Origin of the sequence: Brotomerdimonas butyrica, from assembly GCF_025567305.1 — a bacterium.
Lineage (GTDB): Bacteria > Bacillota > Clostridia > Peptostreptococcales > Anaerovoracaceae > Lentihominibacter > Lentihominibacter butyricus.
The window spans coordinates 255,525-313,195 of sequence record NZ_JAOQJP010000002.1; the positions used below are offsets into that span (position 1 = coordinate 255,525).

The 57,671-nt window shown below is 51.3% G+C and carries 50 protein-coding genes, 1 pseudogene and 1 riboswitch (1 of these 52 only partly in view); of the genes and pseudogenes, 12 read left to right on the forward strand and 39 right to left on the reverse strand.

What is annotated here, in order from left to right; all coding sequences use genetic code 11:
• The first annotated feature begins 260 nt into the window (after positions 1-260).
• A riboswitch (Lysine riboswitch) is annotated at positions 261-430 on the forward strand.
• Between the two features lie 272 nt (positions 431-702).
• A complete protein-coding gene (dapA, locus tag OCV59_RS02505) occupies positions 703-1,584 on the forward strand; it encodes a 4-hydroxy-tetrahydrodipicolinate synthase (RefSeq protein WP_147592837.1) in 882 nt (293 codons plus the stop codon).
• A gap of 919 nt (positions 1,585-2,503) precedes the next feature.
• Here dapA and OCV59_RS02510 read toward each other — a convergent pair.
• The 6 genes from OCV59_RS02510 to OCV59_RS02535 all read right to left on the reverse strand — a co-directional run bounded on the left by OCV59_RS02510 (position 2,504) and on the right by OCV59_RS02535 (position 7,044).
• Positions 2,504-3,433 (reverse strand): thiamine pyrophosphate-dependent enzyme, encoded by a 930-nt coding sequence (locus OCV59_RS02510; RefSeq protein WP_147592839.1) that lies wholly within the window; start codon positions 3,431-3,433, stop codon positions 2,504-2,506.
• A gap of 12 nt (positions 3,434-3,445) precedes the next feature.
• The gene (gene porA, locus OCV59_RS02515; RefSeq protein ID WP_147592841.1) at positions 3,446-4,666 is read right to left on the reverse strand and encodes a pyruvate ferredoxin oxidoreductase; all 1,221 of its coding nucleotides are present in this window, start codon (positions 4,664-4,666) and stop codon (positions 3,446-3,448) included.
• Positions 4,667-4,972 (reverse strand): 4Fe-4S binding protein, encoded by a 306-nt coding sequence (locus tag OCV59_RS02520; RefSeq protein WP_147592952.1) that lies wholly within the window; start codon positions 4,970-4,972, stop codon positions 4,667-4,669.
• Positions 4,973-4,988: 16 nt separating this feature from the next.
• On the reverse strand, positions 4,989-5,579 hold the full coding sequence (locus OCV59_RS02525; protein WP_147592843.1) for a 2-oxoacid:acceptor oxidoreductase family protein: 591 nt from the start codon (positions 5,577-5,579) through the stop codon (positions 4,989-4,991).
• Between the two features lie 402 nt (positions 5,580-5,981).
• Complete coding sequence (gene ybaK, locus OCV59_RS02530) at positions 5,982-6,482, reverse strand: Cys-tRNA(Pro) deacylase (RefSeq protein WP_147592845.1); 501 nt, start codon at positions 6,480-6,482, stop codon at positions 5,982-5,984.
• Positions 6,475-7,044: a GNAT family N-acetyltransferase gene (locus OCV59_RS02535; RefSeq protein ID WP_147592847.1), complete on the reverse strand. Its 570-nt coding sequence runs from the start codon at positions 7,042-7,044 to the stop codon at positions 6,475-6,477. The genes ybaK and OCV59_RS02535 overlap by 8 nt, the downstream gene beginning before the upstream one ends.
• A gap of 181 nt (positions 7,045-7,225) precedes the next feature.
• On the opposite strand from OCV59_RS02535, the gene OCV59_RS02540 reads away from it, so the two are divergent.
• From OCV59_RS02540 to OCV59_RS02550, 3 genes are read left to right on the forward strand one after another with little or no spacing between them, the layout of a single operon-like run.
• The gene (locus OCV59_RS02540) at positions 7,226-7,714 is read left to right on the forward strand and encodes a DUF4860 domain-containing protein (protein WP_262584062.1); all 489 of its coding nucleotides are present in this window, start codon (positions 7,226-7,228) and stop codon (positions 7,712-7,714) included.
• A 15-nt stretch (positions 7,715-7,729) separates the two neighbouring features.
• Positions 7,730-8,176, forward strand: a complete 447-nt coding sequence (locus OCV59_RS02545) for a hypothetical protein (protein ID WP_147592850.1) — start codon at positions 7,730-7,732, stop codon at positions 8,174-8,176.
• Positions 8,177-8,208: 32 nt separating this feature from the next.
• On the forward strand, positions 8,209-8,928 hold the full coding sequence (locus OCV59_RS02550; protein ID WP_147592851.1) for a hypothetical protein: 720 nt from the start codon (positions 8,209-8,211) through the stop codon (positions 8,926-8,928).
• A gap of 31 nt (positions 8,929-8,959) precedes the next feature.
• Here OCV59_RS02550 and OCV59_RS02555 read toward each other — a convergent pair whose 3' ends face one another.
• The 18 genes and pseudogenes from OCV59_RS02555 to OCV59_RS02635 form a co-directional block, all read right to left on the reverse strand.
• Positions 8,960-9,694, reverse strand: a complete 735-nt coding sequence (locus OCV59_RS02555) for a flavodoxin family protein (RefSeq protein WP_262584063.1) — start codon at positions 9,692-9,694, stop codon at positions 8,960-8,962.
• 127 nt (positions 9,695-9,821) lie between these two features.
• Complete coding sequence (locus OCV59_RS02560) at positions 9,822-11,807, reverse strand: LTA synthase family protein (protein ID WP_147592854.1); 1,986 nt, start codon at positions 11,805-11,807, stop codon at positions 9,822-9,824.
• A gap of 5 nt (positions 11,808-11,812) precedes the next feature.
• Positions 11,813-12,688, reverse strand: a complete 876-nt coding sequence (rsmA, locus tag OCV59_RS02565; RefSeq protein WP_147592856.1) for a 16S rRNA (adenine(1518)-N(6)/adenine(1519)-N(6))-dimethyltransferase RsmA — start codon at positions 12,686-12,688, stop codon at positions 11,813-11,815.
• Positions 12,689-12,696: 8 nt separating this feature from the next.
• Complete coding sequence (rnmV, locus tag OCV59_RS02570) at positions 12,697-13,236, reverse strand: ribonuclease M5 (RefSeq protein ID WP_147592858.1); 540 nt, start codon at positions 13,234-13,236, stop codon at positions 12,697-12,699.
• 101 nt (positions 13,237-13,337) lie between these two features.
• Positions 13,338-13,865, reverse strand: a complete 528-nt coding sequence (locus OCV59_RS02575; RefSeq protein ID WP_262584064.1) for an FtsB family cell division protein — start codon at positions 13,863-13,865, stop codon at positions 13,338-13,340.
• Positions 13,866-13,906: 41 nt separating this feature from the next.
• Positions 13,907-14,116, reverse strand: a pseudogene (gene yabQ / locus OCV59_RS12015) (spore cortex biosynthesis protein YabQ); the annotation flags it as partial.
• Between the two features lie 4 nt (positions 14,117-14,120).
• Positions 14,121-14,381: a YabP/YqfC family sporulation protein gene (locus OCV59_RS02580; RefSeq protein WP_147592862.1), complete on the reverse strand. Its 261-nt coding sequence runs from the start codon at positions 14,379-14,381 to the stop codon at positions 14,121-14,123.
• A gap of 604 nt (positions 14,382-14,985) precedes the next feature.
• Complete coding sequence (purD, locus tag OCV59_RS02585) at positions 14,986-16,368, reverse strand: phosphoribosylamine--glycine ligase (protein ID WP_147592864.1); 1,383 nt, start codon at positions 16,366-16,368, stop codon at positions 14,986-14,988.
• 30 nt (positions 16,369-16,398) lie between these two features.
• Positions 16,399-17,694: a phosphoribosylaminoimidazolecarboxamide formyltransferase gene (locus OCV59_RS02590; protein ID WP_262584065.1), complete on the reverse strand. Its 1,296-nt coding sequence runs from the start codon at positions 17,692-17,694 to the stop codon at positions 16,399-16,401.
• 28 nt (positions 17,695-17,722) lie between these two features.
• Positions 17,723-18,436, reverse strand: coding sequence for an IMP cyclohydrolase (locus OCV59_RS02595; protein ID WP_147592868.1), 714 nt, complete (start codon positions 18,434-18,436; stop codon positions 17,723-17,725).
• 6 nt (positions 18,437-18,442) lie between these two features.
• Entirely contained in the window at positions 18,443-19,864 is a 1,422-nt protein-coding gene (locus OCV59_RS02600; RefSeq protein WP_147592871.1) for an amidophosphoribosyltransferase, read from the reverse strand.
• Between the two features lie 259 nt (positions 19,865-20,123).
• Positions 20,124-20,708 carry a phosphoribosylglycinamide formyltransferase gene (gene purN / locus OCV59_RS02605; RefSeq protein ID WP_147592873.1) on the reverse strand — a complete coding sequence of 195 codons (585 nt, stop codon included), beginning with the start codon at positions 20,706-20,708 and terminating at the stop codon, positions 20,124-20,126.
• 12 nt (positions 20,709-20,720) lie between these two features.
• A complete protein-coding gene (gene purM / locus OCV59_RS02610; protein ID WP_147592875.1) occupies positions 20,721-21,770 on the reverse strand; it encodes a phosphoribosylformylglycinamidine cyclo-ligase in 1,050 nt (349 codons plus the stop codon).
• Between the two features lie 55 nt (positions 21,771-21,825).
• The gene (gene purC / locus OCV59_RS02615) at positions 21,826-22,533 is read right to left on the reverse strand and encodes a phosphoribosylaminoimidazolesuccinocarboxamide synthase (RefSeq protein ID WP_147592877.1); all 708 of its coding nucleotides are present in this window, start codon (positions 22,531-22,533) and stop codon (positions 21,826-21,828) included.
• Between the two features lie 28 nt (positions 22,534-22,561).
• Positions 22,562-23,053: a 5-(carboxyamino)imidazole ribonucleotide mutase gene (gene purE / locus OCV59_RS02620; protein WP_147592879.1), complete on the reverse strand. Its 492-nt coding sequence runs from the start codon at positions 23,051-23,053 to the stop codon at positions 22,562-22,564.
• Positions 23,054-23,300: 247 nt separating this feature from the next.
• Positions 23,301-27,065, reverse strand: a complete 3,765-nt coding sequence (locus tag OCV59_RS02625) for a phosphoribosylformylglycinamidine synthase (RefSeq protein WP_147592882.1) — start codon at positions 27,063-27,065, stop codon at positions 23,301-23,303.
• Positions 27,066-27,509: 444 nt separating this feature from the next.
• Complete coding sequence (cysK, locus tag OCV59_RS02630) at positions 27,510-28,427, reverse strand: cysteine synthase A (protein ID WP_147592884.1); 918 nt, start codon at positions 28,425-28,427, stop codon at positions 27,510-27,512.
• Positions 28,428-28,456: 29 nt separating this feature from the next.
• A complete protein-coding gene (locus OCV59_RS02635; RefSeq protein ID WP_262584066.1) occupies positions 28,457-29,077 on the reverse strand; it encodes a histidine phosphatase family protein in 621 nt (206 codons plus the stop codon).
• Positions 29,078-30,137: 1,060 nt separating this feature from the next.
• Here OCV59_RS02635 and OCV59_RS02640 point away from each other — a divergent pair.
• From OCV59_RS02640 to OCV59_RS02650, 3 genes are all read left to right on the forward strand, one after another.
• Positions 30,138-31,115 carry a DMT family transporter gene (locus OCV59_RS02640; protein ID WP_147592888.1) on the forward strand — a complete coding sequence of 326 codons (978 nt, stop codon included), beginning with the start codon at positions 30,138-30,140 and terminating at the stop codon, positions 31,113-31,115.
• 9 nt (positions 31,116-31,124) lie between these two features.
• Positions 31,125-32,036 (forward strand): ATP-dependent sacrificial sulfur transferase LarE, encoded by a 912-nt coding sequence (gene larE / locus OCV59_RS02645; protein WP_262584067.1) that lies wholly within the window; start codon positions 31,125-31,127, stop codon positions 32,034-32,036.
• Between the two features lie 111 nt (positions 32,037-32,147).
• Positions 32,148-32,567 carry a MazG family protein gene (locus tag OCV59_RS02650; RefSeq protein WP_147592890.1) on the forward strand — a complete coding sequence of 140 codons (420 nt, stop codon included), beginning with the start codon at positions 32,148-32,150 and terminating at the stop codon, positions 32,565-32,567.
• A 2-nt stretch (positions 32,568-32,569) separates the two neighbouring features.
• Here the strand turns inward: OCV59_RS02650 and OCV59_RS02655 are convergent, their stop codons facing one another.
• The 4 genes from OCV59_RS02655 to OCV59_RS02670 all read right to left on the reverse strand — a co-directional run bounded on the left by OCV59_RS02655 (position 32,570) and on the right by OCV59_RS02670 (position 36,309).
• Positions 32,570-33,604 carry an NAD(P)H-hydrate epimerase gene (locus tag OCV59_RS02655; RefSeq protein WP_147592892.1) on the reverse strand — a complete coding sequence of 345 codons (1,035 nt, stop codon included), beginning with the start codon at positions 33,602-33,604 and terminating at the stop codon, positions 32,570-32,572.
• 5 nt (positions 33,605-33,609) lie between these two features.
• Positions 33,610-35,154 (reverse strand): phosphohexomutase domain-containing protein, encoded by a 1,545-nt coding sequence (locus OCV59_RS02660; protein ID WP_147592894.1) that lies wholly within the window; start codon positions 35,152-35,154, stop codon positions 33,610-33,612.
• 97 nt (positions 35,155-35,251) lie between these two features.
• Positions 35,252-35,656 carry a putative ABC transporter permease gene (locus OCV59_RS02665; RefSeq protein ID WP_262584068.1) on the reverse strand — a complete coding sequence of 135 codons (405 nt, stop codon included), beginning with the start codon at positions 35,654-35,656 and terminating at the stop codon, positions 35,252-35,254.
• A gap of 74 nt (positions 35,657-35,730) precedes the next feature.
• Positions 35,731-36,309 carry a hypothetical protein gene (locus OCV59_RS02670; RefSeq protein WP_147592898.1) on the reverse strand — a complete coding sequence of 193 codons (579 nt, stop codon included), beginning with the start codon at positions 36,307-36,309 and terminating at the stop codon, positions 35,731-35,733.
• A 291-nt stretch (positions 36,310-36,600) separates the two neighbouring features.
• Here OCV59_RS02670 and azlC point away from each other — a divergent pair, with 291 nt between their 5' ends.
• Together azlC and OCV59_RS02680 are read left to right on the forward strand one after the other, a co-directional pair.
• A complete protein-coding gene (gene azlC, locus OCV59_RS02675; protein WP_147592956.1) occupies positions 36,601-37,323 on the forward strand; it encodes an azaleucine resistance protein AzlC in 723 nt (240 codons plus the stop codon).
• 260 nt (positions 37,324-37,583) lie between these two features.
• The gene (locus tag OCV59_RS02680) at positions 37,584-37,910 is read left to right on the forward strand and encodes a branched-chain amino acid transporter permease (protein ID WP_147592958.1); all 327 of its coding nucleotides are present in this window, start codon (positions 37,584-37,586) and stop codon (positions 37,908-37,910) included.
• A 440-nt stretch (positions 37,911-38,350) separates the two neighbouring features.
• Here OCV59_RS02680 and OCV59_RS02685 read toward each other — a convergent pair whose 3' ends face one another.
• The 3 genes from OCV59_RS02685 to OCV59_RS02695 form a co-directional block, all read right to left on the reverse strand.
• Positions 38,351-39,280 (reverse strand): NAD(P)-dependent oxidoreductase, encoded by a 930-nt coding sequence (locus OCV59_RS02685; protein WP_147592900.1) that lies wholly within the window; start codon positions 39,278-39,280, stop codon positions 38,351-38,353.
• Positions 39,281-39,439: 159 nt separating this feature from the next.
• Entirely contained in the window at positions 39,440-40,570 is a 1,131-nt protein-coding gene (locus OCV59_RS02690) for a pyridoxal-phosphate-dependent aminotransferase family protein (protein ID WP_147592902.1), read from the reverse strand.
• 94 nt (positions 40,571-40,664) lie between these two features.
• Positions 40,665-41,198, reverse strand: a complete 534-nt coding sequence (locus tag OCV59_RS02695; protein WP_147592904.1) for an ECF transporter S component — start codon at positions 41,196-41,198, stop codon at positions 40,665-40,667.
• A 490-nt stretch (positions 41,199-41,688) separates the two neighbouring features.
• Between OCV59_RS02695 and OCV59_RS02700 the strand changes: the two genes are divergently transcribed.
• Complete coding sequence (locus OCV59_RS02700; protein ID WP_147592906.1) at positions 41,689-43,056, forward strand: MATE family efflux transporter; 1,368 nt, start codon at positions 41,689-41,691, stop codon at positions 43,054-43,056.
• A gap of 654 nt (positions 43,057-43,710) precedes the next feature.
• Here OCV59_RS02700 and panC read toward each other — a convergent pair.
• The 7 genes from panC to OCV59_RS02735 all read right to left on the reverse strand — a co-directional run bounded on the left by panC (position 43,711) and on the right by OCV59_RS02735 (position 52,410).
• A complete protein-coding gene (gene panC / locus OCV59_RS02705; protein WP_147592908.1) occupies positions 43,711-44,571 on the reverse strand; it encodes a pantoate--beta-alanine ligase in 861 nt (286 codons plus the stop codon).
• A 224-nt stretch (positions 44,572-44,795) separates the two neighbouring features.
• Positions 44,796-45,629 (reverse strand): 3-methyl-2-oxobutanoate hydroxymethyltransferase, encoded by an 834-nt coding sequence (gene panB / locus OCV59_RS02710; protein WP_147592910.1) that lies wholly within the window; start codon positions 45,627-45,629, stop codon positions 44,796-44,798.
• Positions 45,626-46,549, reverse strand: a complete 924-nt coding sequence (locus OCV59_RS02715; RefSeq protein WP_147592912.1) for a Rossmann-like and DUF2520 domain-containing protein — start codon at positions 46,547-46,549, stop codon at positions 45,626-45,628. Before OCV59_RS02715 ends, panB begins: the two co-directional genes overlap by 4 nt.
• 352 nt (positions 46,550-46,901) lie before the next feature.
• Positions 46,902-48,542: a carbohydrate-binding domain-containing protein gene (locus OCV59_RS02720; RefSeq protein WP_147592914.1), complete on the reverse strand. Its 1,641-nt coding sequence runs from the start codon at positions 48,540-48,542 to the stop codon at positions 46,902-46,904.
• A gap of 330 nt (positions 48,543-48,872) precedes the next feature.
• The gene (locus OCV59_RS02725) at positions 48,873-50,282 is read right to left on the reverse strand and encodes an aminotransferase class I/II-fold pyridoxal phosphate-dependent enzyme (protein ID WP_147592916.1); all 1,410 of its coding nucleotides are present in this window, start codon (positions 50,280-50,282) and stop codon (positions 48,873-48,875) included.
• Between the two features lie 21 nt (positions 50,283-50,303).
• Positions 50,304-50,948: a cyclase family protein gene (locus OCV59_RS02730; protein WP_147592918.1), complete on the reverse strand. Its 645-nt coding sequence runs from the start codon at positions 50,946-50,948 to the stop codon at positions 50,304-50,306.
• Positions 50,949-51,039: 91 nt separating this feature from the next.
• Positions 51,040-52,410 carry an APC family permease gene (locus tag OCV59_RS02735; protein ID WP_147592920.1) on the reverse strand — a complete coding sequence of 457 codons (1,371 nt, stop codon included), beginning with the start codon at positions 52,408-52,410 and terminating at the stop codon, positions 51,040-51,042.
• 277 nt (positions 52,411-52,687) lie between these two features.
• On the opposite strand from OCV59_RS02735, the gene OCV59_RS02740 reads away from it, so the two are divergent.
• Together OCV59_RS02740 and OCV59_RS02745 are read left to right on the forward strand one after the other, a co-directional pair.
• Entirely contained in the window at positions 52,688-54,223 is a 1,536-nt protein-coding gene (locus tag OCV59_RS02740) for a helix-turn-helix domain-containing protein (protein ID WP_262584069.1), read from the forward strand.
• A gap of 339 nt (positions 54,224-54,562) precedes the next feature.
• A complete protein-coding gene (locus tag OCV59_RS02745) occupies positions 54,563-55,918 on the forward strand; it encodes a butyryl-CoA:acetate CoA-transferase (protein ID WP_147592924.1) in 1,356 nt (451 codons plus the stop codon).
• 88 nt (positions 55,919-56,006) lie between these two features.
• On the opposite strand, the gene OCV59_RS02750 is transcribed toward OCV59_RS02745, so the two are convergent.
• A protein-coding gene (locus OCV59_RS02750; RefSeq protein WP_147592926.1) for a putative manganese-dependent inorganic diphosphatase crosses the window boundary here: on the reverse strand, positions 56,007-57,671 show its 3' portion. It continues 3 nt past the right edge of the window; 1,665 of the gene's 1,668 nt are visible here — the last part of the coding sequence; its start codon lies beyond the right edge, outside the window; its stop codon occupies positions 56,007-56,009.

Sequence of the window (57,671 nt, forward strand, 5' to 3'; positions counted from 1 at the left end):
GGATCGGGGCCGGCGAAGCCGGCCTCTGCCATCCGCGCTGCCCGAAGGGAGCGCGGCAGTGCGGCAGCAGCGCTGAATGCCCATAAGCGCGATGCAGACCTGTGACCTGCGCTTTTACATAAAAAACGTGATTAGAAGCGGGACGTGCGCCCTCTCGCCCGAACAGCGGAAGCCAGTGCCGCAGCGGGCAAAATGTATAAAAATTCAAAATACGCATAAATGGGTTGACATATCTGCCAAAAGCGTGTAGACTGTAAAACAAAGTTGATAGAGGTGCGGTAGATATCAGTAATCGAACGGAGGCGGCAGCCGGTGAAGTCGATGAAAGGAGATACCGCCGAAGGATCCGGTCAGGCATGACGGATTTCTGGGATATGATAAAAGATATCATATACTCCTGCTCATAACGGGCAGAGGCGCTATCGATCCAGCAATGTTTGAAGTTTACTTGTTGCATCGATAGGATGCAACTTTTTTATTGTATAGGAAACGGGAAATATCAGTTATTTCCCGGATGGAAAGGGATGCACGGTCGGCGCTCAGCCACGGAAGCCGAACGGCGGCTGCGCTGAGGGCGCGAGCCAGGCAATACGTATGCGACGGCGCTGAATGCGCCGAGGACGCGGCCATAAAAGCCCGCGGCGCGGCGGCTGCAGGTTTTGCACCCCGGACCGGATCAGTATTTTTAAGGAGGAAATTAAAATGGCATTATTTACAGGTTGCGGAGTTGCGATCGCGACTCCTTTCAAGGCGGATGGTTCAGTGGATTTCGAGGCTTACAGAAATCTGATAAACTGGCAGATAGAACAGGGGATCGATGCGATCATCACATGCGGTACTTCCGGTGAGGCGTCGACTCTGGACGATGACGAGCACGTTGAAACGATCAGATTCTGCGTCGATGTAGCTGCGGGCAGAGTGCCTGTTATCGGCGGCGCAGGAAGTAATGACACGCGTCACGGTATCAATCTCGCAAAGCGTATCGAGGCTACGGGAGTTGACGGTCTGCTGCTCGTTACTCCATACTACAACAAGTGTTCACAGCAGGGTCTGATCGAGCATTACACTGCTACAGCTGATGCGGTTTCGATACCTTGCATCCTTTACTCGGTACCTGGCCGTACAGGCGTGAATATCGCTCCTGCAACTGCGGCTGAGCTCGCAAAGCACCCTAATATTGTAGGTATCAAGGAAGCCAGCGGTGATATCGCACAGGTCGCTGAGGTCTGCAGACTGGTTCCTGATGATTTCGCGGTTTATTCCGGAAACGACGACATGGTAGTGCCGCTCCTGTCACTCGGCGGAGTTGGTTACATATCGGTCATCGCGAATATCATGCCTAAGGAATCTGTGGAAATGTCGCGCAGCTTCCTGGATGGAAATATCGAAAGGGCAAGAGAACTGCAGCTTTCTATGAAGCCGCTCATCGACAGCATGTTTGCTGATGTGAATCCGATCCCTGTAAAGGTTGCTCTGGCTAAGATGGGAATGATGGAGCTGAATTTCAGACTTCCGCTCTGTCCACCGACTGCTGAGATCGACCAGAGGATCGAAACTGAAATGAAGAAAATGGGGCTGATCTAGGCGCATCTGGGCCGGAATGCTGACTTGGATGCGGCGAAGCGCGTGGGTGGTGAATGGTAGCGCCCCCGAGGGGCGCCCGAACATGTGAAGATGGTTTGCAACGTTGGGCGCGCCGGAGCGATCCACGAAGCTGGGCTGACACGTAGCTATGACCGAGATGTTTAAATATGCATCATGATAATTAATGTTTTCAAGTGAATAAATACCTCGACTGTCTATTTTAACGGTGATCTCGCCGATAAAACAGACAGTTTTTTTGTGCGAGCGAGTAAGCTCGAGTGGGCCTAAGCGGGTGCGAGCGGGGCTTAGCATCCATACCACCCCATTGCGAGCATGGATCTATACCCGATTTTATTTTTTCAGGCAAATGAGTATAAATCAATCCAAACCACACGAGCATCATCGGAGAAGATGTCGGTTATCACTGAGGAATCACCCTTTAATTTTGGTCACAAAGTTGGAGTTTTGTCATTTTGAGTATAAAAAATTTATCCGGATATGCTATACGAGGAAAAATTTCGGAGATCATATATACTCATATCATGCGTTTTCATGTAAATGCGTATAAAACCATATTACTTACAGTCAAAAATCTGCCACTTTTCCCGTCTAACTTGTCTATGAATGGTTTAGGCAGTCAATTATTTATACTCAAAATTGAAAAACAGCAGCCTTACTAAACAAAATGATCCCGCGTGCCGAACGCGGGATTTCCTCACAAAAAAATATCATGCCGGGGCGCATTCATGCGCCCCGGCGTTCCTCTAAAATCTAAATCAAATTCGGATCCGGCAGGATTCGAACCGTACTCGTCTCAACTCGTCTGAGCCCAGGCTCAAAGTTAGGCTCGGCGCCAGGCATGAAACTACCCAGCTCACCCCACTCATACTCGGCTCGACCTCAAACCCCGGACCAGCCTTTACTCGCACTTTGCAAGAAGCTTTTCCCACTGCTGATCAACGTACTGCTGAGCTTCGTCGATCATCCATTCATTGCCTTTCTTGAACATGTGCTTGAAACGACCCTGCTTCTTGAGGAATTCCTCAACAGGAAGCTTCTTTTTCGGCTCGTATGTCAGATGCCATTTGCCTTCGACGATCTCGTACATAGGCCATACGCAGGTGTCGACTGCCAGCTGGCAGATCTCTGCGAGATCTTCCGTCTCGTATCTCCAGCCTCTCGGACATGGGGACATCACGTTCAGGAAGCACGGACCCTCCGTGTAGATAGCCTTGTGCGCCTTTTCATGAAGATCCTTGAAGTTGCCAATGAATGTCGTCTGCGCAGCATAAGGGATATTGTGCGCAGCTATGATCGAAGTCAGGTCTTTCTTGTTCTGCACTTTGCCCGGGATCACTTTGCCGGCCGGCGAAGTCGTCGCGTCTGCGAATCGCGGAGTCGACGATGAACGCTGGATACCGGTGTTCATGTACGCCTCATTGTCGTAACATACGTAAACCATGTCGTGGCCTCTTTCCATAGCACCGGAAAGCGACTGCAGGCCGATGTCGTATGTGCCGCCGTCACCGCCAAACGCGATGAACTTGAAATTTTCCTTGACTTTTCCCTTTTTCTTCAGGGTCTTGTATGCCGCCTCGACGCCTGACATCGTTGCTGCGCCGTTGGCGAATGCCGTATGGATGTAGCTGTCGTAATAAGCGGTATGCGGATATATAAATGTAGAAACCTCCAGGCAGCTGGTCGCATTCGTGACTACAGCCTTGTCGCCTTCGTCGAGTGCTCTGAGCACGCCTCTCACGGCTATGCCTGCACCGCATCCGGCGCACAGCCTGTGACCGCCGGCCAGCCTCTCAGGCTTTGCCACTTCTTTTTTCAGATTATATGCCATTGTCGTGAACTCCTATTCTTCGTATTTCCTGTGATCGAATCCTCTTTCGCCGTAACGTGAATCTCTTACGCCTACATATCTGTACACATCGCCCGGATCGTCCGTCTCGTTGATGATGAACAGATCGTTGTAGATCTCGTAGTAATCCTCGACTGTGATGTCTCTGCCGCCGAGTCCGTAAATGTAGTTGATCGCATACGGCTTGTTCGGCAGGTCGTAGAGCGAGCTTCGCGCTTCATTGAAAAGCGGTCCGCCGCTGTTGGAAAAGCTCTCGGCCTTGTCCATTATCGCCACGGCCTTTACCTTGCACATCGCTTCCGCAAGAGGAACTCTCGGGAACGGTCTGAAAACTCTCAGCTTGATGAGTCCGACCTTTTTACCTTCTGCACGGAGTCTGTCGACTGCCTCTTTGCCCGTTCCTGCGCTGGAACCGATGACAACGAGTGCGACTTCGGCATCATCCATCATATATTCTTCAAAGAATCCGTATTCTCTGCCTGTAAGCTTCTTGAATCTCTTCGCAACGTCCATGATTATCGGCATCGCGTCTTTCATGGCCTGCGCCTGGGATCTCTTGACCTCCATGTAGTACGGCGAGATGCCGTAAGGGCCGACTGCCAGCGGGTTTTCCGACTTGAGCAGGTAGTTCTCGGGGTTGTATTCGCCCACGAACTCCTTGACTTCTTCGTCCTCGAGCAGCTCGATGTTTGAAACACCGTGGCTGGTGATGAATCCGTCCTGACAGATCATGATCGGAAGTCTGATCGTCTCGGAGATCGGCATCGCCTGGATGTAGTTATCATAGACCTCCTGGTTCGATTCTGCGTATATCTGTATCCATCCGGAATCTCTGGCTCCCATCGAATCCGAATGGTCGTTGTTGATGTTGATCGGGCCGGTCAGCGCTCTGTTCACGACCGCCATAGTGATCGGAAGTCTCGCCGACGCTGCCACGTAAAGCAGCTCCCACATATACGCCAGTCCCGCCGATGACGTTGCGGTCACAGCTCTTGCGCCTGCTGCCGATGCGCCGATGCAGACCGACATCGCACTGTGCTCCGACTCTACCGCCACGAATTCCGTGTCGACCTCGCCGTCAGCTATGTACTGTGAAAAATACTGCGGTATCTCTGTCGAAGGTGTGATCGGAAAAGCTCCCATAACGTCGGGATTTATCTGTTTCATCGCTGTTGCCACGGCTTCGTTGCCGGACATCCTGTCTCTTTTTGCCATTTACTTCTCCTCCTTAACAAAATCTATCGCATCGAACGGACAGACCTTCACGCAGATCCCGCAGCCTTTGCAGTGCTTGAAATCAAAATCGAGTCTCTTGCCGTCTTTTACCGGGATCGAGCTGTCCGGGCAGAACGGCACGCAAAGCATGCAGTGTTTGCATTTGTCTTCTTTGAACACGGGCATCATCACTCTCCAGTCGCCTGTCTCGACGAGAAGAGATGTAGCCGGTTCATATATCTCCGCACCTGTGGTGACTTCCTGCCAGGTGATCTTTTCGTTTATATCCTGTGCTCTCGTTTTCATTATGCTCATATCGCTGTTAACCTACCTTTACCTCTTCCATAGCTTTTACCAGTGCCTTCATGTTCCCCTCGATGAGGTTTTCCTTGTGCGCGAATTTGTGCTGGAAAGATTCTCTCATGTCTTTTATAAAGCGCTCGCTGTCGATGACGTTGCTGACTTTCACGACTGCCGCCAGCATAGGTGTGTTCGGGAAGTTCTTTCCGAGGGTCTCCATGGAGATCTTCTCCGCATCCACTACGCAGACTCTGCCTTTGTATCCGTTGAGGAGCTTTCGCACTTCTTCCGGAGTCTTCTTGCTGTTGATGATAAGCGCGCCGTTTTCCTTGAGCCCGCTCGTCACATCCACGGACTTGAGCAGTGTCTCGTCGACTACTACTACGTAATCCGGTGTATATATGTTGGAGTGCACCTTGCAGGGCTCATCAGTTATTCGGTTGTATGCCGTGATCGGGGCGCCCATTCTCTCAGGGCCGTATTCCGGAAAGCCCTGCACGTGTTTTCCTGAGCTGAAGGCAACGTCAGCCAGAAGCAGGCATGCCGTTTTCGCACCCTGGCCGCCTCTCCCGTGCCATCTTATTTCGACTGCCTCGTTTAATTTTTTTGCCATTTTGTTCACTCCTGTATTTTCATAGGTTTTATGATTTATCATTGGTTGTTTATTGTCTGATGTTTGCGATTCGCGGTTCGCTGCTTGCGTTCTGCTATCTGCTGCTTACGCGGCTGACAATCTGCCGTCTGCAGTTTTCGATTCGCAAAGGTGCCGGTCCGGCTCATGCAAAGGCGCAGGAAGCCGCCGATACCATGTATTAGACTACATGAAGCACGTCTTTCTGTCAATAGGTTTGGTGAAATTTTTTAGGATTTTACCACAAAAATTTTTCTTTGTTTTTGTTTTGATACACAAATTTTACAGCTGGTTTTTAGAGATTTTTGGGCAGATGCAGCGACGCCCACATATTTATGATACTGGCCCGCCGGGACCGGCGGGCTACCGCTCTACTCTTCCGTACTACCGATCCACCGTGACGTCTGCAAGCTGTGCGCCGGTGATCTCCTGCAGCGCCTTTACACTGAGCTCCATCTGAAGCCCGACCTTTCCGCCGCTGACTATGATATCGTCTATATTTTCCGCGGAAATATCGATGACTGTCGGGAACGGCTTCTTCATGCCGACCGGCGAACACCCGCCTTTGATATAACCCGTGACCTTCGTGATATCGCGGGCGTGGATCATCTCGATCTTCTTTTCGCCGAAATGCTTCGCCGCTTTTTTGAGATCCAGCTCCTCTGCGACCGGGATCACGCAAACGTAATTCGCACGGCTCGCGCCGACTGTGACCAGTGTCTTGAAGACCCTGTCAAGATCCTGCCCCAGCGTCTTTGCAACTGAAACCCCGTCGAGGAACCCGTCCGGTGCATCGTAAGTGTACATATTATACGGAACGCCTTCGGCCTCCACTATCCTGACTGCGTTCGTCTTATGTGTCTGTTTATCCTTCTTCTTAGCCATTTATCTCGCCTCTCTTCATCGCTGCGTATTCTTCGCGGAGCATCGAGTAGCATCTGAGCTCCGTCACTGTTCCGTCGTAGATCTTGTATGAATTTCTCAGTCTTCCCTCATATACAAAGCCGCACTTTTCGATCACGCGCTGGCTCCTGAGGTTCCTGTCACTCGTTGTTATCGCAAGCACTTCGAGTCCCATCACTTCGAATGCGTACTCGATCAGTTTCTTTGCGGCTTCGGTCATCAGGCCGCGCCCCCAGTACTCGCGCGAAAGTGAGTATCCCATCTCGCGGCTCTGTATGTCGGGGCGGAACTTGTCCTTTTCGAATCCGATGCTGCCGATCACCTTGCCGCTTTCCTTGTCTTCGATGGCCCATGACATTTTCTGCAGAAAAACTTCATTTATTATCATTTTGGACTCGGCCGGGCTGGTATGCGGTTTCCAGCCGGCAATCGGGCCGACCGCAGGGTCCTTTGCGTATTCGAAAACGTCGGCGGCGTCTTTTTTACTCCATTTTCTAAGATAAAGCCGCTCGGTTTCCAGCAGCGGCACTCTGTATTTTCTCATATTTTATTCCTCTTATCTTTCTACTGATATGATACTAAGCTTGTGGCGTAAAATCAACCGGTTATGTGGAGGCGGAGCGAGGAGATGCTCGCATGGGCGTACGATCTGCGGATCTTATAGACAGCTAAAAGATTGATACCTGACTGAAAAATTGATATACTTAACTGATATGAAAAAGTTTATGAATCTTACTGAAAAGCAACTGCATATCTTCGTCATCGCGGTCATCGTCATCGCGGTAACAGGGCTATCTGTTGCGCTGGCGATCCTCGGCAGCAATATTTACAGGAATTCCGCCGAAAACAGGTCTCAGCAGGCGTTTTCAGATGCGGTCGGATTTTTTACAGCGGAAATGCGGCAGTGCACTGATTTCTCTCAGGCAAGGACGGCTTCTCTAGGCGGAAAGCTCCCGGCGCTGGTTCTCTCAAGGACCGACGAGACGAGTGGGGAAGTCCGCGAAACATGGATCTACAGCAACAACGGATATCTCATGAAAAATATCGCTGCTGCCGGAAAAAATGTCGATCCCGAATCCGGAGAGAAGATCATGCCTATGACGACCGCTGATTTTCGTGTGCCGGAACCCGGGCTGATCGAGATCACTATGGTTATGAAAACCGGTGAAAGTCACACGATAGCGCTGAGTCTGGCAAACGGCGCAGGGAACTGATGGAGGAGGCAGCCGATGATAAAACAGATGACACAGAAAATATCAAAAAAAGCAGTGCTGATCACCGCTGCGGTAACAGCTGCAATACTGATCATCGCTGTCATAGCGCTTTGCGTCTGCATGTTCGTGAGAGCGGACAAATATTATGCTGAAGCCCGTCTGCTGGATCGCGCCGTCATCGAATCGACTTCGATCGCGGAAACTCTCAAAGCATCGCATGGCGATCTTACAAAAGCGAGTCAGCTGATGACGTCTCACAGTCAGATCGATATCACCGAAAATACGCTGACTCTTTATTATGATGACAAACTGAATCCGACATCTCAGGCGGCACACACCTGCCGAGCCGTCATCACCAGAACCTCAATAAGTGATGCAGGAAACGCTTTTGAATATACAATCAGCTTTTTTGCCACCGATACAGGTGCAGAATTTTACAGCATTACATTCAAAGCGCTGTAGGAAGAAAACAAGAAGAAAGGAGGGGAGGTTTCATGAAAGCTAACAACGATGCGCGCTCATCTGAACAGTATGCCGACACCGGCAGACGCCAGATGAATCCGAACAGTGAGCGCAGCACGAGTGCGAGCAACAATCACGGCAAGAGACAAACCGAGCGTGATAAATCCAACAGATGCGACAGGCGTGACAGGGTCAGCAGATTCGACAGACGCGACAGCTACCGGCGAACGGAGCGAAATGGCGGCAGTTTTTATGATGCGGTCAGCGATATACTTCCTTTCAGGCTTACCTTTGTATCTGCGGCCGTAATGATCGGGATCGTCTTCGTCGTATTTGCAACGACCTGCTTCGCTGCGATAACGCTTTCATCGGCATCCGAAAAGCTCGACACTGCAAAGTCAAACGCCCGCAGCTATGCCGACTACTACGATGCGGAATCGACCGCTGTCGATATACTCACGATACTCGCATCTGACGACGGCAATTCGCTGGCTGACAAAAACGGGGAGCTGAAGTACCGTCCGGACGGAGACAACAGCACCGTCATCACTATTTCAAGAAACGGCGGCAGTTTTTCTTTTGATGTGCCGGTCAGAGGATCTGTCGGATCATCTGCAGGCTTCGACGCCTCTGCCACGGACACCCTTTCCGGGAATGGTAAAATCGGCGCACAAAAAAACCTCCATGTGATCGCGCAGATCACTGAAGGTAATATAACAGTCATAGAATGGTATCTCCGGGACGCGAACTGATCGAATCCGTGCAAAACACATTGTCCGAACTCTAGAACGTATGCGTTCCATACGCAAAATGATTGCTGTGCTCAAGGTCCTCGAGCAGCTCACTGTCACCTGCAGCATTTGCAGCTTTTGCAGCATCGTAAGTATCTTTCAGCATCGCTGCAAGTCTCACCGCTTTTCTTCCCAGACCGTATGCAACTTCTCTGCCCTTTACTTTATCGCTCGTCTTTCCATAAGTAGCGACCCAGCCCGCATCGACAAAATCATTGCAGCTGTAAAAGCTCTGCAGCGCCTGGAGCGTGCTGGCAACTCCCGCACTGCCGCAGGTTATAGCTGTCGCAGACACCTTGCCGTTCCCTATCGGCATATATGCCAGGGCGCGATCCATTATCGCCTTGCACTGCGCAGTGACGCTGTAAAAATACACGGGCACTCCAAAAATCACGACATCTGATGATGCGATCGCATCGTGTATCTGCTTTATAAAATCATCGCCGCATACACAACTGCCGGTCTTTGCACATGCCCAGCAGCCTCTGCAGAACTTGAGCTCGTCATCAGCCGCCTCGTAAACGCCCATGCGCTTTACCTCGACTTCGACGGACCCGGTAAATCCGGAGGCGGATCCTGAATAGGCAGAGCCGGCGTCTGCACCTTTGCCCGCACCTGACGACACTGACAGACAGCCCGCGATCACTTCATCGAGAAGCTGATCGGTATTGCGCCCCTTCCGCGGGCTAGTATTTATCGCCAGTACTTTTATCTTCTGTTTAACCATATCATACCTCATATCATGCGGAGAGCCGCCGTCACCGCAGCGGCCCGGCTGTCCTGAAGCCCATCACATACTACAGCTACACACTTCTGCCTGGACACGCAGCTGCCAAAAGAACGCACTGCCCTTCCTACTCGGTCGTGCTCAGGACCTCCTTGTTCTTCTCGACCTGACTTATCTTCATCCTCGAAACGTCAGCCGGATCGACTTCCTCCTTGAGCGCGAGTATCGTCGGCCCGAGGTAGACAGTCTTGAGAATCTCGCCATCGAGCGATATCTTGCTGTACTCCGTGAAGTTCTGTCCTTTGATGTAGTAATTCTCGCCTATCTTCACGACCTCGTCGATCCTGATATCCTTGACGCCCATCTTCAGCTTCGTCGGCTCGTAAGGGTTCTTGCCACCGTATATATACTGCTTGCCGTAAAGCATGTCGTACGACAGTGCTTCGAGGTTCGCGAGATAGTTTTTGTCGCTTTTGTGGTTCTGCTGGTATTTGTTCATCATGCCGACCGAAATATCAAGTCTGCTGAGGACATCAGACGTCAGCTCATATGCATTGATGTCCTTGTCCTGCTTTTCCATGCCGAAATTGTTCCATATGATGTACTGAGTTTTGTAAAGCGATCCCGATTTCATGTCGCTTTCTTCCATGTCGAGTGCCGGCAGATGGTCTCCATACATGATGAGCACGACGTCCTCATCATATGATGCGAGAGTATCCGTAAGCTCCTTTACGAAAAGATCCATCTCGTACACCTGGTTCGCATAGTACTCATACGTCCAGCGCTGCTCCTCTGAATCCGCCTTCGTCACCGTGACTGAAGGGTTCTCGATCACCTGTTCGGTCGGGTACTTGCCGTGACCCTGAACGGAGATCGTGTATATATAGTCAGTGCCCTCGGTACTGTCGAGTGCGTCTACTATCTGCTCTGTGAGGAGCGCGTCCTTCGCCCAGTTTTTCGGCGTCTTCATCACGTTGTTCATGTATTCGAGGCTTGTGAACGTGTCAAATCCCAAATTTGAAAATACTTTGTTCCTGCCGTAAAATGCGCCTCTGTGGTTATGGATCGCATGCGATGAATATCCGAGCTGCTTGAGATCATAAGGAGTCGACTCGCATGTCGTCGTTCTCAGGATCTCCTTGTACGGATATTCTCCGGGTCCGAAGAACTTGACGCTCATTCCCGTCATCACTTCAAATTCGACGTTTGCAGTTCCCGCACCTACTGCAGGGACTGTCAGGTAGCCTGATGAATATTCCTTCATAAGCTTCCTGTAGTTCGGCGTCGGATCTTTGGAAAATTCCAGCCCTTCGACCTGCGTCGGATCTATGAACGACTCAAGCTGCAGGAATATGATATTCGGCTTGTTTGCCACATCCGTATCGTCATCCTCGCCCGGCGTGTAAATACCGTCGTCGCCCAGCTCTCCGCTCTTGAAGATGCTCTTTATTTTTTCTTCAGAATAGCCGTCCGGCTTGCCGATACCTTTATCCATCCATGTCACCAGGAATCCGTACGGAACTCCGTTGTCTCTGTATCCGTATGCCAGGTTGCCGAAGAACGTATCCAGCACACCTGTTCTGATCGCAGCCTGGAACGCACCGACCGTTATCAGTGCGATCACAACGATCGTCGCAACAGCCTTCTTATAGTTCACCTTTTCCTTGAGTCTCGGCGCTTTACGGAACAGTATTATGAACGCGAATACAAGCGCCGCTATTCCCGCAAGAGACAGTATTATAGTGAGCGGCTTGAAATATGTCGACACTATCGACATGCCGTCTTTCAGACTCTTCAGGTCGTATACCGTGAACGGCGTCATCCTGTTGGAAAGTATGACACCATTGATTATGCCGAGCGCAAGCCATATGAGCGACAGCATGCACATGGCGAACACGCGCCGCCTGAACAGCAGCGCCAGCGATATGACAGCAAAGATCAGCAGTACATTGCACAGAGATACCAGCGGGCTCTGCACCAGAAACAGCACCCCCTGGATCAGTGAATGTCTTGCAAGAGTTTCTATAATAAGATCAAGAACTATTGCTGTCACAAATAATAATACAACGTAATTCTTCAGATATTTGTTGCAGAATTTCTTCAGCTTTTCCATCTTTCTTATCTCCCACAATGCGCAGCCACTATATTCGCAATGACTGCAAATTCTTTTATATCAAGTGTTTCAGCCCTTCTGACCGGATCTATCCCTGCTTCCTGCAGTACAGATCTGACTTCATCCTTTGAAAGGCCGTTTACTCCCGTAAGTGAATTGAGCAGCGTCTTTCTCCTCTGCCCGAATCCGTGTTTTATGCACGCAAAAAAGGTCTTTTCATCAGTGAGCTCCACCGGCCTTTCACTTCTTATGGAAAGGTGCAGAACTGATGAATCCACCTTTGGTCTCGGTATGAATACTTCTTTCGGAACGATTGCCACCTGCTCGACGGTGCAGTAATACTGGACTGCCACGGAAAGCGCACCGTACGTCTTGCCGCCCGGTGCCGCTTTTATCCTGTCAGCGACCTCCTTCTGCATCATGATAGTGATGCTTTCAGCCTCAGTGCCGTTTTCCAGTATACCCATGATTATCGGGGTGGTGATGTAATACGGCAGATTGCCGAGTATCTTGACATTGCCTGTAAACGTCCCGGCTGATCTTTCTTCATCTATTATTTCGTTTATATCCGTTTTCAATACATCCTGATTGACTATGCGGATGTTGTCATATCCGGCAAGTGTCTCCGACAGTATCGGTATGAGCTTGCTGTCTATCTCGATGGCTACCACTCTGGCCGCCTGCTCTGCTGCTGCCGCTGTCAGCACTCCGATCCCCGGACCGATCTCTATGACCATATCATCCGGACCGATCTGTGCGCCTTCGATGATCTTCTCGATCACATTCCGATCTGTTATGAAGTTCTGTCCGAGGCTTTTTGACAGCTTGAAATCGTATTGTTCTCTGATATCATGTATCGTTGATGGTGAATATAATTTCATCTGTATCTCTATGTCTCCTGCAAAGTTTTTTCCAGCTTTTCTTTTGTGATCCCGAATTTATTGAGTCGCTGCAGGAATGTCCTGCCATTGCAGTACCCTATCCCCAGCGCTTTACCTGCGACTTTTCGTTTAAAGGCAGAATCCGCCTGTCCTGTCAGGCCGTACCTTATCATGTCCTGAACGTCCAGCTCCTCTGCCGCACTGCCGTTTTCCAGTGTGCAGTGCGCCATGGAAAGCGCAGCTCTTATGCTATCCGGCGATGCGTTCTCGATGCCTATGTCTCCATCCTTAGTGGCATCGCTTCTGTCGAGAAAAGCCTGCCCTGCATCCGGAAATCTTTCCGTCAGTTTTTTTCTTATCTGCCTTCCGGCGTGATCCGGATCGGTAAAGATTATGATGCCTTTCTCGGCGTATGCCTTTTCGATAAGTTCCCAGGTTCTCCTTGTTATACCATATCCATGTGTTTCTATTGTGACGGCATCCACACTTTTTTTGACCGCCGCCGTATCGTCACGTCCTTCGACGATTATTATCTCTTTTATTTTCATTATTACACTGTCCTGTGTTCCTGCGCTGTCTGCTCCGTCTGCTCGCCGCCTATCCCGGCGCCTGCCGGCCTGCGCTTTGCTGCCGCCCGGCCCAATGCTGTTTACTGCTGGTCGGAGCTTTTATCGCTGTCGCTATCGTCACTGCTGTCATCGCTGTTGGTGATCGAGTCAGGGAACAGAAAAATAGTTTCTCCGGGCTTTATCAGTCTGAGCTGATCGCGCGCCTGCTCCTCAACATTCGAGAGGTCGTTTACTTCCTCAAGTTCTTTTTCGAGCTGCTCTTTTTCTTCTATAAGCTCGCGTTTCTGCGCTTCTGCATCATGCTGCTCGCGTTTCAGCGAGAATATATTGAATATGGAAAACGAAAACAGCCCTAAAATGAGTACAATAACAAGGCCTATCATTATTCTCCGTCTCGCGCGGTTTTTTCTGATAGCCATTTTTCCTCTTGTGTTCTGTCTGGCGGCTGCTTTAGCTTTCGCTTCTTCTTTCGCTCTTTCCGCCCGTCTTTTTTCCAGCCTTTGTTTTCTGGCCTGCTCCATGTCGATGACCTGGCTGTTGTTTTTGAATTCTGTACTTCGTCGTCTTTTACCCATGCACTGATTATACCACAGCAGATTTTTTTCCACAATAACACCCCTGCGGAAAAGCCCAAAAACGCATGCACGGAGAGCCTGCCATACGCTGCGTAATACAGGAATTCCGGGATCACTGCACAGCATGTCGCCCAGAACAGTGCTTCCTGTACCAGACGGATGCATTTTGACGTGGTTTTTCGCTGTGCCAGGCGCAAAAGCTGCCACAGGGTTTCTGCCAGTACGCCTGCGCCTGCCATCACCGCCAGCGTCCCGGCCTGCCGGGTTATAAGCTCTGTCAGCATTTCATCACTTCATCAGCCTGGCGAAAAATCCTTTTTCGCCTTTTTCCCTGACTTTAACGTACATGAGCGAATCCACAGTCCCTGTCACGACTGCTCTGCCCTCATCGAGATCGAGCATATGTATATGCAGTCCGGAACCTTTTATTATCATCGCGCCTTTTCCGAGCGTGGCTCTGACCTCTTCCTCATCGAAACTGTCTATTTCACGGATATCCGTGACCGTTACAGTGTCGCGATTCTCTATCGTGACTGTGTGATTTTCCATAAGCGCGCCTCCTTTATATACGTTATATTTCCCTGATTAAAATGTATTCTGAGGTGAGGGAAAATAGAACTTCGCGAGGCTGGAATCGACCGAAGAACAGATTCTATTTTTTTCATCTGTCTGCTTGACAGGGAGCATACAATATCAGTGAACAGGATCCTGACCACCCCCCCCCAATGCCGGCCGGAACGGAAAGCGCAGCAGGATCGAAGGCGAGAAAACCGGGCGTATCGAAACTGAGCGTGACATCGCACGAAAGATGCTGGCTAAAAAACTCGATATCCGGCTTATCAAAGAAATTACCGGTCTCACCGAAGAGGAAATCAAGAAATTATAGCCACAGTTATAGCAGAGATGTTTATGACTTGAGCAAGGCATTTTCCGCATTTCCCGCCTGAAGCTGCCGCATCAGCGCACAACTATCCGCTGGTGCACGGTTATTCAATGTAATTTCAAAAGCGCTGTCCGACTCGTCTTTTCAAGTCGAACAGCGCTTTTACATTGATATCGTTTTATCTGCCGATTTTCATATGTCCAAATCGCCCAGAACTATTAACAGGATCTGTCTGTACCGGAGCTCCGGCGAATATCGCTCACCGATCGCCTATCGCCGATTGATTGTTCCGATGTCTTTTCTGTACTGCATGCCGTCAAAGCTGATCCTGCGGATATTGTCATATGCCTTGGCACGGGCTTCTTCGTGCGTTTTGCCGAGAGCTGTGACGCCGAGCACTCTGCCGCCTGAAGTTACGATCACGGTCTCCACGCCCTCCGCGGCACCTGCCTCGCTTGCCGAGGCGCCGCCTGAACAGCAGCATCCGCATCCGGCCCCCGCCCTGGCCTCGAGATCAGCTCCAGCCTCTGCCTCGCACTGACCTGCCGCCTTTGCAGCTGTACCGGCATGGAAGACGATCACGTCATCGTCGACGTCATCGAGTCCGCTGATCACTTTGCCTTTCTCGTAGCTGCCGGGATATCCGCCCGATGCAGCAACTACACACACTGCCTTTTCATCGCTCCACTTTATCTCGACATCTGCGAGCCTGTTTTCAGTGACCGCAACGAAAATATCCAATAAATCGCTTTCGAGTCGCGGCAGCACCGACTGAGTCTCCGGATCTCCGAAGCGATTGTTGAATTCTATCACCTTTGGACCGTCTTCAGATATCATCAGGCCGATGAACAGCACTCCCCTGAAATCCAGTCCGTCTTTCTGGAATCCCTTGAGCGTCGGCTCCAGTATCTGCTCTCTTATCTGCTTTTCGAGCTCCGGCGTGAACACAAGGCTCGGCGAGTAAGTTCCCATGCCGCCTGTGTTCGGCCCCTTGTCTCCGTCGAATATCCTCTTGTAATCCTGCGCAGATTCCATCGGCACTATCGAATTTTCATCCACGAAGCAGAGCATCGACGCCTCGATACCTGTCAGGAATTCCTCCACCACTACCTTGTCAGCAGCCGAACCGAAGACCTTCCGGCCCATCATTTCCTCGATCGCAGCCTTTGCATCCGCTTCATTCTCAGGGATCACAACACCTTTTCCGGCTGCAAGCCCGTCAGCCTTGAGCACCATCGGGTATCCGTAGATCCCGACTGCTGAAAGCAGCTCGTCCTTGTCAGTGAACTCTTTGTAGCCTGCCGTCGGGATATCATGCCTTGCAAGGAATGCCTTGGTGAACGACTTGCTGGCTTCGAGCTGCGAGCATTTCTTATTAGGCCCGAATACCCGCACTCCGCACTTTTCCAGCTCATCCACTATACCCATCGCAAGCGGCACCTCCGGTCCGATGACCGCCAGATCGATCTTTTCGTCAGATGCAAAGCTGCAGATGCCTGGGATGTCCTCGGCACTGACGTCTATGCATTCTGCGACCGCCGCGATCCCGGCATTTCCCGGAGCGCAGTACAATTTATCGATTTTGGGGCTCTGCGCCAGCTTCCAGCATATCGCATGCTCTCTGCCGCCTCCGCCCACAACTAAAACTTTCATCAGTGAACCTCCTTGTCATGCCTGCCGCTATCAGTGATGGAACAGTCTCATGCCCGAGAAGTACATCGCGATGCCGTACTCGTTGCATGCTTCTATCACAAGATCGTCTCTGATCGAGCCGCCCGGCTGCGCGATATATTTCACGCCGCTGCGGTACGCCCTCTGGATATTGTCGCTGAACGGGAAGAAAGCGTCTGATCCCAGCGCCACGCCGTCCATCTGGTCGAGCCACGCTCTCTTTTCCTCTCTCGTGAGCGGATCCGGCTTCTCTGTGAAGACCTTTTCCCACTCGCCGTCAGCCAGTACGTCCATATAGTCGTCGCTCATGTAAACGTCGATAGCATTGTCCCTGTTCGGTCTTCCGACGTCTTCTCTGAACGGGAGCTCGAGCACTTTAGGGCACTGGCGGAGAAGCCAGTTGTCAGCCTTCTGACCTGCGAGTCTCGTGCAGTGGATCCTCGACTGCTGACCGGCGCCGATGCCGATCGCCTGCCCGCCCTTTACATAGCAGACTGAATTCGACTGCGTGTATTTCAGCGTTATCAGTGCGATTATCAGGTCGCGCTTTACATCGTCCGGAACATCCTTGTTCTCCGTCACGAGCTTTCCCAGGAACGCCTCATCTATAGGCATCTCGTTCCTGCCCTGCTCGAACGTCACGCCGAACACCTGCTTCCTTTCCACAGGATCAGGCTTGTACTCCGGATCTATTTTGATTATATTGTAGTTTCCTTTTTTCTTTGTCTTCAGGATCTCCAGCGCTTCCGGCTCGTAGCCCGGCGCGATCACGCCGTCGGAAACCTCGCGCTTTATGATGTTGGCTGTGTCCACGTCGCATACGTCCGAAAGCGATATGAAATCGCCGAACGACGACATCCTGTCTGCGCCTCTCGCTCTCGCATACGCGCATGCCAGCGGCGACATGTCACCCTGATCGTCGACCCAGTAGATCTTTTTTTCAACGTCGCTGAGCGGGAGTCCCACTGCAGCTCCGGCCGGCGAAACATGCTTGAACGATGTCGCAGCCGGAAGTCCTGTCGCTTCCCTGAGCTCCTTCACCAGCTGCCAGCCGTTGAACGCATCCAGGAAGTTGATGTAGCCTGGTCTGCCGTTCAGCACTTCGATCGGCAGCTCACCGTTTTCCACGAAAATGCGGGAAGGCTTCTGGTTGGGGTTGCATCCGTATTTTAATTCTAATTCTTTCATTCGATTTCTCCTTATGCAAATCTTGCAAAGTCTTTCATGCCGGGGCGCCTGGCGCGTCTTCTGACATCGTATATCGCGCCCGGCGCGTGGTGATGTCCGAAATGCCGGGCATGTCCGCATCCGGCGCCGTGCGGCACTCAAAGCGCGGCTATTTGTTCTTGTTTATGATGCGCGTATCGTATTTTCCTGTCTCGATATCTATGAATCTCACGAACAGCGATACCTTGTTGTCTTCGTTGAGGCTGTTCCACACCGTATCCGCAAACGCGTCTATGTCTCCGGTGATGTCGACTTTCTCAGGTTCGCCCTCAAAGCTCGGGAGCGGGTTACCGTCGCCTACATATGTATGTATGAAACGGCCTTCGCCTGCCGGGCATCCTTCGTAAGCGAACGTGTTTCTTATGCAAAACTCGGGATTTCCGTCGTCGCTTTTGAGTATGGACATCGCAAAGTCATAGCTGCCGTTTTCCACGTTCATGATCCCTGATATCCTCGGGGTGAAGTTCGGATCGTCAGGCTCGAACTCACGCGTGCGAAGCGCCTGCTCGAACGTCTTTCCCTCTGACATCAGATCGTATACCGTGTCTGTCTGATCGCCGTTCGTCACGATCGTCGAATTTCCAAGCACTCTTACCGGTGCATATATTATCAGGCTCGGATCGCTGAGCTTCGAAGGATCGAACGCTTCCGTCCTGATGCCCTCGTCCTGTGTCACGAACACGCGATTCCTGCTGTTCACGCTCCTGCCCATGATGAAATACGCCGTCACCGCGTATCTGCCGTCTTCTGATTTTCCTATTACTATGCCTCTGCCCGGGTACGCATTGCTGCTGAGCAGTGATGACAGTGATTTTTTCTGCATTGTGATCTACTCCCTTCCATCCCAGCAGTAGGTGCAGAGCTTGCATTTGTCCACTCCTATCGCCTTGACTGTATCCTCGAGATCCTGGAATCTCAGGCTGTCGAACTTGAGTCTCTTCCTTATCTCCTCGACCATAGCCTGGTGCTTCTCGGTCTTGCTGTCTGTGTACTCGGCGAGCAGCTCCTGCGAGACCTCCTCGGCTTCTATGCCTTCGAGGTCGCGGATCACTCGTCTCGTGATGAGCTCGAGGTCGCTTACCGAACGTGAAAAGTTCAGGTATTTGCATCCGTACATTATAGGCGGACATGCCGACCTCACGTGTATCTCTTTCGCGCCGTTGTCTATCAGGTAGCTGACCGTCTGGGAAAGCTGCGTCCCTCTTACGATCGAGTCATCTATCAGCACGAATTTCTTGTCCTTTATGATCTGGAAAACCGGCACGAGCTTCATTTTAGCTATGCGGTCTCTCGCCTTCTGGTTCTGAGGCATAAAGCTTCTCGGCCATGTTGGCGTGTATTTGATGAGAGGTCTAGCATAAGGCACTCTCGATTTGTTGGCATATCCCAGTGCGTGAGCCACTCCGCTGTCCGGCACTCCTGCAACGTAGTCCACGTCCAGGTCTCCGTCTTTTTCTGCAAGAAGTCCGCCGTTGCTGTTTCTCATCAGCTCGACGTTGCGCCCTTCATATATCGAAGTCGTATATCCGAAATACGTCCACAGGAATGCGCAGATCTTCATCTCGTTCTGCGGATCGGCAACTGTCTCTTCACCGTCCGCCGTGATGAATGCGATCTCTGCCGGCCCCAGCTCGCGCTTGTATTTATATCCTACGTTTATGAATGCGAATGACTCCGAAGCCGCGCAGTACGCGCCGTCTTTCTGCCCTATGATCAGCGGCGTCCTGCCGTATTTGTCCCTTGCCGCGTAAAGGCCGTCCTTCGTGAGTATCAGCATCGTCATGGATCCGTCGATCTTTGCCTGTGCGATCTTGATGCCGTCCACGAGATCCTTTCCCGTGGAAACGAGCGCCGCCACGAGTTCCGTGTTGTTTATGTCTCCGCCGCTCATCGACATGAACTGTCCGGACATGCCGTCCAGCAGCTCCTTTACGAGTTCGGCTTTATTGTTTATGCGCCCTACTGTAGTGATGGCGTAGTCTCCCTGCCTGCTGTGAACTGTCAGCGGCTGCGGATCGCCGTCGCTTATCGCGCCTATTCCCATCTTTCCGGACATCTCTTCTATGTCCGCTTCAAATTTGCTTCTGAAAGGTGAGTTTTCTATATTATGGATAGAACGCTTGAAGCTGCCGCTGTCCTGCAGCACGCACATTCCTCCGTTCTTGGTCCCAAGATGTGAATGGTAGTCTGTGCCGAAGAACAGATCCATCACGCAGTCCTGTTTAGAAACAAAACCTATTACTCCACCCATTAAATTGCTCCTTTCATATATTTGTCGACCACAGGTCGACATAAAGGTTATACCCTTGTGGTATTTCATATATTTGTCGACCACAGGTCGACATAAAGGTTATACCCTTGTGGTATTTCATATATTTGTCGACCGCAGGTCGACATCAGGTTATCCCTGCCAAGGGGTTTCATTGATTTGTTGGCTCGCAGAGCTAACATAAAGGTTATCCCTGCCAAGGGGTTTCATTAGTGTGTCGACTGACAAGTCGACATAAAGGTTACCCCTCCAGGGGCTTCATTTCAGCTATCGCGATCCTCAAGCCTTCCGCCAGGATCCTGTGCTCCGTTACCAGCACTCTTGCCGCCAGCTCCTCAGGCGTATCGCCCGGCAGCACCGGCACCTTTTCCTGCAGGATTATCCTGCCCGTGTCGACTCCCTCGTCGACGTAATGCACGGTCGCACCGCTTTCCTTTTCACCGCCGGCTATCACCGCCTGGTGCACTCTTATCCCGTAGAACCCCTTGCCGCAGTACTTCGGTATCAGCGACGGATGTATGTTGATTATCCTGTTCCTGTAATTCTCTATGATCTCCGGCGAAAGCACCTTCATATAGCCTGCCAGCACGATCATCTCCGCGCCGGATCTTTTCAGCTCCGCCAGCACGTCAGCCTGCGACTTTGCAACAGCCGTCGGGATGCCCGCACGTGCAGCCCTTTCCAGTGCAAACGCGCCCTCTTTGCTCGATATGACCTCGACGATCTCCGCTTCAGGAAGCTCCTCCGCCGCGATCTTGTCTATCAGCGCCTGCAGGTTCGTGCCCCCGCCCGAGACGAGGACCGCCACCTTCGTTTTATCACTCATTTTCCCTGACCTCTATTCGTTATAGTTGAGGATGACCTTTTCATCCTTCATTTCCACGACTTCGCCTATCACCGATGCGTTTTCACCCGCAGCCGCCAGCGCAGCCACGACAGCGCCGGCATCAGCAGCGTCGACTACCATCATCATACCCACACCCATGTTGTAGGTCGAGAACATCTCTTTCCTGTCTATATTGCCGCACTTCTTGATATACGGGAAGATCGGCGGCACTTTCCAGCTTCCCACGTCGATGGAAACAGCTGTACCGGCAGGGAGGATCCTGGGAATGTTTTCGAAGAATCCGCCTCCGGTTATATGAACTATCCCCTTTATATCGAATTTCGGCAGCACTGCATCGCATGCGTCTGCATATATTCTGGTCGGAGTCAGCAGCGCCTCTCCGAGAGTCTGTCCCAGCTCCTCGACGTAGTCAGTCACCTTCATGTCCATCTTGTCAAAGAACACTTTTCTCACCAGCGAATATCCGTTGCTGTGGATACCACTTGACGGGATGCCTATGATCTTGTTGCCGACAGCGACTTTCTCACCTGTGATGATCCTGTCCCTGTCCACGATACCGACTGAAAATCCCGCCATATCGTATTCGCCTTCGCTGTAAAAGTCCGGCATCTCGGCAGTCTCGCCGCCTACGAGCGCACTGCCCGACTGTTTGCAGCCGTCAGCTATGCCCTTTACGATATCTGCGATCTTCTCCGCCTTTACCTTGCCTGTCGCGATGTAATCCAGGAAAAACAGCGGTTTTGCACCCTGGCACAGCACGTCGTTGACGCACATCGCAACGCAGTCGATACCTACGGTGTCATGCTTATCCATCAGGAACGCGATCTTGAGCTTCGTTCCCACGCCGTCAGTTCCGGACACCAGCACCGGCTGAGTCATGCCTTTCACATCGAGGCTGAAAAGGCTGCCGAAGCTACCTAGGCCTGTCAGCACGTTTTCATTGAAAGTCCCTTTCACGTGCTCTTTCATCAGCGATACTGCACGCTCGCCTTCTTTGGTGTCAACACCGGCGTCTTTATATGTAAGTTTTTTGTCTTCCATTTATATTCTCCTCCACACACGGATCTTTAACGTGATTTTTTCGCAAAAGCGCGGGCTAGTCGTTTTTCACTCTTCTGAGGACTTCGGCATATGTCTCTTCGATCTTGCCGAGGTCTCTTCTGAATCTGTCCTTATCCATCTTTTCGTTCGTCTCTACGTCCCAGAGCCTGCATGTATCAGGCGAGATCTCGTCTGCCAGGATCACTTCACCGTCGTAAAGTCCGAATTCGATCTTGAAGTCTACCAGCTTGAGACCTTTGTCGAGGAAAAATTCCTTCAGCGTTTCGTTTACTGTTGCCGTATATGCCTTCACTTTTTCGAGCTGCTCCTCTGTCACCAGCTTGAGCGCGAGTGCATGTGACTCACACATGAGCGGATCGCCGAGGTCGTCGTTCTTGTATGAAAGCTCGAATGTCGGCTTGTCGAACACGATGCCTTCTTCAACGCCGTATCTCTTTGCAAAGGAGCCGGCTGAGATGTTTCTCGTGATGACTTCCAGCGGAAGAATCTTCACTGCCTTTACGATCGTCTCTCTGTCGCTGATCTGCTCAATGTAGTGAGTAGGCACGCCTTTCTGCTCCAGAAGCTGCAGGATGATGTTCGTCATCGTGTTGTTGACTACGCCTTTTCCTACGATCTGACCTTTTTTCTCGCCATTGAATGCTGTCGCATCATCTTTATAATCAACTATCAGACATTTGGGATCGTCTGTCTTGAAAACTTTCTTTGCCTTGCCTTCGTAAAGCTGTTCTAATTTCTTCATATCGTAAACCTCCTGTGTATCGTTCATTCTATTTGTTCTTAGATTCGTTGAATTCGCGGTCGAGCGCGATGATCTCTTCTTCCTGCTTTTTCTTGAAAGCCTTGATGGCTTCTCTGAGCGCCGGATCTGCTGTGCTCAGGATCTGGACTGCCAGCAGCGCTGCGTTTTCCGCGCCGTCTATCGCAACTGTTGCGACCGGCACGCCTTTTGGCATCTGCACCACGGAAAGAAGCGAATCGAGTCCGTCCATAGTGCTTGATTTCATCGGTATACCTATCACCGGCAGCGGCGTCGTTGCCGCCAGGACTCCCGCCAGGTGCGCAGCTTTGCCTGCCGCTGCTATGATGCAGCCAAAGCCGCTGCCCTCTGCGTCTGCCGCGAACTGTTCAGCCTGTTTCGGCGTCCTGTGTGCCGAAATGATCCTAGTTTCATATTCTACGCCGAAATTCTCGAGCATCTGCTCTGCTTTCTGGACTACCGGATAATCCGATTTACTGCCCATCACTATTCCAACCTTCATAATGCACTCCTTTCATTAGTGTGTCGATCGCAGATCGACATCAGGTTATCCTTTAGGGTTTCATTAGTGTGTCGGCCTGCGACCGACATCAGGTTACTCCCACAGGGAGCTTCAATTATTTGTCGGTCAAAGACCGACATCTAGGTTATACCCTTGCGGTGTTTCATTAGTGTGTCGACTGCAAGTCGACATTAAGGTTATCCCTGCGAGGGCAGCGCCGGGCGCCGTCCTGCAGCAGGGGTTTCATCTATTTAAAGTATTTAACGCCCGACTCGAAGATCTTCTGATCTTTCTCGCCGAGAACGTTCTTGTAGAGATCTCTGCCGATCCTTTCCGAATGTCCCATCTTGCCGAATACTCTTCCGTCCGGTGATGTGATGCCCTCGATCGCCATTGCCGACCCGTTAGGATTGAAAGCGATATCCATCGAAGGCTTGCCGTCAAATCCCACATACTGCGTAGCGATCTGACCGTTTGCAGCCAGCTGCTGCAGCACTTCCTCGCTCGCGATGAACCTTCCTTCGCCGTGCGATACCGGGATCGTGAACACATCGCCCACACTCACGCCTGCCAGCCAAGGTGACTTCACCGACGTCACACCGGTCCTCACGAGACACGACGCGTGGCGGCCGATCCTGTTGTAGGTCAGCGTCGGGCTGTTTTCCGTGCCGTCCGTGATCTTTCCGTACGGAACGAGACCCAGCTTTATCAGTGCCTGGAAACCGTTGCATATACCGAGCATCAGACCGTCTCTCTTCTCGAGCAGTTCAGCGACCGCATCCTTGATCCCAGGATTTCGGAAAACTGCAGTGATGAACTTCGCTGAGCCGTCCGGTTCGTCTCCGCCTGAGAAGCCGCCCGGGATCATGATGATCTGGCTCGTCCTGATCTTCTGTCCGAGTTCCTTTATCGAATCCTCCAGCTGAGCTGTCGTGAGGTTCCTTATTATATGGATGTCCGCTTCAGCGCCGGCTTTCCTGAACGCTCTCGCCGAATCCATCTCGCAGTTCGTTCCCGGGAACGCCGGTATCACTACTCTAGGTTTTGCGACCTTTACGAGCGGTCCTGTCATGTTTCTCTGAGTGAAGAACGGCTGTGCCACAGGCGTCTTGTCGATGCCGCCGCGCTGATCCGCAGTCCTTACAGGGAACACGCTTTCCTCAGGCTCCTGCCACTTTGCAGTGATCTCCGCGAGATCCTCAGCTTCTCCGTTTATCACGAGACTGCCGGATACGTTAGTCTTTCCAAGTACCGCATAGACAGCTCCGGCCATCAGGCTGTCCACATCCTCGCCTGCCGGGATCTCGATCACCATCGAGCCGAACATCGGCGAAAGCATGTCGCCCTCGACACTGACATCAGCGCCGATCCTGTTGCCGACTGCCATCTTTACGAGAGTCATGTAAAGTCCTCCGCGTCCTATCGCGTCTGCTGCCAGCAGCTTGCCGGCTGCTGCCAACTCTCTGACCTTCAGCATGTTGTTCCTGTATATCTCAAAATCTATTACTCCGTCTTTGTCCACCGGCGATGTCAGCGCCACGAGCGTGCTGCCCGCGAACTTGAACTCAGGCGATACCACATCGCCTGCATCGACCGTTGTTATTGCAAAGGATGCAAGTGTCGGCGGCACATCTATATCCATGAACGTGCCGGACATGCTGTCCTTTCCGCCTATTGCCGGTATCTCCAGTTCTTTCTGCACTCTCAGCGCTCCGAGCAGTGCTGCCATAGGCTTGCCCCATCTTGCCGGATCCTCGCCGAGTTTTTCGAAATATTCCTGGAAAGTCAGGCGGATCTTCCTGTAGTCGCCGCCCATCGCTGCGATCTTCGTCACTGAGTCGATCACTGCATAAAGCGCTCCGTGGAACGGACTCCTCATAGCGAGCTCAGGGTCGAAGCCGTAGCTCATGATCGTTGCCGTTTCCGTCTCACCCTCTGTTACAGGCAGCTTCGCAGCCATTCCTGCCGCCGGAGTGAGCTGGTATTTGCCGCCGAGAGGCATCAGCACCGTAGCCGCTCCGATCGTGCTGTCGAATCTTTCGATCAGGCCCTTCTTGCTGCAGCAGTTCAGGTCTGTCAGCAGCTGCTCTTTCGTCTTCGTCTCCACGAGAACGTCAGCCAGCTCGCCGGCCGACTCCTTTACAGCCTTTGGATCAGCAGCGAAAGCTTTTGCAAACTGCTGCGCTCCGTTGGTGTTCAGGAAATCTCTGCTGAGATCGAGGATGCATTTTTCTCTCCAGTACATCCTGACTCTGTTCGTGTCGGTCACCTCTGCGACCGTAGTGGCCTCGAGGTTTTCCTCAGCTGCATACTTTATGAATTCCTGCTCTTTGTCGGCATCGACCACGACTGCCATTCTTTCCTGCGACTCCGAGATCGCGAGCTCTGTGCCGTCGAGGCCTTCGTATTTCTTCGGCACGAGATCGAGGTTGATCTCAAGGCCGTCGGCCAGCTCGCCGATGGCTACCGACACACCGCCGGCACCGAAGTCATTGCAGCGCTTTATCAGTGTAGCGACTTCTTTTCTCCTGAAAAGTCTCTGTATGTTTCGCTCTACAGGCGGGTTGCCCTTCTGGACTTCTGCTCCGCACTGCAGTATCGATTCTTCCGTGTGTTCCTTGGACGAGCCTGTAGCTCCGCCGCATCCGTCGCGGCCTGTCCTGCCGCCGACCAGTATTATAACGTCGCCCTTCTGAGGGACCTTTCTTATCACGTGATCTGCAGGTGCAGCCCCGACTACCGCTCCGATCTCCATTCTTTTGGCAACGTAGTTGTCGTGGTAAACTTCGTCTACAAGGCCTGTGGCAAGTCCGATCTGGTTGCCGTACGAACTGTATCCGTGAGCAGCCTCCGTCGTGATCTTTCGCTGAGGCAGCTTGCCGCTCAGCGTGTCTTCTACCGGCGTCCTCGGATCTGCAGCACCTGTCACTCTCATAGCCTGGTACACGTAGACTCTGCCTGAAAGCGGGTCTCTTATCGCTCCGCCAAGACATGTTGCTGCTCCGCCGAACGGCTCGATCTCTGTAGGGTGGTTGTGTGTCTCGTTCTTGAACATCACGAGCCAGTCATCTTCCCTGCCGTCGATCTTCGCCCTGACCTTGATGCTGCATGCGTTTATCTCTTCTGATTCGTCGAGGTCGTCAGCCTTGCCGTGCTTCTTGAGGTACTTTGCTCCGATGCATGCCATGTCCATCAGGCAGAGATTCTTGTCTCTGTCGCCATACACGTCTTTTCTGATGTCGAGGTACTGTGCAAAGGCCTGCGCCACGAGTCTGCCGTAAGGGCTGTCATCGAAGCCGACTTCTTCGAGTGTCGTGTTGAACGTGGTATGTCTGCAGTGGTCCGACCAGTATGTGTCGATGACTTTGAGCTCTGTCAGGGTCGGGTCTCTGCGCTCATCGCGCGCATAATATTCCTGCACGAATTTTATATCTTCAGGGCTCATCGCAAAGCCCATCTCTTTTCTGTAGTCTTCGAGATCCGGTTCTCTCATCGTCCTGAAGCCTTTTATCACCGCGACGTCTTCAGGCACGGTCGTCTCCATCTCCAGATCCTGCGGCTTTTCATTCGCAGCGATCTGCGAGTCTACCGGATTCACGCAGTATTTCTTTATCGCTTCGAGGTCTGCGGCACTGATGTTTCCCTCAGGCACTATCACTCTTGCAAATTTTACAGTCGCGTCTGCTTCGGCGTTCATGAGCTTGATGCACTGTGACGCCGAGTCTGCTCTCTGGTCATACTGGCCCGGCAGGTATTCAACTGCGAAAAAAATAGCAGAACTCAGATCCACGGGCATCGTCTCTTCATACACGACGTCTATGGCAGGTTCTGCAAATACTGTAAATTTAGCCGCTTCATAAGTAGCGTCATCTATGCCGTCCATATCGTAACGGTTCAGGATCCTTATTCCTGATAGATCCTCGAGGTGTAAATTTTCCTTTACATCTGTAAAGAGTGCTTCGGCTTCTACATCAAAGCCTTTTTTCTTTTCAACGTAAATCCTTCTTACCATCGAATTTGTCCTTTCCAGATCATTAAAAACGTTTATTTCGTAAATTTATATCATACGCTAATGTTAGCACTTTCGACTGAATTTATCAATTGTATTCGCAAAAAAAGTTAAATTTTCACGCAAAACTCGAATGTATATCTCGTTCTTTTTGTTTATAGTTCGTATTTTTAGAGAGCAGTGCAACGCGTCGGCTCTGTTTTCTGAAGATTCCGTCTCATTTGCCGAACAAGCTCGATTTTTCTGTCTCATGCGACTGACACACTCTTTTCAAGATTTCTTCACATATATAACTCCAAATCGGCATAATGCCCTGTTATTATATAATCACTCCAAAAGAGGAAAACAAACACCTCTCCTAAATAAATAGTAAATTAGTGTGATGACAGCAAAAGAGCTGCCGGGGCAAGTCCCAGGCAGCTCTTTTGTTTGCGTTAAAAATACATATTAAAATATGCTCAGATAGCGTTCGCCTGTATCCGGCAGTACAACGACTATCCTCTTGCCTGCGTTTTCAGGTCTTGCTGCGACCTGTCCTGCCGCGTATACCGCAGCGCCGGCCGAAACTCCGACCAGCAGGCCTTCTGTCTTCGCGAGCGCTTTCATCGTTTCGAGCGCGTCGTCGTCGGTGACGGTTATGACTTCGTCCATGAGCTTCACTTCCAGCACTTCAGGGATGAAGTTCGCGCCTATTCCCTGGATCTTGTGCGGGCCGGCCTTGCCTTCTGTCACCAGCGGCGATGATGCGGGTTCCACGCCGATCACTCTGATGTCAGGATTTTTTTCCTTGAGGTATCTGCCGACGCCTGTTACTGTGCCGCCCGTTCCGAATGTCGCGATGAAGATATCCACATTTCCATCTGTCGCTTCCCAGATCTCCGGCGCAGTCGTCTCATAGTGCGCCTGCGGATTTGCAGGGTTCTCGAACTGCCCTGCTATGATGCTGCCCGGGATCTCTTTTGCCAGTGCCTCGGCTTTTTCCACGCTGCCCTTCATGCCTTCGTTCTTGTCAGTCAGGACGAGCTCGGCACCCAGTGCTGCCAGCAGCTTGCGCCTTTCCAGACTCATGCTCTCCGGCATCACCATGACAGCTTTGTATCCGCGCGCAGCGGCCGTCATCGCGATACCCACGCCTGTGTTGCCGCTCGTCGGCTCTATTATCGTGCCGCCCGGCTTGAGCCTGCCGCTTTTTTCCGCCTCGATGACCATATTGTATCCTACTCTGTCCTTGATGCTGCCCGCCGGATTGAACATCTCGACTTTTGCAACGATCTCTGCGCCTGCTCCGAAGCGTTCCTCCATCTTGTGGAGCCTGAGCAGCGGCGTGTTTCCTATAAGCTGTGTGACTGTGTCTTTGATATCCATTTTTCTCCTCCTCACTCGAAAATCAGAAATCAGAATTTCTCTACTCCCAGAACGTCCTCGTCCTCCATGTAAAGTATGTATCCGTGGCCCGGATCCGGGATCCACCTGTAAAAGTTGTCTTTTATTTTCGGGTAGATGCTTTCCAGTATCGCCGATATCGTGCCGCCGTGGCATACGATTATGGAAAGTGCCTCTTCGCTTTTGTGTCTCATGGAAAGCACTTTCAGCATGTGTTTTTTCTCGAAATCGTCAAAGCCTCTGACGATCCTCTTGTAAAACGCCTGCAGGCTTTCGCCGTTCGGCGGTGACAGTGTGCCCAGCTTGTCGGCTTTCCATGTCTGATAATGGTCAAGCACTTTGAGTTCGCCATGGCTCTTCATCTCATAATCTCCGAAGTTCATTTCCTTGAGCTGCGGCAGTATCTCGTGCTCTCTTTTTCCGTATATGATCTCCATCGTCTGTTCCGTGCGCCTGAGTCCCGTCGTGTAAAAGTCGGCGTTGCTGCCGTCGGGGTATATGCCTCGCTCCACGAGTCCTTTCAGCGATGCGATGCCTTCCTCCGCCAGCGGGATATCGGCATGTCCGTAATATAGCCTGTGTTTGTTTCCTTCTGTAATACCATGCCTTATCAGGCATATCTTGGATCTCATGTGAATCTTACCTGCTTTCCTGTGATAAAAAACGCTCTCCTGTGACTTCCGGCGGCCGAAACTATGATCGTCCGCGGCGCCCCGCCCGCAGAAGCTATGAATAATAGAACAAAAGTGGCTTCGCCACATATTTTCGTATGAAAATTTTGTTGATATTCAGGAAATATCGAAAGCGATATTTCCTACATAATAACATAAATCCCGGCATCTAGGAAGCCATGACATCAGAAATGTGACCGCCGGGAGATGCTGACGCGGGGCGATACATAGAGGCGGGCGCAGGGGCGAAACGGGACATTGACGCTCGCATAGAGATGGGATGACAGTACGGCAGTGCATAGAGGCGGGCGCAGAGAGGCGGTGCTACAGCGAGAGTTACCGGAAGGTGCCGAAGAGCACAATGACAATGTGACATGCAGGAGTGTGAAAAATCTGATATGATTTCCGCTGCCTTTATACGCGTATTATGCATTCGCTTTTTAGATTCCGGATTGCGATCGAAATGTGAAATATATAAAAATCGCGCCCGGCAGAGATGTTTTAATACAGTGCGTTGTACTTTTTTGAAGCGATTCCAACAGATTTCGTAACACGGCTTTTAGCCGGCCAAATCCTCACTTAAGGAACTGCCGTTTATTTGAGATATGAAGGATTTTTAATACTTTCTATGCATATTTATGCGTTTATCATTCATTTTATGCAGAATAATTGCATATACATTTTTTCCCAAACAAGCACTATTACGAAACCACCCGAAATAGCGAGTATTTTATACAATTGCCTTTTTTAGCATCTTTACATCGAATCCGATTTGGCAACTGCGCCATGATTTGATATAATGGTTCCAATATTCTTCCGTCGCTCAAGCGTCCTGTAAATAACTGCAAACGAAACACTGCAGCTTTGCATATACTAAAACTGCAGACTTTACATACGCCGGCGGAAATACCACAAGGGTGTAACCTGATGTCGATCTTCGATCGACAAACTAATGAACCACCACAGGGGTGTAACCTGAATGTCGATCTTCGATCGACAAACTAATGAAAGGATAGCTGATATGAATAAAAAACTGCGTGGAGATCTGATGCTGATACTTGCTGCTATGATCTGGGGAAGCGCTTTCGTGGCCCAAAAGAGCGGCGCTGACCTGATGGGCCCGATAGCATTCAACGGTATACGCATACTGATCGGAGGACTTGTACTGCTTCCGGTAATAAGCATAATGGACCGGCTCAAGGGAAGAACAAATACCGGAGCTGAAGGTGGTGCTGCTATGTCCATGACAAAGGAAGAAAAACGTGCCGCATGGAAAAATGCACTCAAGGGCGGCATACTGTGCGGACTTGCACTTGCAACAGCAGCCGGTCTGCAGCAGCTGGGGATCTGCTACACGACAGCAGGCAAGGCTGGTTTCATAACTGCGCTTTACGTGGTGATCGTACCGATTTTCGGGCTGGTTTTTCTCAAAAAGAAAGTGCGCCCCGTGATCTGGCTCTGCGTCATCGCATCTGCCATAGGACTGTATCTGCTCTGCATCCCTTCAGGCGGCGGATTCTCCCATCTCAACAAGGGAGATATGATCATGCCGATATGTGCGATCATGTTCGCTATGCATATACTTATCATTGACAACTTTTCACCGAAAGCCGACGGCGTGCGTCTTTCGTGCATACAGTTCCTGACCGCAGGTATCGTTTCGCTCTGCTTCATATGGCTGGATCCGCTTATCGGATTTTCCCTGCCGACACTGGATGCTGTGCTCTCAAACTGGCTGCCGCTGATCTACACCGGCGTACTTTCATGCGGCGTGGCATACACTTTCCAGATAATCGCGCAGGCCGATACAGATCCGACCGTCGCATCGATGATACTCTGCCTCGAATCTGTATTCGCAGTGATCGCAGGAATGCTGCTGCTCGGGGAAAGCATGGACATACGCGAGATCATCGGCTGTGTCATCATGTTCGCGGCGATCGTAGTCGCACAGCTTCCGGAGAAGCCTAAAGCTGGGCCTGCAGTGACATCAGAAGAATAGGGGAAGACAATGGATAAAACCGGACAGAAAAATGAACAGACAAGCAAGATGCCCGGCTCCGACAGCACTGGCACAACGCTTGAATCAAAACTCGAAAAACTCGGTTCCATACTCAGCGGATACGGAAAAATGACCGTTGCGCTGTCGGGAGGCGTCGACAGCGCCTTCCTGCTTTGCTTCGCATATAAAATATGGCACGATGACCGCATCGCTGCCCTGACTGCCTCCGGCCCGCACTTTGCACCTGACGAAACCGAATACTCCGCAGCGCTTTGCAAAAAACTCGGCATATCGCACGAGCTGATCCCGGTGGATCACATACTGCCGCTGATCGAGGACAACCCGGTCGACCGCTGCTACGTATGCAAAAAGGCGATTTTTTCGTCGATCAAAAAGCTCACGGATGAGCAGGGGCGTGTCCTGGCCGACGGAACGAACCTCGACGACATGAGCGATTACAGACCGGGGCACAAAGCACTGCAGGAGCTCAAGGTCGCCAGTCCGCTCAAGGAAGCCGGGCTCACGAAACAGGAGATCCGAACGGCTTTACATCAGCTGGCTGAAAGCGATCCGCTGATAAAGCAGGCGCTGACCGTGCCGTCGCCGAGCGGCAGCATCCCGATGTGGGAAAAGCCTGCGTTTGCATGCCTCGCATCCAGGATCCCTTACGGCGAGCAGATAACTCGCGAAAAGCTTGCAGCTGTATACAAGGCCGAATCATATCTGAGAGGTCTGGGGTTCACTCAGCTGCGCGTACGCCATCACGGTGACGTGGCCAGGATCGAAGTCCTGCCTGAAGACCGCAGCCGTTTTTATGATGAGGCTTTCATGGATATGGTGAATGAAGAGATAAAAAAATGCGGCTTCAAATTCGCCGCGCTCGATCTGGGCGGATACAGAATGGGCAGCCTGAACGGCTGAGATCGTCCGCACTCGCACGCATCATAGCGCCATCGACAAAGGAGAAAGAGGTCCGATGCCTTACCGGCTATGAGGAAGGCCGACCATAAATAATCGCAACAGGAGGAAAAAATGTCCGAAAACAAAAAATTCGATTACAATGACACCAATATAAAATACAGTTTTGACGATTTCATCGAGATCATCGCGCAACTGCGCGCTCCGGGCGGATGCCCGTGGGATATCAAGCAGACCCACGAATCGCTCAAAAAATGCCTGATCGAAGAGTCCGGCGAAGTCATCGACGCGATCGACAACAAAGATGACGTGAACCTTTGCGAGGAACTCGGCGATGTGCTCCTCCAGGTAGTCATGCATGCACAGATCGCAGCTGAAGAAGGCCGATTCACGATAGACGATGTGATCCAGGGCGTTTCCGAAAAAATGGTGCGCAGACACCCTCACGTATTCGGTGATGTGAAAGTCAGCTCCCCCGAGGAAAGCCTTGCGCTTTGGCAGGAGATCAAGAAAAAGGAAAAAGCCGAAGAGTAGCTTTACCACACTTCGACTTTCCACAAACGTTCCTCATCTATACCGATATCTGCGACCACTATCTTTCCGCAGTAAGGAGCTGCGAACTTCTGAAGATGCACCGGCTTCTTTGCATGAAAAGTCACAGTGCAGTGTGCTGAAACGCTTCTGGTTTCAAGCTCCTTCTCGTCGGTAAGGTCACCGCCAAGTCCGGATGGTATGTCGATCGCCACGACCATCGTGTCTTTGTGAGCGGGCAGATTCCCGGAATTTACCGAAAAGCTGTTTATATAGATCGCCGCTCTGAGGCCGTTACCTCTTAGCTTCCCGCGGAAACCGGTCCCGTAAATCGGGTCTACTATCACATCAGGGATCTCTTTCAGTTCCAGCAGTGCACGATCGTTCTCCACCATATCAGCAATGCTTATGCCGCGTTCCTTCAGCAGCTCAAAGTTGGTGATGCTGTTGGGAGTCTGCGGCGGACCGTCCACCAGCACGACTTTCACGGCATAGCCCTCATCGTGCAGAAGCCTTGCAACGACGAAGCCGTCTCCGCCGTTGTTTCCCTTGCCGCAGAAAATCAGCACTTTCTTCTGAAGACTGCGTTTGTCGACTCTGCTCACGAATCCGTTGCTGCCTTTTGTCATTATGTAAGCCGGTTTATCTTTCATGGCGCCCGCAGCACCTGCGTCACCGATGACCTTATCGAGCAAAGTGCCTGCCGGTGCAGTCTCTGCGACTTTTGCTTCCGGAATACCGGAGTTATCGCCGGCGGCCGTCATCGAAATGTCAGGCTTGCCCGTATATGCAGGCTTAGCAGAATTACCCGCACCTTTACCCGGAGCGGCTGATACATCTTTGCCGGAAGAACCCGCACCCTGATCCCCGACAGACCCCGCACGCGTTATGATGCTCCTGTAGTCCACAGTTTCCATTATCACTTCAGCCGCGCGGGTACCTGCGTTTTCCATCATCTGATAATATGACAGTCCATCCTCGTCTGCTCTTCTTTCGAGGATCTTCATCTGACCACATGTCACAAAATGTTCTCTGCCCATGACAACTACTCCATCACGCTCATATCGAGTCCGTCATATCCGGCAAGGAATTCTCTCATCACATCCGCGATCACCTTGCAGCCGCCTTCGATGTCTGCCGCCATATTGAGCGGAAGGATCGGGTCGTGCAGCGACTTTCTGAGAAGGCACCAGCCGTCCGCAAAGTTTATCCTCACGCCTTCATAGTTTGGCTCTTCAAGCGAAAGCTCGTCCGACTCCTCCGCAAAAGCTTTGAGACCCGCCAGGACTTTATCTCCGTATCCCGCAAAATCCGCACTTACAATCGGTATGCGCACTTCCTTTTCATCGGCAGGATCCTGCAGATCCTCGATCACGCTGTCGAGCGTCTTTCCTTCCTTCCTGAGCTGCGCCGCTTTTATCACGATCTTCGTCGCCAGATACGCGCCGTCATCGAGAAAGTAATTCTCTTTCAACGCAGCATGCCCGGAAGTCTCTATCGCCAGCTGGCAGTCGATCCCTTCCTCATTGAGTTCCTGCGCCTTGTTTATCACGTTCTTATATCCTCTCTTGAATCTCAGGTGTCTGAGCCCAAGTCTGTTTTCTATGAAATCAGTCAGCTGTCTGCTCGTGATGCTGTCGGTCACGACCGTCGTACCCGGGTGTTCCTCTGCAACGAGAGCTGCCGCCATCGCAACGATGCCGTTTCTGGCGATCTCTCTGCCCTTTCCGTCTACAGCCGCCGATCTGTCCACGTCGGTATCGAATATAAGTCCGAAATCCGCACCCGACGATATCACTTTTGTCATGATCGAATTCATCGCATCGCGATCCTCAGGATTCGGCGCATGGTTGAGAAACATGCCGTCAGGCTCCAGGAACTGGCTCGCTGACACGTCAGCGCCAAGAGGCTTCAGCACGCGCTTTGCATAAAATCCGCCGCTGCCGTTTCCTGCATCCACCACTATCTTCATTCCCTCGAGAGGTCTGTCTCCATTGTCAGCACCCTTCACGATGAGGTTTTTCAGATGATCGCAGTACACCGTCATCACATCGCCCTCAACCATCGGGTAGACCAGCTTGCCGAAATCTCTGACCCTGGCATCGTGATTGCTGGGCTCCCCGAGCTTCGCTCTACAGGCCTCCTCATCAGCAGCATACTCCAGGATCTGTGCGATATCTCCCTTGTTCAGGCCGCCTTCAGCCGTGAAAAACTTGAATCCGTTCCTGTTGTACGGCAGATGGCTGGCAGTCACCATGATGCCCGCATCGCATGCAAACTCCGGAAACACCGTTGTCATGAACATCGCCGGCGTCGATGCGAGTCCGCAGTCGTACACCTTTACACCATAAGGTCCGAAGCCATTCATCATTCCCTGCACCAGGCGCTTTCCCGAAATTCTCGGATCACGTCCGACCGCAACGGTCAGATCCTCCGGCTTTTTCCCCGATCTATCGCTGAGCCAAACCACGAACCCGCGCGCTATATCCTCCGCAACGTCCGGAGTCAGGTTGGGCAGTTCCCCCGGAACACCCGTTATCGCAATCCCTCTTATATCGCTTCCGTTCTGCAGTTTTTTATAATTCTTCATTTGCTTATCTCCTAATAAATATGTTTTCTGTTAAGATCCGGCTGCTTTCGCAGCCGCTACATTTATTATAGTCTAAGCCGGGGACACATAAAAGGAATTATTTTCTTTTTTCGACATTGTTCTCATGTGCAAAGCGCAGGCGCACGCGATGCAGGCTGCCTGCGACCAGCAGCATGACCAGGCTCAGAGCAAACCAGGCAAGCGAAAACAGCGGGCAGACCTGTCCCATTATATTGCCCGGCTGATCTGAATAGTCCCAGACATGCCATTTGAACCACATATTCACTATGATGCCTACAAAAAATTCGAATACCGTAAAGATGCAGGCTCCCGCTGCGGCTTTCACCAGCGTAGGAGCTCTGTCGTTCTCTTTGAGATAGTAATAGAATGTCAGCAGACAGGCTCCCCCGGTCAGCGCCATCGACCAGTGAGTATACCCTCTGAACATATATTCAATTATAGAATACCCTGCGGCTCCCGCAAAAAACACTATAATACTCATACTTATAGTATCTGCCGGCCGCAGGGATGTAGTCATGTTATTTTTATGAAAATCGCAGCGTTTCGCATGCCGGGTTATTCATCGGATCCTTCGGTTTCTTCCCTTTTTTCGGTTTCTTCCGCTCCATCCGCTGCGCCGGATACGGTATCGTCATCCGCCTTAGCCCGGAGGTCTCCCGCGACGTGCTCCTGATCGTCTGCAGACTCAGCACCTGCAGCCTTTACCTGAAGATCCCCGGAATCCTCAGCTTTCTCTGGATCGCCCGAGGCACCCTCCGCCTCCACGCTCAGCGCGCCGATCGTGTCCTGCATGTCCGTTGATACATACAGACTTTCGTCTGCGGATGCTTTGCAGGTCCCGAAGCTCTGCGCTTTCTGCAGCATGCTTATGATCCTGCCTGCGGCGAACAGGAGCGCGCCGTAAACGAAATAGCTTATCGAACCGGTCACGATGTACTGGACCGCGTCGAGCTTCATGTCTGACAGAGTCATCCCGTAGCTGCTCGCATAATTTACGACGTACATGGAATTGACCACGATCATGTAAATGCAGATCGCCATGAGCACTGCTGCGGCGATGTAAAACGCTTTCACGATGCCTGATGTTTTCTGTCCTGATGTCTTTTTTCTGCCTGTTCTGTTTGTCGATCTCATCAAAATTACCTCACATATCATTTATAATTACATTATTTTTACATATTATTCATCACATGTGTGTAACTGCGATGCTGGAAATATGCTCGGTTTGTGTGCTTTTTTTCTTGTGATTTTCACAGAACGGCGCTTATCTTTGATGGGAATCGCTGTTTTTATATTTTGCACATTATATAATTGAATGTATACATATTCAATGGTACTCTAATAAGGCAGGCTTAGACGCAGGAGAAATATATAAGAGATATAGAAGAAATACAGGAAAGATACAGGAGATATTTTATGGATCAGATGAAGCTTTCTTCAAACTTTAAAAATAAGAGACAGACCGTGATGAGAGCCTTGAAGTGCGCCTTTCCATATACGATACCGATATTCGCCGGGTTCTGGTTTCTCGGCCTCACATACGGGATATATATGAACGTTTCCGGATTCAGCTTCTGGTATCCGATGTTCATGAGCATGACTATTTTTGCCGGTTCGGTGGAATTCATAACCGTGAATCTGCTGCTGGGTGCGTTCAACCCGATCCAGGCGCTCGCGATGGCGCTGATGGTAAATGCACGGCATGTTTTTTACGGGCTGTCGATGCTGGACAGGTTTCGCGGCACCGGCTGGAAAAAGCCGTATCTGATCTTCGGCATGTGTGACGAATCGTTTTCGATAAATTATTCGGCTGAGATCCCGGAGGATGTGAATCGCGGCTGGTTCATGTTTTTCGTCACGCTGCTGAACCAGCTTTACTGGGTCACGGGGTCCACGCTCGGCGGCCTGTTCGGTTCGCTGATAAGATTCAATACGGACGGGCTTGAGTTCGCTATGACTGCGATGTTTGTCGTGATTTTTATGGAACAGTGGTTAAAGGAAAGGCAGCACGCGTGCTCGCTGATCGGGCTTGGTGTCTCTCTGCTGTGTCTCGTGCTGTTCGGCGCGGATGATTTTATCATTCCATCCATGATCGCGATACTGGGTATCCTGACGATCATCAGGAAGCCGATCGAGAAAAGGCTGTGACCGGATGATGGGTACAGGCAGATGCGCACTGCAGAGTTTTGCAAAAGCTGCAGGATGTCGCCCTTCGGGTGGCGACAGATAGATGAAGTACCCCAGGGGTGCAACCTGATGTCGTTCCTAACAGGGAACGACAAACATATGAATCGCCGCAGGGCATACCTTAATGTCGGCTCTCAGCCGACAAACATATGAAGCACCACAGGGGTGTGACCTTTATGTCGACCTGTAGTCGACAAATATATGAAAGGATTTTTTAAATGATGACTTTAACGCAGCAGATCGTCACGATCGCGATGGTCATTCTGGGAACGATGCTGACCAGATTTGTACCGTTTTTCGTTTTCCCTGCCGGAAAACCTACACCTAAATATGTGCAGTATCTCGGGAATGTATTGCCGCCTGCAGTCTTTGGACTGCTGATAATATACTGTCTGAAAAATGTCAGCATCTTCACGGGCAGCCACGCTATACCCGAATTACTGGCGATCACGCTGGTGATCGCCCTCCACACATGGAAACGCCAGATGCTGCTTTCGATCGCCGGCGGCACGATATTTTACATGATACTCGTGCAGTTCATATTCTAAGGCGTTTGGGGCATTTACCAAAACTTTATTTACTCACTTTTATCTTTGGTATTTTTACCCCCAAAATGCCCCCCGTAGCGCTATCTAAAAACCAAAAACTCACCTCAGACAAGCGACTTTTAGCATTTTCTCACGTTAAAATGCTCTATTTTCCAAGAAAAAATACCAAGAAGATGACTTTGGATCCAGCTTCTTGGTATCATGACCATTTTCAAATCTGATTTTTTTAAGGATAATGCTAAAAATAGATTGTCCTTATTTCATTTTTGGTATTTTCACAGTACCGGAGAGTTCTCTCACGCAAACGAATCATACGCCTTGATCTACACACAATCACAAGCTCACACATCCGGCCACAAACACCGCATGGCTCTATGGGCTGCCGACTGCGATCAGCCCCATATGATCACACAATCACAGGTCCGCCCGCAGGTCAGCACCTAGCGCTTGTCCTTAATAAACTCCGCGATGTTGCGGAATTCGATCTCTGCGCGTTTTATCATCGATTCGTCCGTCGCGAAGGCCACATGCGGTGTAACGACTGTATTCTTTGCATTTATCAGCGGTTCATCCGCATCGAGCGGCGGCTCCTTATCGAACACGTCGATCGCCGCGCCTGCGATCCTGCCGCTGTTCAGCGCATCGGCGAGAGCCTTCGTATCGACCACCGGCCCGCGTGCAGTATTTACGAGAACTGCGGTCTCTTTCATGAGCGCCAGTTCTTCTGCTCCGATCATTCCGCGAGTCTCATCAGTGAGCGGCACATGCAGCGAAACCACATCCGCCTGCGCCAGCAGCTCCTCAAGGCTCACATAGCGAACACCCGCAACTTTGCCCGGCGTTCTGCTGTATGCGATCACGTCCATCCCGAAAGCAGCTGCAAGCTTTGCAACTCTGGCGCCGATCGCGCCGGTCCCGACGATTCCCATCGTCCTGCCTTCGAGCTCGAACCCGATCAGTCCGGCTTTCGTGCCGCCATTGCGGGCAGCTGTATCGCACTTGCCGATGTTCCTGCAAAGATCCAGCAGCAGTCCGAAAGTCAGCTCTGCCACTGCCGTCGTGGCGTATCCCGCGCAGTTCTGCACTTTTATGCCGCGCTCCTCGCAGTACTTGAGATCGACATGGTCAAGACCCGTGAATGCCACCGCCAGCATCTTTACATTTTCGCATTTTTCCAGTACTTCCCGCGGAAATGGCAGGTTACCGATCGCGATTATATCTGCGTCGCGGCCGCGCCTGCCGAGCTCCTCCACGTCGGTCGTCCTCGTATCGTAACAAACTATTTCAACATCATTGCCCACGGCCTCGCGCGCGATCTGCATGAATTTTTCCTGCTCCACGCCGAGAGGCTCCATAACTGCTATTCTCATATCTGCACATCTCCATTTCTTCTGGTATATCCAGATTATATGCTCTGAACGGCCGCGAGTCAACAGGACTCAGGCGCAGAAATCGCAGGCGTACTGATCATCAGCGGGGTGTGACGGGCATGCCTGCCGTCATACATGCACAGCGATGCGCGTCCACCCTTACTCCATCGCTGCCAGGAATTCCGCCTTCATGCTGCAGCCGAGCTCGTATCCGAGATCCGCAAACGTCTTATCCATCGCATCGAGCGTCATCGCCATGTCATCGACATTGGCATTTTCACCCATGTGCCCGATCCTGATCACCTTTCCTGCCAGCACATCGAAGCATCCGGAGATCATCACATTGTACTTGTCCCTCATCGTCGACAGGATCTGCTCGTCCGTCAGTCCATCAGGCACCTCGATAACCGTAACGGTGTTCGCATATCCCTCCTTCAGATAAAGCGACAGCCCGGCCTTGCACACCGCCTGCCTCGTCGCAGCTGCGATCTTTGCATGGCGCTCCACGATATCCGGCTCAGCCTTCACGTTGTCCACCGCGACCCTTAAACCGTTGATATCACTGATCGGCATCGTGTACGGGAACCACTTGTCCTCGTAATAAGTTTTGAACGTCAGGATGTTCGCGTAAAACGCAGCGATCGGCGTCTTGCGGTTTTCCATGGCAGCCATGGCCTTGTCGCTCACCCAGAGCATCGTCAGTCCTGCCGGAGCAGAAAGCGCCTTCTGCGAGCCGCCGCAGAGTATGTCGATCTGGCTTTCGTCCACATTCACGTACTCGCCGAACATTCCGGCCACGGAGTCCACCACTGAAAGTATGCCGAACTCCGCGAGCATCGGGCAGATCACCGAAACGTCGTTGATCACACCGCTCGGAGTGTCGCAGTGCACTACTGTCGCATATTTGAAGTCCGAGTCTTTTTCGAGGAAAGCTCTCAGCTCTGCCGCGTCGATCGGTTTCTGATAGTCCGACGTGAACAGCACAGGCTCGCCTCCGTACATCTTTACAAAATCCGCAAAGCCTTTTCCGAATATGCCGTTATCGAGCACGAGCACTCTGTCTCCCGGCTCTGTCAGCGACGCGCACGCCGCTTCAAGCCCGAGTATGCCCTCGCCGCCAAGTATATATGCCGTTCCCGACGAATGCAGGAGCTCCTGCAGCAGATCGCACGTCTCCTTGTAAAATTCGCAGAAAGCCACATCCAGATCAGGGTTCGTGGTCTCCAGACTCCTTGCCATTCTCACGTTTTCACGGACCTGCGTCGGTCCCGCCGTCATTATCTTGTACATATCATTACCTCCTCGTTGTATTTCCGATATCCTTTATATACTCATAAAGCCCGGGACCGTAACGGCCCGGGCTGTTCCATGCATTAAGATGCGATTAGTATCTTGCTGCGATCTCCTTTAATTTTCCTGCAAACGGCACTACGATGATACCTGCCACTACGACCTGCACCACGTTGCCCGGGATCGAGCCGAACGGAGCGATCCAGTTTCCGTAAAGGATGACTTCTGCAAAATAGTATCCTACGATTTTTATGACCAGTGCAGCCGCAACTGCGATAGTGTTTGCCACTACCGGACGTACCCTGAGCTTTTCAGAGATCGTACCTGCTACGAATCCCATGATGCCCACGATTATAAATGTGAACGGCGCCCATGCTGTCCAGCCTGAGATCAGGTCAAAGAGACCCATTCCTATGCCGCCTGCGATAGCACCTGTCTTTCTTCCGTATATGAATGCCCCCAGAAAAAGCGGCACGTTTCCAAGATGGATAAGTCCGCCATTGCCGATAAACGGCAGTCTGATGTTGATAAACATCGTTGCGACCAGCGTCAGCGCGATAAAAAGACCGTTGATGACCAGCATCTTAGTCTTGCTCTGCGGTGTAACTGTACCTGTGTTTGTGTTCATTTTGTTTCCTCTCTCGTTTATATCATTTTTGGTTTCTGTAATTACTGTTAAATATCATACATCAGTACTATACTTATTAAAATATACAAAATTATTTATTTTTATAATAACAGATATGCTTTTTAACCATATTAAGCGTACAGAAATGGTAAAGAACGTGCAATTATATGAGAATATTCGGGACAGTTCGGCAGCGTACATGATTTCCGGCCGCCGGCCGGCACCGCACGAAAACCGGCAGACCGCGTTGAAAAAGGCACGCCGATGTCGCGCAAATGTCTGCCATCCTGCAAGCCTCCGCTTGACTTTTTTGCAAATGAAAAATATAATGATCTCTAAACGAGCAGCAAACTTGCGTAAGTCCAGTTTTGCCGCTCGTTTTATTTTTAAACTTGATATGATAGTAAAAAGTGTGTAGCTCATCAGCGTAAGTCCAGCTTATATGACAGCGCACACTTTTTTTATGCGGAAGAAGGAGGGTTACAACAAAATGACAGAAAGTCACAAAATGAAAGATATGCCGGTCAGCAAACTGATGATCCGGATGGGGATCCCGATGATCCTTTCCATGGCACTGCAGGCGGTGTACAACATCGTGGACAGCGCTTTCGTAGGCAACATGAGAACCGGCAGCGAATCGGCGCTGAATGCGCTTACGCTGGTGTTCCCGGTACAGATGCTCATGGTCGCTGCCGGGATCGGAACAGGCGTCGGCGCCAACGCGCTTCTCGCCAGGACGCTCGGGCAGGGGGACAATGCAAAGGCTGCAAAGGTCGCCGGAAACAGCCTGTTTCTCGGTGTCGTCATCTATGCGGCATGTCTGCTGTTCGGGATCTTCGGCGTGAAAGCATACATTTCTTCGCAGACAGCAGATGCGGAAGTCCTTGAAATGGGAACGGTCTATCTGAGGATATGCTGCATCCTTTCGTTCGGGATCGTTTTCTTCTCGCTGTTTGAAAAGCTGCTGCAGGCGACCGGCCGCTCGCTCTACTCCACGATCGGGCAGGTCACGGGAGCAGTGATAAACATCATCCTCGATCCGATCATGATATACGGCCTCGGACCCATTCCTGAAATGGGTGTCGCGGGCGCTGCGTACGCAACGGTTATCGGCCAGATAGCATCGGCGGTGCTGCTGTTTGCCTTCCATATCAGGCTGAACAAAGAATTCGAGCACGGCGCGATGTACCTTAAACCCGACGCTGGCATCATCCGCGGGATATATGTGATCGGACTTCCTGCGATCATCGCGCAGGCGCTCATGTCGATCATGGTCTATGCGATGAATCTGATCCTCAAATTCGATCCGTCGGCTCAGACGGCATACGGACTGTTTTATAAAGTACAGCAGTTCGTGCTTTTCCTCTCTTTCGGACTGCGTGACGCGATCACTCCGATCATAGCGTTCGCACACGGGATGGGCAACAAGGAAAGGATCCGCAGCGGCATCAGATGCGGTCTTTTATATACAGCCGTACTGATGGTGATCGGGGTCATCATCACAGAGATCTTCCCTGGAGCGTTCGCCTCGCTGTTCAACGCCGGACAATCGCGGGAATATTTCATCAGCGCGATGCATATCATTTCAATCAGCTTTATTTTCGCGGGAATCAATGTAGCTTTTCAGGGAATCTATCAGGCGCTGGGCCGCGGTATGGAATCGCTTGTCATCTCACTCTTGAGGCAACTCGTCATCATACTGCCGCTGGCAGGGGTGTTCTCCATATTCGTCAGGAACGGCCAGGCGGATGCCACACTGATCTGGTGGTCGTTCCCAATCACCGAATTCCTGGCTTGCGCAGTCGGGTATGTATTTTTGAAGAGGATAACGAAACGAGAGCTCTGTGTTTTGGATTGACGGGCAGTCGGTAATGGATACTGGCCGCGGTGTGTTCACAGCCTGCATGGCGTTCACACGGTCTGCACAGCGATTTCAGCCATAAAGCAGGAAAATCGGGTGTCAATGGCGGAAAAATGGAAATCATGCACTCCACTATGGCGGCTGCGATCCGCATCGCCAATAAGCAATTATCATTTTTCAGCCATATAACTTGCATCCGGAGGAACTCTGGCTGAAATATGGAAATTCATACGAAATCCTAACAAGAGTTGCTTTGTAAGAAAGCACCCCGTCGCTTCTATCAGGCATACGATTTCCAGATTTCAGCCACAGCGCCCCAAATATCATACGCTTTTGGCTGAAACAGCTGCGACAAACTGGACGCGAAAAATCCAGATAAGTCCACAGCAAATATAACGACACATACGAAAGAGAGCTCCCCCTCCCCCGCGCAAAAATCATAGCTCAAAAGAGAATGCCACAAGAAATCAGCGCCTACAATAGAATGCCATACAAAAAACAAAACTCAAAATACGCTACACAAATCAAGGGCAGCGGAATCAACGACTCAAAATCACCAATCGTTGACTCCGCTGCCCTCTCATAACACAAAAACAGGGAAATATCGTTTCCGATATTTCCCCACATCATACAAAATACGAATAACAAGCTCTATAAAGTAAAATTGTCGATAAGCCTTGTCTTTCCGATATATACCGCCATCGCGACCAGATCGCCTGACTTGAGGACATCTTTCGGCATCAGCGTCAAACCGTCGACTGCTTCGATGTAGTCGATCTTTGCCAGCGGTTCTGCCGCAACGATCGCAGTCATGATATCCTTTATCTCACCGGCAGGCACGCCTTCGCCCTCACAGTCAAATTCCTCTTCGATCGCCTTTTCCGCAGCCTTTATAGAACGACTGAGTACCAGTGCCGCCATCCTCTCCTTATCGCTGAGATAAGAATTCCTGCTGGACTTTGCAAGCCCGTCAGCCTCGCGGACGATCGGACACCCCACGATCTCTATATCGAAATTCATATCTCTTACCATCTGCCTGATGACCGCCAGCTGCTGCGCGTCTTTCTGTCCGAAATACGCTCTGTCCGGCGTCACGATATTGAAAAGCTTGCTGACTACCGTGCAGACGCCGCGGAAATGTCCCGGTCTGCTCTTGCCGCAGAGCTGCTTTGTCATCTCGGTCTCGAGGTTTACATAAGTCCCGAATCCAGGCGGATACATCTCCTCGACTTCCGGATGGAAAACCATGCTGCAACCCTTTTCCTCGAGAAGGCGGCAGTCATGCTCGAAGTCTCTCGGATAGCTGTCGAGATCCTCGCCGACGCCGAACTGCGTCGGGTTCACGAATACGGATGCCACAACGCGGTCACACTGTGAAACAGCCGCCGCCACCAGCGAGGCATGTCCCTCGTGGAGCGCGCCCATCGTAGGCACCAGACCCACCGTCAGGCCTTCCGCTTTCCATTTCTTTACCTGTTTTCTCACATCATTTACAGTCGTTGCTATTATCATACTGATCTCCAATCTTACACTTTTTACATCTGTGATGCCGGGGCATGGCCGACGCCCAGAGGAGCCGCGCCATCAATGTGCACCGCGCATCGGTCGCAGGCAGCTGCGGGCGCCGCATAACGCGCCGGGTGAAATCGGGTGCTGCCCGGCCGGCCCGCCTAAATGCGAATGCATGCACTCTGCCGGGAATCCGGACGTCGCCAGTCTACACTCGCACGCTGCGCCTATTTATCCTTTAACTTCTCTATTATATCATCGTCTATCTTAAAACCATGCGCCTCCGTCGGGAACACTCCCTCCTTGACTTCGCGGTCATAATCTTTGAACGCCTTGACCATAGTCTCGCCGACATTTGCAAAATGCTTTACGAATTTAGGCACATAGTCTGTGAACAGACCCAGCATATCCTGCCATACGAGCACCTGGCCGTCGCAACCTTCGCCTGCGCCGATGCCGATAGTCGGGATCATCAGCTTTTCGCTGATCAGTGCAGCCAGCTTTGACGGAACACATTCCATCACCACTGCAAAAGCGCCGGCCTCCTGAACGTCGTACGCATCCTGAAGGATCTGGGCTGCCGCTTCCTCGCTCTTGCCCTGCACCTTGAATCCGCCGAACGCGTTCACCGACTGCGGAGTCATTCCGATATGCGCGACTACCGGGATGCCTGCATCCGTGATCGCCCTGATATGCTCCGTAACAGCCGCCCCGCCTTCGAGCTTGACAGCGTTCGCACCTGTTTCCTTGATAAGTCTTCCTGCGTTCACGACAGCGTCATATACTGACGGCTGATATGACATGAACGGCATGTCCATAACGACAAATGTATTTTCAACACCTCTGACTACTGCTGCTCCGTGGTGGATCATATCCTCCATCGTCACCGACAACGTGTCCTTGTATCCCAGCATGGTATTTCCCAGGGAATCCCCTACCAGTATCATGTTGATTTCGGAAGCTTCCATGAGCTTTGCCGTAGAGTAATCATAGCATGTTAGCATCGATATTTTCTCGCCATCCTGCTTCATTTTCAATAAGCTTGCAACAGTGTTCTTCATTGTTCTTCTCCTTTTCCTAACAGCTGCGACATCTCGGCATAGTCTCTGTCCGGGTGCCTCTGCTGCGCCATCTTCACGAGTCTGCAGCTGAGCAGCCTGTAAAGTTCTTTTTCGTTTTCATCCTTTAAACATTCGATATGCTTCCTGACTGTGCCCGTATCGTTTCTCTCGATAGGTCCGGTCAGACTTGCGGTGGGCCCTGCCTGTGCGATATGCGCCATATTTCCTGTCAGTATCGGCGCAAGTGCCTTCACGGCTGATTCTTCGGTGAATCCGCATCGCGTCATCAGCTCGATGCTCTGATCGATGAGTCCGCAGACGAGATTGCTCGCGATCGCCGCTGCACAGTGATAAGTCGTTTTATCGTCTCCGTTTATGATGCTCGTCGGATTGCCCATCAGCTCGAGATCCTCTCTCAGATTCAGAAATTGCCTGCTGTGCTCTCCGTTTCTGCCGCCTTCCAGAGTAAAAAAAACACCCGTCAGTTCTTTGTAAGCATTGTATTTATCGCTTACTGCGAACAGCGGATGGATAGAATATCCGAACGCACCTGTCTCTTCGATGCCGTGGAATGCATCTGCGGAAGACATCGCGCCACTACAGTGACATATCGTTTTTCCATTGATATCGTATTCTCTGACCTGCTGCCAGGTCTCCTGAATACTGCCGTCAGGAACTGTCAGGAAGACAACGTCGCACTCATCTGTCAGATCTCTGATAGTTTCGTATTCTTTCGAATGCGTAAAATGTGCCGCTTCTTTTGCTGACGAACTGCTTCGGCTGTAATAGCCTTTTACATTCAGACTGCTCTCCTGCCTCTTGTACGGTTCCTCCGCTCCACCGGTCTCCTGCGCGTGTTCCACAAAATACCTGCCGAGGCTGCAGCCTACTTTTCCTGCTCCAATAAACCCTATATTCAATTTATCGACCTCCTTAAAATCCTGTTAAATCTTTTAAGAGCGCCGACTCCCCGTCTCGTTCCTCTCGGATATAAGCGTCCGGCCTGCTGCCGTCCACGGAAAATGAATATGTCAGTTTTTTATTTTACTCCGGTATAGTTTCATAAACGAATACCACCCATCCTCACATAGGATACCATAATGCCGGATCGAAGAAAAGAAAATTTTGAGAAAACCGGGGATGTTTTAGGTGATGTTTCAGCATATTTCAGACCGGCTGATCAGGAGGCTTGCTGATCAGGAAATCATCAAAAAAAGGGCGGCTGAAAAATGATATCTCCAGCCACCCGTTTACTGTCAGTGTCATGCCAGGTTATTCAGATCTTTTCTTTCTGCCGTAAAGCACGATCCCGGCAGCAGTCAGCATGCTTATAGCCAGCAGGGCTGCCCATAATGCCGGATCACTGTTATCCCCGGTATTTGAACTGCCTCCCGTCTGTCCCGATGTATCAGGAGCCGCATTATTTGTATATGTATTCACAAATACCATGCTGTCTACTGCTGTTTCTTGTACGTGTACATAGTGATCTCCGTTTTCAGAGCTTCGCTTCTCCGCAGGGAACAGTTCGAAGCTGCTTCCTGTGCCGATAAAATGGAAAACAGCGTGGTAAACAGCATCCGAATATGTCCAGCCTGCACTGCCTGTATTCTTTTCACGGATATAGAATCCCTCACTGATCATCTCTTCGACCTGTGAAGCAGGACCTGTTATCATGATCTTGCCTTTGTAGTCGCCTGCACCGCCGGTTTCCACTTTCGCAGTTACAGTAACATCCTTATATCCTTCAGTATTGCCATTGCCTATATCAAAGATCTCGAATTCAAAAGTCTGCTTGCCGGGAGCAACACTGCCGCCCTGCTTGACAGTCTTGACGAACGGCATCTCGATCGTAGTAACAGCTTCCTGTGTTACAAAATGCACGTTTTTATACAAGTTAAAGAATTGTGTACCGCTTGAAAGGAGATCGATTTCCGTACCTTCTGAATCAACTGCTTTCGCAAAGCTGAGCTGATATCCCCCTGAAATTTCAGGGTTGTTGAAAAGCGCAGGGATATTCTCCGTATTGCTGTTTTTGGCATCAATATCAGCAGCTTCGACCGTAAAAAGAGAACCATCCGGACAGCCGGAAGGATATGCTCCGTCAAGCTTGAGTTTTGCACCGCCTTTGACAGTCAAGTTTCCCACAGCCCATATTGCTGAGTCCTCTGTGGAGACAGCTTTTACCTCGCCGCCATCGATCGTCATATGGCCTGTGGAGAAGAGACCTGGGAACGAGCTTTCGGCTTTAAGCTTTGAGCCGCTTATTATAATAATTCCGCCGGTTTCACCGCTGACTTTACGGATAAATGCCGCATTGCAAGACTCCCCGGTCGCCTGCAGCACGACATCGCTGTTGTTTGTAACGCTTAATCCGCAGGCATCTATTCCGGCATTCAGTGCTTTAGAATCTAATTTTGCTCCATCTATCTCGACTGATTCGTCTGAAGCTATCCCTACGCCCTTATCAGCTTTGATCTCAACATCTGCATTATCGGAGATCCTGACATTGCCCGCTACGGAAATACCGTCAAAATATTCTCCGCCTGCAGTGACTGACAATTTCCCGCTGCCGGTGATTTTAACATCTGAACTCGCTATGATGCCGCCGCCTTCCTTCAGATCGATACTGTTCGTACCTGATAATGCTATATTCAGGTTCGTATTTCCAGTCATTATGATCCCATAATTATTATTAGTCCCACCTTTTGTAATGGCAGCATCGTTCAGCGTCAGGGTCGCTGTGTCGGGGTCATAAGTCGCAGTTCCATCACCACACTTAATGGAAAGCTTTTCACTCGTAAACGGCTCTCCGTTTACATACAGACCATAGCCTGTATCTGCAAATACGGTGGCTGGGATCAAAGCGATCACCATTATGAGCCCGAACAAAATACTCAAACTTCGCTTTTTCATTTCATCGTTCCTCCTTTAGAATGGGAGTGTTTCATTTTGAAATATCACTACATACCGGCCCGCCACAGGAGGGGGGTGTTCCAGTTTATGCTATTATACGTGATTATTCGATCCGATTCAACAGCTTATTCTAAAATAAGTTTTTGTTTTATTCAAAAACATTCTCATCTTCTGGTGTATACTGAGAAACTTTTGCTTTTCAGGGTCCTGTATCTCCGATCCAGGTGAAAACTTCGCTTTTCCGCAGCACAGCAAAGCCGCGGTCAAAGACCGCGGCTTGTCATGCCGCAGGACTCCGGGAACGGAGTCCTGCGATGTCTGGCAGGCAGTTTACCTGCCGACCAGAACCTCTCCTCTGTCATTCACGCCGATGACTTTCTCCCCGTCATCGCGCAGCGCGCCGATATATCTCACGATATCGGCAGTGATCTCCTCGCCCGGGCAGACGAACGGGATGCCCGGCGGGTACGGGATGATCGAACCCGCGCAGATACGACCTTCTGCGCTTTCCAGCTTCACAAACTCCTTCTCCATCGGCACCTCGCAAAGTCTGCCGGCTGCCGGGATGCTGTACGCCTTGCGCTTTGCAGCATCAGCCGCCTCGGTATCAGGCCCCTGCGCCGCGATCTCCCTGAGTGCCGCAAGTGTACGCTCCATATCATCCCGGGTATTGCCGATGCCCGTCATCAGCATCAGTATATCGCCCGTGTACAGCTCAGCGAAGATGCCCTTCTCCATGAGCAGCTGCTCCAGTTTCGCTCCGTCTATCCCCAGCGCACCCATATCGAGATTTATCTTGGTGATGTCCATGTTGTCCGCTTCCATTATTCGCAGCCCTTTTATCTTCTTTGCTTCTTCGTAAAAGTAAGCAAGATCGTCTCTCCACTCCTTCATGACCTCCGGGCCGTGATCTGTCAGCAGATCTGCATTCATATCGAGAAATCCCATCAGGATGTACGAAGGACTCGTGCTCTGGATCGCCTGCAGCTTGTCTTCCAGCACATACCTGTCGACCAGCTCCGAATTCAGGTTGAGCACCGCGCTCTGAGTCAGTGATGCCAGCGTCTTGTGTATGCTGTTTATCACGATGTCCGCCCCGCAGTCCTCTGCCGCCTTTGCCATACCTTCTCCGCACCCGAACTTGTGGAAAAACTTCAGGTGTGCTCCGTGCGCCTGATCCACGATCAGCACTTTGCCCGCATCGTGAGCGATCTTCGCGATGCTGCTGATGTCGCTGCAGATCCCGTAATAGTTCGGACTCGGCAGTATCACCGCTTCAGCCTCGGGATTCTCTCTGATGCAGCGCTCGATCTCCTCCGGCGCTACAGCTCCCAGTATCCCGTGCTCCTCTATCAGCTCCGGCTGCGCGTACACCGGCCTGATACCGCCCAGCGTCAGCGCATTGAACACTGACTTGTGGCAGTTTCGCGCCATGATCAGCTTGCCGCCCGGCTTTACCGACGCCAGTATAGCAGCTATGATCCCGCCGCTGGTCCCGTTTATCTGCAGATATGAATGCTGTACATCATACAAGCGGCTGTATTTCTGCTGTGCTTCCATGATGATGCCTTCTGCCTGGAACAGATTGTCGGCGCCCGGTATCTCGGTGATATCACAGTCCACGAAATTGTCGAGGAAATCCCCGTAGCCGTACTTTCTGAAAATAGCAGATCCCTTGTGTCCCGGCATATGAAAAGACGCCGGTTTCTCACTTGCATGCTGTAACAAAAATTCTCTCATCGTATTACTCCTAAAATTCTCTTATTCCCAAAATGCGACCGCTCTGATCGGTGCGCCGTCTGCGTTTTCCCACTTCAGCGGCAGTGCGAAGAACCAGAACAGATCATCTCCGCACTTGTCCAGATCCTTGAGATTCTCGATATTCACGATCTCATGCTCTCTGAAAAGCTTCTTGTGTATAGGCAGATCTTCGTCAGGTATCGGATCTATGCCGATGACATCGAGACCGACGCCCTTCTTGTCTGTCGTCAGTATAAAGTTTACCACATCATCGTCGATGCATGGATAATCTTTGTAATAATCTTCTGTTCCCCACCTTGCGTCCCAGCCGAGGTTGAACAAGAGATAATCAGCTTCAACAGCCTTGCTGCCGTATTTCGTGATCCTGTCGATCGTTATCGTCTCGCCCTCCTTGAGATCTCTGCAGTCGATGACGAGAGCCCTTCCTACGAACTGGCTGACAGGGAAAGCGTCCAGCGTCGTTCTGTCAGCAAACAGATGATTCGGCGGGTCCATATGAGTTCCGGTATGCGAATACATCGTCATCAGTGTTTCCTTGAAGCCGTCCTTCTCATAGGTGTTGGCCTGCTGCAGCTTCGGCTTTTCCGTTCCCGGGTATACCGGCATTTCCTCAGAAATAACATGTGTCAGATCGATAACTTTCATTTTGCACCTCCTGTTTGGATTTCAGATTTGGTTTTTATTCTTTGAGTCCGGCGCGCTCTGCGCCGGCAAACTTACATGTCCGGCGGTATACTTAGTTTTTCTCACTTTCCGCCTGTTCTTTTTCTCTCTCCATTTTAGCCGCATTCGGCTTCGCATAGAACTGGTAAAAGAGCATCAGTATCGCGAAGAACACCAGTACACATATCGCAGTCTCAAGGCTCGAGATGAACGATGAGTAAAACAGCACTCCGCAGCCTATCAGAGCGATAACGAAGAAGAAAGTCTTTCCCTTGAGCTTCCATGGAAGCGCTGCGTATTCTTCAGGGAATTTCTTCTTATATGCATAACTCGCTATAACGGTTATTATCAGACAGACGATACCGCACGCACATGCTACGTTTGCCAGCATGGTATACGCATTCTCGAACTGCGGCACGATGCCCATCAGCAGAAGCAGCACGCCGATCACGAACGCAACCGTGAGTCCCACATGAGGAACGCCTCTCTTGTTCACTTTGCCGAATGCCTTAGGCACTACACCGTGAAAGCTCATGCCGTAAAGAAGTCTCGATACTGCGAAGATCTCGCCTATCAGACATGTCACGCATGCTATCCATGCAGCAATATTCAGCACCATACCTGCCGCATTTCCGAATACATACTGTGCCGCGATCGTAAACGGCGAAGCCATCGTCGAGTATTCCTTGTAATTTACAAGACCAAGACATACCAGTATCGCTGCGGCATAAAGAAGAATGATCGTCACGAACGCCCAGAACATCGCACGCGGCATGATCTTTGCATTCTTAACTTCACCTGCGGCAGCCAGAAGCGATAGCGGCCCCATGTACGCGTACGTCCCCGCACAGATCGCCAGTACCACGCCTTTTGCACCAAACGGAGCGAACGGCGAGTAATTGCTCCTGTCCACATTCCCCGTAAGGATACCCGCAACGGTGAACACCACCATTATACCTACGAGTACGATTATCAGACCCAGCTGAGTCTTGCCTGTAACATCTCCGCCCAGGAGGGTCACCACGAATACCACCGCCAGCAGACCTATGCCCCAGATAACCGCCGACACATCAGCATTGTCCGTCCACATAAAAAAGTAATTCGATATGTACCCTGTTCCCAGACCTACAGAACCCAGGAAAACCACATCCATCGCGATATTCCCGAACGCCGCGAACACGCCCCAGCGCGGTCCGAGCACGCGCTTGCTCCAGTCATGCATCGAACCTGCGACCGGCATACCGACCGCCAGCTCTGTCGCGTTCATACATACACACATCAGCATCAGACCTGCGATCGCATATGCGATGACGCATGACGGTCCTGCCTGCTCCGCACCGGAAGCCACCATCAGGAATATGCCGTCTCCGACTACCGCGCCTACACCCAGCGCCCAGATCTGCCAGAAGCCCATTTTCTTGTTCAGGCTGTCTCCACTTTGCATATTGCACCTCCCATTATAATAAGTTCACTGCTTTCCACGTCGACAAGAAGCATTTTGATAATGTGATGATACAATGAGCCGGCTGAGTGCACAACGTCTAATTGTCTGAACATTTTTTAAATTTTTTAATACATTTTGTATGAAAATGGTGTATCATATCCGTATACAATCGACATTAACGTACGAGTCCGGCATTGCTGCCTTGTCCAGTATGCGAATCAGCATCCCGGTGCATATGTTTGTCGGACTCGTTTATAAAACCGCCAGGGAGGTGCAAATGTTCACGATCAAGGAATTTCTGGGGATGGATCTCATCCCGTGGTATAAAAATCTCACTTCTGCCGGTCTCCCGGAAGATCGTCCGATCGAGCACGTTTCCGTCAACGACCTGCCGCTCGACGATTTCATACGCAAAAACGAAATGGTCATCAGTATCGCTACGCCTTATATCGAGGAGGAAGCACTGATGACCGAATTCATCAAAGGCCTGATCGAAGCCAAGGCCAGTCTTTTTCTTCTCGCCCTGCCTTCAAACACGATGGAGCTGAGCGACGCCAATGCAAAGCTGGCACAGGACGGCGGCCTGCCGATACTGCTGATCCCGTGGGACGTGCGCTTTGCAGATATCGTAGAAACGGTTCTCGACAGACTGCACAAGGACTACAATACCGCTGTAGACAAAATGAAAAAGCTGCAGGAGGATATGCTCAAAAGCTTCCTCAACGGCTCCGACATAGCCGCTGCAACGCAGATAATCCACCGGGCGCTCGGCTGCAGGATCGTGATATCAGACAGCAGCGGCAATATTATCAGCGGCTCCGGCAGGACCGCGGAAATGACTGCGCTGCAGCTCAAGTCGAACGGGCATCTTTACGGATGGCTTTTCCTCGACGGCATGAAGACGCAGAAAAGCCTTGATCTGCTGGCGAGCACGCTTTCCCCGCTGCTTTCTCTCTGGTTCTACCGCGAGGAGATCATCGCGACCACGCAGAGCATGGCAAAGGAGGATCTTATCTGGCGACTCGCGAACGGCGGAGACCCCGGTTCAGAAAAAATCATGCGCTCCGCAAAGCTTATGGATCTGCACCTCGGCCGCACGTACGCGTGCATCGTCGGCCGCGTGCGGCTCGGCGCGAACAGCTCGGACGACTGGCAGAAAAACTGGATCGACTCCAACATGAACACAGTGCGCAGCATCTTTGCCGAAACTGCACGTTCACTCGACCGTGAGGTGATGGTGACACACCACAACAATGCGATCATCATTTACTTCGAGGTCTCACCGGCCTCCGGCAAGACGCAGATCGCACATTTTCTCGACCTTATCGAGGAAAGGTTACGTTCGACATCGAAAAGACTTCTTTTTTCGTGGGGCATCAGCGAGATCCGTGACGGGGCTACGGATTTCAGGAATTACTATCTTCATGCAAAGCTCGCGGAGGAGCTGTGTGCGAACGACAACAGGCTGGGCCGCCGGTACTACTACGAAAACACGCTCATATACAACATGATGTCGCTGCTTTCCTCCGATGAGGAAGTGATGAGCAACGCATACAGGATAATCTCTCCACTGGTAGAATACGACAAGAAACACGGTTCCCAGCTCATCGATACACTGCGCACATACCTGATATGCAAGAATATATCCGAAGTTGCCAGGAGGCTGGGCAGACACAGGCAGACGCTGCTGTACCAGCTGCAGAGGATCGAGGATCTGACCGGACTTTCGCTGAAAAACAGCGATGAACTCTTTCTGCTCGAATGCTGCATGCGCCTGCAGGTCGGCTTCACAGCCGTCGGCTCGGACGCCTGAGATGCCGGATGCATTCGGCAGACTCAAGTACGGCGGGCAGATGCGAAGCGCCGTTGATCCGGTACATTCATGCGCGGGATGTGCTGTTCGATACGTCACGACGCTGTGACCGGAACCCCGGCATGCCGCACCCTGCGACTTTGCATGAAACGCTCGGAACCCCCGGCATGCCGCGCTCTGCGCCTTTGCATGAAACGCTGGGAAGCGATTTTGTTATTTAAATACTTTATCACGCTTCCATGATATGGTATACTTGTGAATAAAGTATCAATTTTAAGAATTGACCTGAATTCGAGAATCAATATTAAAACATTTTAGTAGAAATGGGGAAATTTTAACATGGAGAATTTAAGAAAAGAATATGAGAGCAAGCTCATAACTGCAGAAAACGCAGTGAAACTCGTCAAGTCAGGCGACTGGGTGGACTTCGGATGGGGTGTCGGCATCCCTTACGATCTCGACGCTGCGCTGGCTGCAAGGATAAAGGCTGAGGATCTTTACGACCTCAAGTTCAGAGGCGGTATCGCGCTGAGAGTCCCTGAGATCTTCAAGATCGAAGACGCTCCGAAGCACCTCTGCTGGAACAGCTGGCACATGACAGGTATCGAGAGAAAGGCTGTTGGCCAGGGCATCGCGTACTATGCGCCGATCAGATACTCCGAGCTGCCTAGATACTACAGAGACCTTCCTGATCCGGTAGATATCGCGATGTTCAGAGTCGCTCCGATGGATTCCGACGGATATTTCAACTTCGGACCGAGCGCTTCACACATGGCTGATATGTGCAGCAGAGCAAAGTGCATCGTCGTGGAAGTGAACGAAAACATGCCGGTCGCACTCGGAAGCAAGGTGGGAGGAGAAAAGATCCACATCTCAGAGATCGACCACATCGTGGAGAGTACGAACACTCCTATGGAAGAGCTCGGCGCAGGCCCTACGAATGAGATCGATGAAAAGGTCGCACAGTTCATCGTTGAGGAGATCCCTAACGGCGCATGCCTGCAGCTGGGTATCGGCGGCATGCCTAACGCAGTAGGCTCACTGATCGCACAGTCAGACCTCAAGGATCTGGGAGTGCATACGGAAATGTACGTTGACGCTTTCGTCGACATCGCTATGGCCGGAAAGATCAACGGTTCATGCAAGACTATCGACAAGGGCAGACAGGCATACGCTTTCGGAGCAGGAACGAAAAAGCTTTACGATTACATCAACAACAACCCTGAATGCCTGAGCGCACCTGTAGACTACACGAATGACATCAGAGTAGTCGGTGCTATCGACAACTTCATGTCCATAAACAATGCGGTAGACATCGACCTGTTCGGTCAGGTAAATGCCGAGTCCGCAGGGATCAAGCACATCAGCGGAGCAGGCGGTCAGCTCGACTTCGTGCTCGGCGCATATCTTTCCAAGGGCGGAAAGAGCTTCATCTGCTGCTCGTCGACTTTCAAGGACAAGCAGGGCAACGTGAAGTCAAGGATCAAGCCGACGCTCACAGAAGGCTCGATCGTTACGGACACAAGAACTAACACACATTACGTGGTCACAGAATACGGCAAAGTAATCCTCAAGGGACTGACTACATGGGAAAGAGCTGAAGCGCTCATCTCGATCGCTCACCCTGATTTCAGAGAAGAGCTCATCAAAGACGCTGAAAAGATGGGTATCTGGAGACAGAGCAACAAGCGCTAGTCCGGCCGGAAAATCTACAAATCGACAAATTAAAAACGCACCGCACTGACATGTATGTACAGTTTGGTGCGTTTTTTATAATACGATGCTACTGCTCCAGTTCCTGAAGCGCCTCCACGAAAGTAGGCAGGAACTGCTTTTTCCTCGACACGATGCCCCTGAGCACGATCTTTTCATGATCTTCCGGCACATTGAAAGCATCCCTTGCAGTCTCTTCCGCCATTTCTCCGTGGCACAGCAGCTCGGTGCTCGCCTCGACGATGTTCGTCATCATCAGGAACATCATATCCAGCCCCTGGCTCCTCATCACAGTTTCAAGGCTCGGTTCGACTTTTGCTCTGATATTGTCGAGCTCGTCCTGATCCATCGATGTCACCTGGCTCACCCCGAACGAATATCCGTCATTTGAGAAGATCTTGAAATCCTGATAGCAGATCTCCTCAGCCGTCTTGCTCTGCAGGCTGCTCGACGCCTCGAACATCCGGTGTGCAAACTCTTCGATATTTATGCCTGCCAGCTCTGCCAGCTTTTCACAAGTCTTCCTGTCAACAGGTGTGCATGTAGGCGATCTGAACATCAGCGTATCGGAAATTATCGCAGATGCGAGCAGTCCCGCCGTCGTCGGGCTCGGCGTGATGCCCTGTTCTGTGTACATCTGATAGATTATCGTCGCGGTGCATCCCACCGGCTGGTTCCTGAAAAACACCGGTCCCAGCGTTTCGAACCCGCCGAGCCTGTGATGGTCTATGATCCCCAGCACCTCTGCCCGTTCGATGCCGTCGACCGCCTGACTCACCTCGTTGTGATCCACCAGTATCACCTTTTTACGATGTATATTGAGCAGTCGTCTTCTCGAAATCAGTCCGAGATACATCCCGTTCTTGTCGATCACAGGGAAGTTGTGGAATCTGTTGGTCTTCATCATTTCCTCGACGTCCTCGAGCGAGTCTGTCAGCTGGAAAGTCATCAGATTTTCGTGTGTCATGCAGAAGCTGACTGGGATACTCTGGTTGATGAACCTCGCTGTCGTGAAGGTATCGTACGGCGTGCTGATGATGATGCAGCCTCTGTCTTCCGCCAGCTTTTTTATCGTTTTCGTCGGCGTCGATCCCTGGCACATTACCAGACATTTCGCCCCCAGCTCTATTGCCGTGAAGTGCGTCTCGAAACGGTTTCCGGTCACTACCAGGTCATTCTCCTCTATGAAGCCCTCCATTATATCCGGACTGGAAGCCGCGATCGTCACCTTGCCCTTTTCAAACACTTCGTTGTGGTCGCCGCATATTATCCTGCCGTTAAGTGTCTCTGCGATGCTCGAAAATCTCGTTCTGGCTGTCGCCAGCACATGGCTGTCGCTTTCGTCCATATATGACTTGGCGATATCCGTTATCGAAACGATCCCCTGCACCCTGCCGTCCGACAGCACCGGCACCGACCTCGCGTCCTGCTCGGCCATCAGCTCCCATGCTCTCTTTATGGAATCATCGTTGTCTATGCCTGCGATCATGTTGAGGTCTATATCACTGATATCCGGCTGCACCGTGCCCAGATACAGCGGCACCTCCACTCCAAAGTACTTGAGTACGAACTTCGTTTCCTCGTTCACGATCCCCGCCCTGCAGGCGATGTAATCGGCATCGCCGCTCTGGTTCCTCAGCTCCGCATAGGCTATCGCCGAGCAGATCGAATCGGTGTCCGGGCTCTTGTGCCCTATGACAAAAACTTTATCTTTGGTATGCGTGTCTTCGTTATT

Coding starts and splice junctions, on each gene's coding strand:
- larE (WP_262584067.1), top strand. CDS start 31,125: ATGGATAAAACCGGACAGAAAAATGAACAGACAAGCAAGATGCCCGGC.
- OCV59_RS02540 (WP_262584062.1), top strand. CDS start 7,226: ATGAATCTTACTGAAAAGCAACTGCATATCTTCGTCATCGCGGTCATC.
- OCV59_RS02670 (WP_147592898.1), bottom strand. CDS start 36,309: ATGAGATCGACAAACAGAACAGGCAGAAAAAAGACATCAGGACAGAAA.
- ybaK (WP_147592845.1), bottom strand. CDS start 6,482: ATGGCTAAGAAGAAGGATAAACAGACACATAAGACGAACGCAGTCAGG.
- OCV59_RS02720 (WP_147592914.1), bottom strand. CDS start 48,542: ATGAAAAAGCGAAGTTTGAGTATTTTGTTCGGGCTCATAATGGTGATC.
- azlC (WP_147592956.1), top strand. CDS start 36,601: ATGAAGCTTTCTTCAAACTTTAAAAATAAGAGACAGACCGTGATGAGA.
- panB (WP_147592910.1), bottom strand. CDS start 45,629: ATGAAGAACACTGTTGCAAGCTTATTGAAAATGAAGCAGGATGGCGAG.
- OCV59_RS02735 (WP_147592920.1), bottom strand. CDS start 52,410: ATGCAAAGTGGAGACAGCCTGAACAAGAAAATGGGCTTCTGGCAGATC.
- rnmV (WP_147592858.1), bottom strand. CDS start 13,236: ATGAAAATAAAAGAGATAATAATCGTCGAAGGACGTGACGATACGGCG.
- panC (WP_147592908.1), bottom strand. CDS start 44,571: ATGATAATAGCAACGACTGTAAATGATGTGAGAAAACAGGTAAAGAAA.
- purN (WP_147592873.1), bottom strand. CDS start 20,708: ATGAGTGATAAAACGAAGGTGGCGGTCCTCGTCTCGGGCGGGGGCACG.
- OCV59_RS02555 (WP_262584063.1), bottom strand. CDS start 9,694: ATGGTTAAACAGAAGATAAAAGTACTGGCGATAAATACTAGCCCGCGG.
- OCV59_RS02690 (WP_147592902.1), bottom strand. CDS start 40,570: ATGTACAAGATAATGACGGCGGGACCGACGCAGGTCCGTGAAAACGTG.
- OCV59_RS02520 (WP_147592952.1), bottom strand. CDS start 4,972: ATGAAAACGAGAGCACAGGATATAAACGAAAAGATCACCTGGCAGGAA.
- OCV59_RS02640 (WP_147592888.1), top strand. CDS start 30,138: ATGAATAAAAAACTGCGTGGAGATCTGATGCTGATACTTGCTGCTATG.
- OCV59_RS02745 (WP_147592924.1), top strand. CDS start 54,563: ATGGAGAATTTAAGAAAAGAATATGAGAGCAAGCTCATAACTGCAGAA.
- OCV59_RS02730 (WP_147592918.1), bottom strand. CDS start 50,948: ATGAAAGTTATCGATCTGACACATGTTATTTCTGAGGAAATGCCGGTA.
- purE (WP_147592879.1), bottom strand. CDS start 23,053: ATGAAGGTTGGAATAGTGATGGGCAGTAAATCGGATTATCCGGTAGTC.
- OCV59_RS02590 (WP_262584065.1), bottom strand. CDS start 17,694: ATGCGGACATGCCCGGCATTTCGGACATCACCACGCGCCGGGCGCGAT.
- OCV59_RS02660 (WP_147592894.1), bottom strand. CDS start 35,154: ATGAAGAATTATAAAAAACTGCAGAACGGAAGCGATATAAGAGGGATT.
- OCV59_RS02740 (WP_262584069.1), top strand. CDS start 52,688: ATGTTCACGATCAAGGAATTTCTGGGGATGGATCTCATCCCGTGGTAT.
- OCV59_RS02510 (WP_147592839.1), bottom strand. CDS start 3,433: ATGGCATATAATCTGAAAAAAGAAGTGGCAAAGCCTGAGAGGCTGGCC.
- rsmA (WP_147592856.1), bottom strand. CDS start 12,688: ATGAAATTATATTCACCATCAACGATACATGATATCAGAGAACAATAC.
- porA (WP_147592841.1), bottom strand. CDS start 4,666: ATGGCAAAAAGAGACAGGATGTCCGGCAACGAAGCCGTGGCAACAGCG.
- OCV59_RS02600 (WP_147592871.1), bottom strand. CDS start 19,864: ATGGGTGGAGTAATAGGTTTTGTTTCTAAACAGGACTGCGTGATGGAT.
- purD (WP_147592864.1), bottom strand. CDS start 16,368: ATGAAAGTTTTAGTTGTGGGCGGAGGCGGCAGAGAGCATGCGATATGC.
- dapA (WP_147592837.1), top strand. CDS start 703: ATGGCATTATTTACAGGTTGCGGAGTTGCGATCGCGACTCCTTTCAAG.
- OCV59_RS02560 (WP_147592854.1), bottom strand. CDS start 11,807: ATGGAAAAGCTGAAGAAATTCTGCAACAAATATCTGAAGAATTACGTT.
- OCV59_RS02680 (WP_147592958.1), top strand. CDS start 37,584: ATGACTTTAACGCAGCAGATCGTCACGATCGCGATGGTCATTCTGGGA.
- purC (WP_147592877.1), bottom strand. CDS start 22,533: ATGAAGAAATTAGAACAGCTTTACGAAGGCAAGGCAAAGAAAGTTTTC.
- OCV59_RS02595 (WP_147592868.1), bottom strand. CDS start 18,436: ATGCAGAAAAAATCACTGTCATCACTGCTCAGCAGCAATGCGTACCCG.
- cysK (WP_147592884.1), bottom strand. CDS start 28,427: ATGGATATCAAAGACACAGTCACACAGCTTATAGGAAACACGCCGCTG.
- OCV59_RS02665 (WP_262584068.1), bottom strand. CDS start 35,656: ATGAGTATTATAGTGTTTTTTGCGGGAGCCGCAGGGTATTCTATAATT.
- OCV59_RS02655 (WP_147592892.1), bottom strand. CDS start 33,604: ATGGGCAGAGAACATTTTGTGACATGTGGTCAGATGAAGATCCTCGAA.
- OCV59_RS02700 (WP_147592906.1), top strand. CDS start 41,689: ATGACAGAAAGTCACAAAATGAAAGATATGCCGGTCAGCAAACTGATG.
- OCV59_RS02695 (WP_147592904.1), bottom strand. CDS start 41,198: ATGAACACAAACACAGGTACAGTTACACCGCAGAGCAAGACTAAGATG.
- OCV59_RS02635 (WP_262584066.1), bottom strand. CDS start 29,077: ATGAGATCCAAGATATGCCTGATAAGGCATGGTATTACAGAAGGAAAC.
- OCV59_RS02545 (WP_147592850.1), top strand. CDS start 7,730: ATGATAAAACAGATGACACAGAAAATATCAAAAAAAGCAGTGCTGATC.
- OCV59_RS02535 (WP_147592847.1), bottom strand. CDS start 7,044: ATGAGAAAATACAGAGTGCCGCTGCTGGAAACCGAGCGGCTTTATCTT.
- OCV59_RS02725 (WP_147592916.1), bottom strand. CDS start 50,282: ATGAGAGAATTTTTGTTACAGCATGCAAGTGAGAAACCGGCGTCTTTT.
- OCV59_RS02525 (WP_147592843.1), bottom strand. CDS start 5,579: ATGGCAAAAAAATTAAACGAGGCAGTCGAAATAAGATGGCACGGGAGA.
- OCV59_RS02650 (WP_147592890.1), top strand. CDS start 32,148: ATGTCCGAAAACAAAAAATTCGATTACAATGACACCAATATAAAATAC.
- OCV59_RS02580 (WP_147592862.1), bottom strand. CDS start 14,381: ATGGAAAATCACACAGTCACGATAGAGAATCGCGACACTGTAACGGTC.
- OCV59_RS02550 (WP_147592851.1), top strand. CDS start 8,209: ATGAAAGCTAACAACGATGCGCGCTCATCTGAACAGTATGCCGACACC.
- OCV59_RS02625 (WP_147592882.1), bottom strand. CDS start 27,065: ATGGTAAGAAGGATTTACGTTGAAAAGAAAAAAGGCTTTGATGTAGAA.
- purM (WP_147592875.1), bottom strand. CDS start 21,770: ATGGAAGACAAAAAACTTACATATAAAGACGCCGGTGTTGACACCAAA.
- OCV59_RS02685 (WP_147592900.1), bottom strand. CDS start 39,280: ATGAGAATAGCAGTTATGGAGCCTCTCGGCGTGGAGCAGGAAAAATTC.